Origin of the sequence: Paraburkholderia sp. J63 (genome assembly GCF_905220245.1) — a bacterium.
GTDB lineage: Bacteria > Pseudomonadota > Gammaproteobacteria > Burkholderiales > Burkholderiaceae > Paraburkholderia.
Genome location: NZ_CAJMZF010000031.1, coordinates 1 through 57,671, shown reverse-complemented (window position 1 = coordinate 57,671; position 57,671 = coordinate 1). Strand labels below are relative to the sequence as shown.

The following is a 57,671-nucleotide window of genomic DNA, read 5'->3' as shown; positions in this document are numbered from 1 at the left end:
GTTATTACGCCGCCCCGCCCCACACCTACGGAGACTAACCATGAAAATGCGCATCGCGATTCTGCTCCCGGCCGCCGCAATGGCCTTCGCCTCGTTCGCCTCGGCCAAAGACTGGACCACGATACGCATCGGCGTGGATCCCACTTACCCGCCCTTCGAATCGACCGCGACCGACGGCAGCGTGAAGGGCTTCGACATCGATCTCGGCAACGCCCTGTGCGCGAAGCTCGACGCCAAATGCGTGTGGGTTTCCAGCAGCTTCGACGGCCTCATTCCCGGATTGCAGGCGCGCAAGTTCGACGTGATCCTCTCGTCGATGGCGGCGACCGAGCAGCGGCGCCAGCAGATCGACTTCACCGACCGGCTTTACCGCAACCAGACGCGCCTGATCGCACGCGCCGGCTCCGGGCTGCTGCCCGAAGGCGCGAAGCTCGCCGGCAAGCGCATCGCAGTCGAACAAGGCACGATTCAGGAGACCTACGCTCGCGAAAAATGGGCGGCCTCCGGCGTCGAAGTGGTGCCCTACCCGAGCTACGACCAGGCCTATGCCGATCTCGTCAATGCGCGCGTGGACGGCGTGCTGATGGATGCTGTGCAAGGCCAGCTCGGCTTTCTCTCGACGCCTCGAGGCAAGGGCTTCGCGTTCGTGGGCGGGACCGTCTACGACGCAAAGATCATGGGCAACGGAGACGCCGCGGGCGTGCGCAAATCGGATGCCGACCTGCGCGAGGCACTCAACCGGGCAATCGCGCAGATCCGCACCGACGGCACCTACAACAAGATTCAGGCCAAGTATTTCGACTTCGATATGTACGGGAATTGAGCGGTCAGGACGGTGCGGATAAAGGACGCTTTGCAGTCCTTATCCCCCCATCGATTTACTCGGCGCCACGCCGCGGGATCCGCTATGGCAAACCCGTTATGGGGAATTTGACAAAGCCATACCGACTGGATAATCTCGTGCGACCGCAAAATAATATCCGCGCAACAAAATACCCTTCCCGTATCCCATGGAGAATTGAAGTGAAAAGAATTCCGGCGGCCTTGATCGCTGCCCTGCTTGCCGTATCGGCCACCGGCGCGCAGGCAAAAGACTGGTCCACGATTCGCTTCGGCGTCGACGCAAGCTATCCGCCGTACGAATCCAAAGCGCCCGATGGCCAGCTCGTTGGCTTCGACATCGACCTCGGCAACGAAATTTGCCAGCACCTGCACGCAAAATGCGTATGGGTCGAGCAGGACTTCGACGGTATGATCCCGGCGCTGAAGGCGCGCAAATTCGACGCCATTCTGTCGACGATGTCGAAAACCGCTGCACGCGAGCAGCAGATCGCGTTTTCGACCAAGGTCGCTCACTCGCCCGACCGCATGGTCGCGAGAAAGGGATCGACGGTCCTGCCCACGCCGGAAGGTGTGAAGGGCAAGCGGATTGGCGTGGAGCAAGGCTCTATTCAGGAGACCTATGCGCGCGTGCACTGGGCGCCGGCTGGCGCTACGATCGTCCCCTACCAGAACCAGGATCTTGTTTATGCGGACCTGATTTCGGGCCGGCTCGATGCGTCCGTGCAGGATCAGGTACATGCCAATCTCGGCTTCCTGAATACGCCGCGCGGCAAGGACTTTACGTTCGTCGGCGGCGCGCTTGACGATCCGAAGATTCTCGGCAATGGCACGGCCATCGGCATGCGCAAGGAAGACACCGATCTGCAGCAGAAGATCGATCAGGCGCTTGCCGATATGCACAAGGATGGTAGCTACGACAAGGTTGCCCGGAAGTATTTCGATTTCGATATCTACGGGAAATAAGTCGCGAATTAACCTCGTGATTCCGCTTGTCGAGCTTGTCGATCGAGGTTATCGAAATACGGGCAATTGCTCGCCCGTATTTCGAACTCCCCTCCGCGCATTTCAGGTCTTGTTCAACTCGTATTTCATGATCCGGCCGTGGCGTCCGTGTATGTCTCTTTCGAGGCTGTAGACGTCACCGTCGAGTTCCCGGCTCTGCGCGTGAATCGCGGCCAGTGCCTGCCGGTCGTCGTCGTCGAGCGAAACGCCGAATACCTTCGTGTGCTCCGCGAGATGGTCGCCGCGCCGCACGCCGACGATGGCCGCCGCCACGCCGTCCTGATCGAGCACCCAGCGCGTGGCGATGGTCGAAATGGATACGCCATGCTTGAGCGCAATGCGCTCCAGCGTTTCGAGCAGCGCCTGGAACAGGTCCCAGCCGCCGAAGTCGTCGATGATGAGCTTGTACTTGACGAGCGAGCGGTTTGAGATTTCAACGGGCTCGGCGGCGCCCAGCCAGCGCTTCGACAGGAAGCCGCCGGCTACGGTGCCGTAGCACAAAAGCCGGATGCCATGCTCGCCCGCATAGGGCGCGAGCTGCCGCGCCGGGCGGCGATCGAGCAGCGAATACTGGACTTGCATGCTGACGAGCGGAATGCCTTCGTCCACGAGTTCGGCAACGCGTTGTGTGTCGAAATTCGTTGCGGCCAACTGGTCGATCTTGCCGGCACGTTGTTGCTCGCGCAACCAGTTCGCGACTTCCAGATAGCGCGGCACCGAGTAATCCCACCAGTGAAACTGCACCAGATCCAGCCGCTCGACCTGAAGCCGCGCCAGCGAGCGGTCGATGATCTGCTCGACGTCCTTGCGGCCGATCGTTTGCAATACTGAAAGATCGGGAACGAACTTGGTGTGTATTTTCAGCCGGTCCAGGCTGCCCGTTCCGTGGCGCTCGCCATAGCTCTTGCGAAACGCACCGATCATTTCCTCCACGCCGGTATAGATGTCGGCGCAATCGAACGCCGTCACGCCGGCCTCGTAATAAGCGGCCATATCGGCAAGCGCGCCAGCCCGGTCGACTTCCCCGTGGTCGCCGGCGAGTTGCCAGCCGCCCTTGATCAGTCGCGAAATCGCGTAGCCGGGTGCGAGCTCGGTCGTAGGTATCTGGACCATCAATTTCCCTCGTTGGTGAGTCTGACTGCTGTGGTGTCGGCGTGACGAAAGCGTCGCGTGCCGACTCGCGAGATGCGAAACCGCGATGGGCAATTCGGATCGGGGCAGGCCACTTCGGCATCGGTCGACATCCAGTCGCTCGGGTCCGTGGCGCGCTGCTTGGCCGGCAGCAGCGGGAGCAATGCCGCAAGCGAGTAGAGGGAGAACCCCTGCCCCGGCGGCAGATGCAGCATTTCCCCGCGGAGTTCGAAGAAGTCGCCGACCTTCGCGCCGCAATGGAGCTTCGCGCCTTCGGGCGCGACCACTTCCACGCGCAGGTCATAGAGGGTGAATTCGCCGGATGGGGAATCGGAATGGGGCATGGCGTTGGCTCGATGGCTCAGGGATTGGGCGGCGTCACCGACAGGATGATTTCCGTGGGCGACGATGAAGCGTTGCGATAAAGATGCGGCAAGCGCGCGTCGAACGAAACGCTCTCGCCGGCCGCCACCGTGTAGTCGACACCGTCGATCTGCGCGACCAGTTCGCCCGCGATCACGTAGACGCATTCCGAGGACGGATGGCCGCGCGGCTCGTCGGCCGACATCTCTCCGGGTTGCAGCACGGCCCGGAGCACTTCGAGCTGGCCATTGCCCGGCGTCAGACGTTCGTAGGTCACGCGCCCCTTCGGCGAAATCAGCATCGAGCGATTGCCCGGCCGGCTGATCGAAACCGAGGAGGACGCCGCCGACTCCGCAAAGAGCGAGGCGACCGATTCGCCGAACACGCCCGCCAGGCGGCGCATGGTTTCGAGACTGGGATCGGTGACGGCGCGCTCGATCTGACTCAGCAGCGTTGCGGAAACGTCGGCTCGCTCCGCCAGTTGCCGCAACGACATGCCATGCGACGTGCGCAGTTCCTTAAGCCGTTCGCCTATCATTCTTCACCTCTATGTCGTGCAGTTCCATCATACGCATGTGTGCAGTATAGATACACATTCTGCGCGGCGTCAATCCGTGGCTGCCTACAGTAATGTACGCAGTTGTGCCGTATATTTACGGGTAAACGTGGTGCCATCAAAGGCATGTTTCTTTTTTGTTTTAGCTCAGATTTGTGCATACTAGGTGCACACGAGACGCTAGATTGTGCAGCTTAACTACACAGGAGATTGGTCATGGATGGAATCCGGAGTGCGGCCGTTCCCGCGCGCCGCACTTACCGCTGGCTGCTGACGATTCCCTTCATCTGGCAGGCGGGACTCGCGCCGGCGGTCAACGATATCGCCTGGGCGCCGTTCGGCCTGCCGTTTCCGATGTTGTGGCAAATGGCAGGCATCGTGCTGACGAGCGTGCTCATCGCGATCGTTTTCCATCTCGATCGCGCGCACGGCGTCGAGCAGGAAGAAGCGGCCTTCATCGCGGCCACCTCCGCCGCGTCTGTTGGGGAGGAGGCACCGTGAAGCTGGCTATCGTACTGGCGATTCTGCTGGCCACCGTGAGCGGCGCAATCCGCTATGGCCGCCGTACCCGCAAAGGCCGCACGCTCGCCGACTGGGCCGTTGGCGGCCGCAGTCTCGGCACGGTCGTGTTCTGGTTCATGAACGCGGGCGAGGTGTACACCACCTTTGCCGTGCTCGGCATTTCAGGCTATGCGTGGGCGCTCGGCGCGCCGGCCTACCTCGCCTTCTGCTCCGTCTCGCTCAGCTATGCGCTGGGCTACTGGCTGATGCCGAAGATCTGGCGCGCCGGACGCGCGCAGCGGCTCGTGACCCAGGCCGACTTCTTCGCCGCGCGCTACGACGCGCGATGGCTCGGCATCGTGACCGGCGTGATCGGCATTGCCTCGCTGATCGTCTATGTGCAGATCCAGCTCGTCGGCCTCGGCCTGATCGTCCAGCTCACGCTCGATGGACTCGTCTCCCCACCGGTCGCGACCTTGATCGCGGGCCTCGTCATGGTGGTCTTCGTGTTCGTTGCCGGTGTGCGCTCGGCGGCCTTCGCGGCGGGCGTCAAGGACGTGCTGATGATCGCCGTCGTCGTGCTGCTTTGCGCGACGGTGGCGAGCAAGGTCGGCGCCGCCTCGCTGCTCGACATCTTCCGCGTTGCCGAGCAGCAGCATCCGGGCATCGGCCGCCTGCCGGGGCTCGACGCAAGCTCGCCGACCACGGCCGTGTGGCTGCTCACGTCGGCGCTGAACATCGCGTTCGGCAACTGGGTATTCCCGCACCTGTTCCAGATCTCGTACACGGCGCAGAGCGGCACGGCAATCCGCCGCAACGCGATCTGGCAGCCGCTCTACTCGCTCGCCTACTTCTTCATCATCGCGCTGGGCTTTGCCGCGCTGATTGCCGGCACGCATCCGCCGGGCAACAACCTCAACGCCGCGCTGCTGCAGTTCGTTTCCGAGCGCTACCCGGCGCCCATCGTGGGAATCGTCGCGGGCACGGGCTTCCTGCTGGCGCTGGCGCCGGGCGCGCTGCTGCTGCTCACCGCGGGCTCGATCTTCACGCGCAACGTGGTGGGCCCGTTCCGGCGCGATCTCAGCGAACGCACGGCGCTCAGGCTCTCGCGCGGCTCGCTGATCGTCTTTGCGGCGTTTGCCGTCTGGCTCTCGATCAGCCAGAAGGGCTCGCTCGTCAAGATCCTGCTGGATGCCTACTCGGCGATCGGCATGCTCGCGCCGGGCGTGTTCCTCGGTTTCCTCTGGCGCAGGACGACGGCGACTGGCGTGCTCGCGGGTCTCGTCGCCGGCTTCGTCGCGCTACTCGCGCCGTTCGCGGCCCACTTCTGGGCCAGTGCGGTGCCGCAATGGGAGCCGGGCCTGATCGCCATGCTGATCAACGCGGCAGTGACCTGCGCCGCCAGCTTGCTGACACCCATGCCGTCCTCACGCGCCGTCTCGGTGGCCTTTCCCTGCACACCGCTGGCCGCGGACGCCGTGCGCGGCTCCAACGTCGCGCCGTGACCCTCGCCGTGACCCTAAGAGCAAAAAGACCAGAACGATGGAGATCTCAATGAAAAAGCGCTGCATCTGTGCCGCGATCCTGAGCGCCCTGCCTGCCCTTGCCGCTGCGCAGAGCAGCGTCACGCTGTACGGCCGGCTGGTCGCGGGCGTCACCTACGTCAACAACACGGGCTCCGGGCACGTCGTCGAAGGCGATACCTGCGGGCCGCCCAGTTGCAACCTCTGGGGCTTGAAGGGCAATGAAGATCTCGGCGGCGGAACCGCGGCGATCTTCACGCTCGAAAACGGCTACAACATCCAGAACGGGCGCCTGGGCCAGGGCGGCGTCATGTTCGGCCGCCAGGCATTCGTCGGTCTGAGCAATCCGCAATGGGGCACCGTGACGCTCGGCCGTCAATATGATCCGCCGTCCGAAACCGTCGGCTATTTCCCGTCGAGCAATAATTTCGCGACCGGTTACGGTTCGCATTTCGGCGACCTCGACAACCTCAACCAGTCGATCCGCATCAACAACGCCATCAAGTACGTGAGCCCGACGTGGGATGGACTGCACGTGGAGGGCTTGTACAGCTTCGGCGGCGTCGCCGGCAGCATGTCGACGAACCAGGTCTGGTCGCTCGCCGGCATGTACACGCACGGGCCGGTTTCGGTCGCGGTGGGCTACCTCGACATTCGCGACCCCGCGACGTCGGCCAATGGTACGGGTGGCGTCTACGCCTCCAACGGAAACTATGTCGGCTCGCTTTCGAATTACGTTGCCCTGCAGGACGCGAAGTCGATGAAATCCTTCACGGCGGGCGGCTCCTATGCGATCGGCCACGCGACGCTCGCTCTGAACTACGCGCACACGGAACTCGACCAGAGCCAGTACTTCGTCGCAAACGGCTTTGCCAACGCAGGCAGCGGCAGCGACTTCAGGATGGACAGCTACGAAGCGAGCGCGACGTGGCAGTTCACGCCCGCGCTGCTCGTGGGCGCGGCCTACATCTACAACGCGGGCAAGGCCGATTATCAGGACCTCAAACCAGATTTCCAGCAGGTGAATCTGGGGATGACCTACTCGCTCTCCAAACGCACCAGCCTCTATGGCGTGGCCATCTTCCAGAAGGCGGGCGGCGACGGGATCGCGCCCGTTTTCGGAGCCAACGGCGCCACGGTGGGGCGCGCCGCCATCGCCGAGATCCCCGGCGCGGGGTTCGACTCGAGCTCGTCGAAGCAGGTACTCGTGACCGTGGGGATGTATCACTCGTTCTGAGCGATCGGGCGGCCAGGATTGGTTAGTAGCTCAAACGAAACGGCCGTACGAGAAATACGATAAATCCACACGACTCGCGCCTTCGACGATGCGCGCGGCCAATGCCTCGCCGATCGCGCTGGCGAACTTGAAGCCGTGCCCCGAAAAGCCGGTCGCGACGTGGATATTCGGGCACGCGGGCACGGTGTCGATGATGAAATGCTCGTCCGGCGTGACGTCGTATTCGCAGGCCCTTCCCATCCGTAGCGCTCCGGCTCCCGGGATGAATTGGGCGAGGAAGTCCTGCAGATCGCCAAGGTCGGTCGGCTCGGCACCGAATGGAGCGAGCCCGGCCTCGGCGGCAACGGGCTGTCCGCCGTCGTGCCGGCCGACCTTGAGCCCCTCGCCGTCGAGGTCCGGAAAGCCATAAAACTGGCCGGCCGCCGACGTAACCGCGAAGCCGGGGAACCGGTCCGGCCCAAAGTCGGGCGCGGATTCGAACCAGGCGAAGCTCTTGCGCACGCGTGTCACCGGCAGCGCCATGCCCAGCGGCGCAAGCAACGTAGGCGTCCATTTGCCCGCGCATACGATGAGTGCCTGGGCGCGGAACCGTTCTCCGTCGCGGGTCACGACCTCGACGCTGTCCGACGCATGGGATTCGATGCGGGTCACCGTCGCGTTGGTCCGCAGCGCCGCGCCGTGCATGAGAGCGAGTTTGCGGCAGGCGCCAATCGCGCGCTCGCAATACAGCACCCCGGCCTTGGGTTCGAAATGGACGATATGCTCGTCGGCGAGCCGCCACGCGGGCCATCGGCGGTGGGCCTCGCGACCGTCGAGTGTCTCCAGCGCCAGCCCGTACCGGAGGGCGCTTCGCCTGACCTCGTCCAGAAAGCGCTCGCCGGGCAAGCCGATATTGGCCACGCCGGTGCGCACGAACAGCGGCGTCCCCGTCTCCTGCTCCAGTTCCGTCCAGAGCGCCTGCGCCCGCAACGCCAGCGGGACATAAGCGGCCCCCTCACCGTAGGCGTGGCGGATCAGGCGCGTGCTGCCATGATGCGCGCCGGTGTCATGAGGCGGATCGCCGGCGTCGAGCATGAGCACGCGGTTGCCCGCGCGGGCGAGATGGTATCCGGCGGACATGCCCATCGAGCCTGCGCCGATGATGAGGGTGTCGAAGGATTGAGCGTTGAGGTCCGGCATGGCGGTTCGTGGTGTGCTGCGTGGTGCGCTTAAAAGAGAGGAAGGGAGCCGTTTGCGTTGGCTCGCGCGAGCGTCTTATTGTAACCAGCGGCTGCGGGGCGATGCGAGAACGATGAGCGCCACGACGCGGCGCATGCGCTGCTGCTTCCAGGTTACCACGACAGCAGTGAAAGTTGTCTTGACAACCAACTGACTAGAGCAAAAGCGACCTCATGCACGCAATCATTTCATCGCATACGCTTCGACATTCGCCGCGCCCATGAAAATAAGACGACTCTCAAAAAATATAACTCAATAGAAAATCGGACCGGGTCACATATTTAATCTGATTTCGTCCTATAACTAATCGTACTTCGTCATATGTTTATTCTATCGTAGTGCGACGAAACTATTCTACGTGGTGAACTTTCTGGGCTGCAACGCTCATTACGCTCAGCCATCCTGGTTCGCATGTGCAAAACGCGGCGTCGTTCACGATCGACCTGAACGATTGTCCCGCGGGACTGGGCCAATACGGTCTGGCAATCCAGTACGAAATCGATGCAAACACAACTATTTTGGACAGCACCAATGCCGTGGTGGCACTGGACGGCACATCGAGCGCCACGGGTGTTGGCATCCAGCTCCTCGATGGCAACGGCAACCCGTTTCCGCTGGGCCAGGTGGTCGCGCTCAACGGCTATAACCCGGCCACGGGCGGCAGCCACACCGTTCCGCTGCGGGCGCGCTACTACCAGACGGCCACCACCAAATAGCCAGGACCTCACCCAGGCTATTCAAAGTCGATTAACCCGCGCTTTTCAACCTCCCCAATCGAAGCTTGCCCCCTCCCCGCGCGCAAACCAATACTGGTGAGCGACAACCGGCATCGCCACGATAAAAGCGCACAGCGTGCTTGCTCGCGGCAACCATCCACAAGATCCGGTTAGCCAACATTTCTCGCCTGGTTCGCTCAAAAAAAGCGCGGCACGACCCAACAGCCGCCGACAAACAAGCATTTGCCAACATTTGAATTCTGGAATTGGCGACACGTTTCATTACGTTGCCAGGGCGTGCTTTCGCCGGTTCCGGCGGAACATGGTTTCAACGATGGCTTCAACGTCACAAAACCTTCTTTTCGATCACGGGGGCTCACGATGGAACTCCTTCTTGAACGCGACAAAGCGGCCGATGCGCCGCATCTTGGGCGCAGCGTCCTGCTCGCACCAAACCGGCGCGTCAATCTTGCCCAGGCGGGTCATCCGCTCGTCAAAATCGCGCCGCGCACGCGGCTCGGCTCGGTGGCGCTTCAACTCGCCGTGCAGCAGTCGATCGCGACGATCCAGATCATCGCGACCAGCACCTACGTCAACGCGTTGACGGCGCTCGCACCGCCCGTCCTCACGTTCAGCGCGCCGCCTCCGGGGACCACGATTCCCGTGAACAGTCTGCAGACGGCCTATCAGCAGTTCACGCAGCAGCTTGCCGTGCTTCAGGGCCAGGCGGCGAACTGGATCAGCACGTCGAGCAGCGGCGGCGGCGCCAGCATCTTCTCGAACCTCATTTCGGTTGCGGCCACGATTTCGAATCTCAACGCCACCGTGCAATCCGATTTCATCGTGCTGGCGCATCTGCAGTCGGGCAGTCCCGCGTGGCAAAACCAGTTGCAGCAAACCAAATTGCTCATCGGCGCCGAATTGGCGCCGCTGCAAAGCCTCGGCACGCAAATCCAGTCGCTCAGCGGCAACCTGAACACGGCGGCCAGCACGCTCGTCACCGCATCCACCACGGGCGTGCTCTATCAGCTTCAGCAGGCCTATCAAAGCGAAATCAACGCGCTGAACACCGATATCGCCAATTGCAACAGCACGATCAGCTCCGACAACAGCAAGATCATCGGACTCGGTTTTGCGGCGGGCTCGGCCATCGTGGTCGGCATCGTCGGGCTCGCGAACTTCTGGAATCCGATTGGCTGGATCCTGATGGCGGGCGGCGCGGCGGGCGCATATTTCGCCATCGCCGAAATCACGGCGCTCAAAGGGCAGATTGCGCAATTGAAGGCGCAGATCCAGAACGACATCAGCTGGCAAAACACGGATCTGCTGGCCGCTCAGGCCGTTGCGATGTTTGCGCAAAGCGCTCAGGGCGTGGCGAGCATGAATTCGCAGTCGCAGCAGGAACTCAATACGCTGCTGCAGCTCTGTCAAACCTTGGGCGACGACATCACCGCCGCGCTCAACGATCTGAACCAGGACGAGCTCACCGACGCGCTGAACGAATGGAACGATATCGTTTCGCAGGCGGGCTTTCTTGCCGGCATCACCGCGTATATCTGGCCCAGCTCGATCATGCTCGCGAACCCGACCAATCTGGCGGCCGCAGGCAGCAACGCATGGCTGGTCAGCAATTCGGGCACGACCTATGGCCTGGCGTCGGGCGGCGCGAGCTGGAGCACGCTGCCCGGCTGCAGCTTCTCGGTGGCCGCCGCGGGAACCGTGGTCGTGGGCATAGACGGCGCGCCGCTCGACGGCTCGCAACTGCAGCCCAACAGCTATGGACAAAGCTTTTTCGCCAAGCTGTTCAACGCCGGGCAAAACGCGTGGACCCCGATCTCGACGTTCCCGGTCGCGCAGGTGGCGACGGACGGCACCTCGGTCTGGGCCATCAGCCAGGTGACGTCGGACCGCCAGGCCTATGTCTACGGCGGCTCGGGCACGAACTGGAGCGCAGTGGGCTCGATGCCGAACAGTGACGCGCCCGGCGCCATCGCGGGCGCCAACGGCACGCTGTTCGCCATCGCCAACAATGGCGGCGGCCTGTGGGCCAGCTCGTCGGGCGCGTGGCAGCAGATCGGCACGGCCACGTGGAGCAGTCTCGCGGCGAACGGCACCCAGGTCGGCCTGATCGACACGTCGGGCAATGCGTGGGTCATGGATACCGCGAACGGCAACACGCTGACGGCGATGATGACCGGCGTGAGCGCCCTCGCCCAGGCGCCGCAAGGGGACCAGTACGTCACCGACGGCAGCCTCAACCTCTGGCACGTGGCGCTCCCGCAGAGCGGCAACAGCCCCGTCTGCACGCAGCTGAAGAGCGGCATCGTGGGCGTGAGCGTGAGCGACGGCGGCACCGTCTACGCCATCGACAACACGGGCGCGGCATGGGTACTCACGAGTCTCGCCAACAACAGCTGGCAGCAACTGCCCGCGCTGCCCGACTGACGCCCACCAGACGAGGAACCGCCACGGCCGGACCCTCGCGGTCCGGCCCGTTCTTCATCGTGTCCGAACATTTTTTGATCAGGTATCCGAAATGGCTAATTCGATTCCATCGCTGCCGGTCGTGAGTCTTCTCAATGCGTTCATGACGATCCAGAGCTATTTGCGCTCGGCGACGACCGCCGTGCTGCCGCCCGTGATCGCCGGGAATCCGCAATACGCGTCGCTCGTCACGGAGTATTCGGGCTGGCAGCAGGATTTGTGGGGCGAGTTCTGGGAGGGGCTGATGTCCAACCTCACCGGCGACAGCGCGTCGATCGCCAATCTGTTTCAGGACGGCATCAACGAAGAAAGCGTGATGCACGACGTCCTCTACGACGACGATATTCCCGACGTGGTGGCCTTGTGCGATTCGGTCGCCGATCTGGTGAGCCAGGGGCAGCCGCTGCTCGAGCAACTGGAAAGCATCGCCAAATCCATCCAGAACGCCGATGCGAAGCAGGTCGCGCAACTGACCCAGCTGGCCGACCAGTTGCAATCGCAATTCGACCAGCAGGAGGACAAGCTGACCCAGGACGCCATCGATTCGGGCTTCGATCTGATCGCCGTTGCCGTGGACGTTGCGCTCGCGGTGGGATCGGAGGGCGAGGACGTGGACCCGCTCGTGAAAGGCGTGATCAAGATCGGCGAGGACGCCGTGGACGAACTCGAGCTCACCGACGCCATCAACGCGACGCTGAGCCAGCTCGAAACGGCGTGGGCGCAGCTCGACCAGGCGACCGCCAATCTGGCTCAGGTCACCTTGACCTGCAATCAGATCCGCACGGTCACGCAAGAGGCGTCGTCCACGCTCAATGCGCTGCAAAGCCTCTCGACGGACTGGTCCGTTGTCGCCAACGTGACCAATCTCGGCGACGACGCATGGGCGAATGGCGGCAGCGCCGCGCTGAAGGAATGGGCCGAGCGCGTGGCGCGGCTTTCGTTCAGCTGCGCCACCCAGTCCGTGAGCGTACCGGCGACCGGCCGCGCCTGAGCCGGCCGCGCGAGAAGCGGCTCACTCGCCGCAACCCAGCCCCTTCTCGCGCAGACGAGCCACGGCGGCTTCGTCGAAGCCCCAGGCGCGCAGCGCTTCGTGGCCGCCTTCGCCGCCGCGCTGCACGTTCAGCAACGCGGCCACCACGCCGAGCGCCAGCAGCATCCCGCCGCCGCCATAGTCGCCGACGAGATTCAGCGGCGGCACCGGCGCGCCGTTCGCATCGCGGCCGATGCCGGAGAGCACGCCCGAAAGCGCAATGTAATTCAGATCGTGGCCCGCGCGCGCCGCGAGCGGCCCGGTTTGCCCCCAGCCCGTCATGCGGCCGTAGACGAGCCCCGGATTGCGCACGAGCGCCTGCTGCGGCCCGAGACCGAGCCGCTCCATGGTGCCGGGCCGGAAGCCCTCGATCACCACGTCCGCGCGCGACATCAGTTCGAGCGCGGCCTCGCAGCCCTGCTGCTCCTTGAGGTCGAGCGTCACGGAGCGCCGGCCGCGGCCGACTACGTTGACGATCTTGCCCGCGCGCTTCGGGCCGAGGTCGCCCGGCTCGACGGGCCGGTCGATGCGCAGCACGTCTGCGCCCATATCCGCCAACATCATCACGGCGAATGGGGCGGGACCGATTGCCTCGAATTCGAGGACGCGAATTCCGCTCAATACACCCACTTGGTCTCTCCATCAAGTCTGGACTAGTCTTGTCGCGCGAACGCCGCCCGTCATGGACGGCGATCGCGATGCCAACCCCAGTAGGCCAGATGGACGCTTCGCTGTGACCACCCTCTATGGGTGGTGCGGGTTCCCGCGCCGCACGAGTCACATCAATGGGCGCCATAATCGATGCGGGTGGCGCCGATGATGCTGCCATCCTGCGCCTGCACCAGCACCGCCGCCCGCTCGCCCGCAGGCACCGCCGGATTGAACGTCAGCGAGGCTCCGGTCCATTGGCCGAGCGACTGTATCGAGCGAACGATATTGGCCTCCCTGAGCGTGCTGCCCGAGTTCTCGCCGCGACCGACTGCGGTGCTGTGCTCGCGGTCGTAACCGACGAGCCAGACCTGAGCGCTGCCGGAGCCGCTTCCCACCTCGATCGACAGCCTGGCTCCCGAGCGCGTGCCGTTGATGCTCACCGAAGGCCGGTCGCTCGCTTGCGCAGCGAGGATCGCCCGCTGTCCCGCCGAGCGGTCCGAGCCCACGAAGCTCTTGCGGCCATCGACGACCATTTCCGGCGTATAAGGGCCTTTGCCGAAACGCGAGCTGTAAGCCTCCTGTCGCTGCGTGGCGGCTGCGAGCGAATACGGGTCCTTCCAGCCAAGGCCGTCCCAGTAGGTGACGTGAAAGGCCAAAGGCAAGACGTCCTGACGACTGCTCGCGAGGTCGGACAGATACGCATCGGCCGGCGGACAGGAAGAGCATCCTTCCGACGTGAACAATTCGACCACGACAGGTCTGGCCGAAGCGGCGAGAGGCAGGGTCATCAGCAAGGCAAAAGCCGAAAGAAGACGCGCAAACACGATAGGCCTCCGAAGCGTGCGTGAATGACGTCTAGTTCGTCGTAGCGACGAAAAAAGTTACAGCGCGGCCAAAAGACCTCACATCTTCTCCTTCATGCCATGGCGGTCGCGCCCCGCTCCGCGCGGCCGAACGCGAGGTAGAACACGAGTCCCACGGGCCCCCAGTACAGCATCGTCAACGGCCACACGAAGGCCATGACCGCCATCTTCTGATGGCGGCCGCCGCCCGACAGGTCCCAGACCACCCACGCGGCCGCAAGCACGCTCGCGCCGAGCCAGAGGCTGGCAAAAACGGCCATCTCGTGCTGTCCCATCGGCTGCGCGCTCCGTGCGTCGGGGGCTCAGCACGAAAAGCCGCCACGCCGACCGGCGAGCAGAACCAGGACCTTCGTCGCGTTGAGCGATCACGGGAGCGCAATTGCCGTTCCGCACGCTCCTTTACAATGCCCTTTTGCACGACTACACAACTGCGCCTATATTTTATGTCACACAGTGACCCTTTCTCACTTCAATGCCGTGAATGGAGCGACTCATGCCACCGAAGCCCCGCAAGGTGACACAAGAGGTCACGAGGGCCGACCTGGAGGAGCTCTCCGAATTCCGCTACCGGCTGCGGCGGTTCCTGCGGCTTTCCGAGGCGATCGTCCACGCGGAGGGCGTGACGCCGCTGCAGTACATGCTGATGCTGCACACCCGCGCGTTTCCTGACCGCGACTGGGCCACCGTGGGCGAGATCGCCGAGCGCCTGCAGGCTTCGTCGCATGGAACCGTCGCGCTGATCACGCGCAGCGAGGCTGCGGGACTGGTCACCCGGGTGCCGAGCGCGCACGACCGCCGCCAGGTCCAGGTGCATCTGACGCCCGAGGGCGAGCGCTGCCTCAAGCGGCTGGCCGCGCTGCACAAGTCGGAAGTTCAGGCTTTTGGCTGGGCGTTCAGGGAGGAGAACACGTAGCGCACGCGCAGCCGCGGCAGACCATCGGCGAGCGACGATAGCCGGGAGTGCCCGATCATGAGCGATGGAACCAGGCAGGAGAACAGCAAGACGAGCGGCAAGGCAGCCCGCCAGGCCGTGCACGTGGCGCCCGGACTTGCGGCGCCACCCACGCTGTCCGATGACGACACCCAGCCGGTCGGCATTTATCTGCTGTGCTTCTATGCGTTCCTCGTGGGCATCGTCACCGGCCTCGGGGCCGTCGTCTTTCGCGGCCTGATCGGCGCCGTCCACAACGCCTTCTTTCTCGGCCGCCTCTCGTTCTCCTACGACGCAAGCCAGTTCACGCCGGCCGCCCCGTGGGGCGCCTGGGTCATTCTCGTGCCCGTGGTGGGCGGCCTCGTCGTCACCTGGCTCGTCAGCACGTTCGCGCCCGAAGCGAAGGGGCATGGCGTTCCCGAGGTCATGGACGCGATCTACTTCAGGCGCGGCGTGATCCGGCCCGTCGTCGCGGTCGTAAAGTCGCTGGCCTCGGCTTTCGCCATCGGCACCGGGGCGGCGGTCGGACGCGAAGGGCCGATCATCCAGATCGGTTCGGCGCTCGGCTCGACACTGGGCCAGGCTATGCCGATGGCCGCCGGCCAGCGCATCACGCTGGTCGCGGCCGGCGCGGGCGCGGGGATCGCGGCCACCTTCAACACCCCGATCGGCGGCGTGCTCTTCGCGACCGAGCTGATGATGCCGGAAATCAGCGTCAACACGTTTCTGCCCGTTGCGCTCGCCACGGGCACGGCCACCTTCGTGGGGCGGCTGTTCTTCGGCGGCGAACCCGCGTTTCTCGTGCCCGCGCAGCTCGGCGCATTGCCCAATCATCCGGGCAGCGCGCTCACGATGATGCTGTATGCGGTGCTCGGCGCGATCACGGGCGTGGCCGCAGCGGGGTTGATACGCGCGCTGCACTGGGCCGAAGACAGCTTCGACCCTATCCGCCTGCGTTACCTGCGTCACGCGCTCGGCATGCTGCTCGTGGGCTTGCTGATGTACGCGCTGGTGCGCTACGCGGGCCACTATTACGTGGAAGGCGTGGGCTACGCGACGATCCAGGCGACGCTTTACGGGCAGTTGCACGGTGGACTGTTCCTGCTCATGCTCGCCGTGGCCAAGCTGTTCGCGACCTCGGTGAGCCTGGGCTCGGGTTCGTCGGGCGGCGTCTTTTCGCCGTCGCTCTACATCGGCGCGACGCTGGGCGCGGCGCTCGCGGCGGCGTTCCAGTTCGTTCTGCCAGGCATTCCGGTCAGCGCGCCGGCCTTCGCGATGGTGGGCATGGGCGCGATGGTCGGTGGAGGCACCGGCGCCGCCATGACCGCCGTTGCGATGATCTTCGAGATGACGCGCGACTACGACATCGTGCTGCCGATGATCATTGCCGTCGCCTTCAGTCTCGGCACGCGCCGCCTGCTCTCGCCCGAGAGCATCTACACCCTCAAGCTCGCGCGGCGCGGGCACGTGATTCCGAATGCGCTGCACGCCAACATGTTCATGGTGCAAAGCGCGGCGCAGGTCATGGAAACCGACGTCCTCGTGCTCGACGAGGCGGTGCCGTTCCGCGACCTGCTGCGCTCGCCGGGCGACCCGGCGTTTCGTCATGTGGTCGTCACGCGCCACAGCAAGATCAATGGCGTGCTGCGCATCAATACCGGCCTGCGGCGGGCCGTGAGCCACGACGATCCCTCGGTGACGCTCGGCCGGCTCGCGCAGCACAATTACATCGTGGTCGGCGAGTCCGATGCCGCGTTCGACGTCATCAGCCAGTTGCGCCAGCACCGGGCGACGATGGCCGTCGTCGTCACGGGCGATCCGTCGGGGACGCTGCGCGTTAGCGGCGTGATCGCCAAGGAGCATATCGCCGATGCGGTCGCCAGCAGCATCCGCATTTTCCCGGCGCGGGCGAGCAATGGCACGCGCGGCTCGCAAGGCGTTCGCGATGTATCGCAGAACGAAGTATCCGCATCGTCGGCAGAAAAGGAGGACCGTCATGAAACTGAGGGCTGACTGGACCGCGGTCCGCAGGCGCATCGACGCGGCCTTGCATGGCGCCAAGCCACACGATGCGCGGGGTTTCGCCGAACCCCGCGAGGATAACCGTGAATGCAACCGCGAGTGCAACCGCGAATGGGCCGTCGTCTATCGGACCGCGAGCGGCTTCTGCTGCATGTACCGGGGGCTGCCCGTGGAATTCGAGGACATGCAGGACGTCCAGACATGGGCCGAGGAAATGGACGTGCGCCCCTACTTCATGGGCATGTGACGGGCCTGTGAGCGGCGGGCGCGCCAAGGCGCCCGTCCGCAGCCCCGCCCATACCCACTCAAGCTACTGACGATAAATCAGGTCGGCGCCACGTCATAGCTGTCGAAGTCGAAATAGACGCTGCGTTTGGCGAGCGGACTGTTGGGATTGTTCAGCTCGTCGACCGACGACGGCGCGCCGGTGACGGGCTGGGTACTGGCCGCATTCATGTTCGCCGCGCCGCTGGCCTGCGGCACCGGCGTTGCCGAATGGCATCCGGCAAGCAGCGCGGCCAGCAGGATTGCCGTAAAGGATCGATTCAGTCTCATCGGAAGCTCCCGTACCGGGTGGACAGCGTCGCATCGCCTGTCTCATCGCACGATGCAGTCCAGGCGGCAATATCGCGAAGTGCCAGCGTATTTTCCCGCGGCCGAAGCCGCTTTCCGTTGCCCCATCCCCCACGCCGGAGCGAAGGTACGCAACCGCACACCCCGATCGGCGAATTTAAGTTTCCTTTAAGTATACCGGCGTAAATTCCCGGAAATGTCATGCCATGACCATTTATTGCAATGCGCTTTCAGCGGGCGCGGCGCAGCCTGGCGTGACACCGTTGTACCCTCAGCTTGCCGGACTGAAAACGTCCAGTTGCCACCGGCCATGCCAGCGGCAACTCCCCTGACCCAGCTTGACCGCTGGGTTTTTTTTCGATTGATCCACATGCGTACCCCCTCCATGCCGTCGACTCCCTCTTCACGCATGAGCGCTCCCGAGAGGCGCGCGACCATGTCGCTCGCCGCCATCTTCGCGCTGCGCATGCTGGGCCTCTTCATGATCATGCCGGTGTTTTCGGTCTACGCGAAAACCATCCCCGGCGGCGACAACGTGCTGCTCGTCGGCATCGCGCTTGGTGCCTATGGCGTCACGCAGTCGCTGCTCTATATCTTCTACGGCTGGCTTTCCGACAAGATGGGCCGCAAGCCCGTGATCGTGATCGGCCTCGTGATCTTCGCCATCGGCAGCTTCGTCGCGGCAGGCGCGCACGACATCGCGTGGATCATCGTCGGCCGCGTGATTCAGGGCATGGGCGCGATTTCCTCTGCGGTGCTCGCGTTCATCGCCGACCTCACCTCCGAGGAGCACCGCACCAAGGCCATGGCGATGGTGGGCGGCTCGATCGGCATGTCGTTCGCGGTGGCGATCGTGGGCGCGCCGATCGTGTTCCACTGGGTGGGCATGAGCGGCCTGTTCGCGCTCGTAGGCGTGTTTTCGATTCTTGCCGTGGGTGTGGTGCTCTGGATCGTCCCCGATGCGCCCCGGCCCGTGCACGTGCGCGCGCCGTTCGCCGAAGTCCTGCACAACGTCGAGCTGCTGCGCCTGAACTTCGGCGTGCTCGTGCTGCACGCCACGCAGACGGCGCTGTTTCTCGTCGTGCCGCGTCTGCTCGTGGACGCGGGCCTGCCCGTGGCCTCGCACTGGAAGATTTATCTGCCGGTGATGGGCGTCTCGTTCGTGCTGATGGTGCCCGCCATCATCGCCGCGGAAAAGCGGGGCAAGATGAAGCCCGTGCTTCTTTCCGCCATTGGACTTGTCCTGATCGGCCAGCTTCTGCTTGGCTCGCTTGCGCATACCCTAGCCATCGTGGCGGCCGTGCTGTTCGTGTACTTCCTCGGCTTCAATATCCTGGAGGCCTCGCAGCCCTCGCTGGTGTCCAAGCTCGCACCGGGCAACCGCAAGGGCGCGGCCACGGGCGTCTACAACACCACCCAGTCGATCGGGCTCGCGCTCGGCGGCGTGGTGGGCGGATGGCTGCTCAAGCACGGCAGCGCGAGCGCGGTATTCTACGCGTGCTCGGGGCTCGTGTTTTGCTGGCTCGTGATCGCGGCCAGCATGAAGGCGCCGCCGCAACGCAAGGCCTGACCTTTCTGCATCCCGGCGCGAACGGAAGGAAACGCCTGTACCATCCACACAACGACAACCAACAGACAGGGGATACCGATCGTGCGCATCTTCGGGCTGATAGACAGGCGGACGTTACAGCGCGCCAACCGGCTATGGCTCCACTACGGCGTGTTCTGGCTGGGCGCGATCGCGGTGGGCCTCGTCGCCGTGCTCTACGCGAAGCTGATCGATTTCGGCTACGCGCTATTCCTCCATTACGCGGCTGAGCGGTTCTGGCTGCCGCTGCTCGTGGCGCCCGCAACGGGCGCGGTGACGGTCTGGCTCACGCGGCGCTTCTTCGCCGGCTCCGAAGGCAGCGGCATTCCGCAGGTCATTGCGATGCTGCACGGGCCCAACGAACTCGGGCCGCAACTGCTCACGCTGCGCATCCTCGTCGGCAAGATTTTCATCTCGTTCCTCGCCATTCTCGGCGGGTTCACGATAGGCCGCGAAGGCCCCACCATCCATGTCGGCGCCGCGCTGATGTTCAGCCTGCGGCGCTTCTATCCCCAGCGCTTCCTCACGATCCGGCCTGGCGTGCTGGAGCGCAGGCTCGCGCTCGCGGGCGCGGCCGCCGGTTTATCGGCGGCGTTCAACGCGCCGCTCGCGGGCGTGGTGTTCGCCATCGAAGAGCTCATGCGCAGCTTCGAGCAGCGCACGAGCGGCGTGCTGATCACGGCCATCATCTTCGCGGGCGTGGTTTCACTGGGTCTGCAGGGCAACTACGTCTATTTCGGCACGATCGATATCGGCTCGGGGCTGCCCCAATGGCTCAGCGTCGCCGTCGTGCTGACCGGCGTGATCGCGGGCGTGCTGGGCGGCTGCTTCTGCTGGCTGCTGCTCAATACTGCGCGCTGGATGCCGCGTGTGCTGCTGGAGATGCGCGCGCAACGGCCGGTGCTGTTCGGGGCGCTTTGCGGCCTCGTCATCGCGGTCGTCGGCGTGCTCTCGCATCGCCACACGTTCGGCAGCGGCTACGCCGAGGCGCGCGGCATGCTCGAAGGCACCGCGCACGTGAGCGCCTTGTATCCGATCCTCAAGCTCGTCTCGATGGTGGGCTCGTACCTGCCGGGCGCGCCGGGCGGCCTGTTCGCGCCGTCGCTGGCCATCGGCTCCGGCATCGGCAATACGCTGCACATGGTGTTCTCGCAGATGCAGCTATCGATGCTGATCGCGCTCGGCATGGTCGGCTATCTCGCGGCGGTCACGCAGAGTCCGATCACGGCGTTCGTGATCGTCATCGAGATGATCAACGGCCATGCGCTCGTGATTTCGCTGATGGCCACGGCGCTCATCGCGAGCCGCATCTCGCGCATTTTTGCGCCGCCGCTCTACGAGGCGCTGTCCGAGCGCTATCTGCGCGAGCCGTGAGTTCGACGCCGGCGGCTCGCCGGTATGGGTATCAACGAGGTTGAAACGAAGTGGAAGCGGGATTGACATGAAAATTGCGGACAGCGTCGAACGGCGCCTGCTCGGCACGGCACGCGTGCTGTGCCTCATCGTCCTCGTCGCCGCCGTGCTGGCGATGACGGCACTCATGTTCGCGCTCGCGGCGCCCGGAAAAGCGGGCATTGCCGCCGATCCGCCCGTGCACGCGGCCGACGTGCTCGCCTCGATCCCCGGCTCGGAAACGGCCAACGACGCCATAGCGGACAACGGCAACGGCGCGCCTGCGACGAACCTCCAGACCGCCGCGGGCGTGACGATCCCCGCCCCGCTGCGCGCGGTCCTGAACGAGGACAACGCGAGCCAGCCGCTGCTCGATGCGTGGCTGGGCAATGTGCCGCTCGCGGACCGCCAGGCATTCGTCGACGAGCTTGCCGACGTCGTCGCGCGTGCGGACCAGCACGCAGCCACATGGGAATGGGACGATCGCGAACGCTATGTCGCGGCGGCGATGAATCAATATGCGCGCGTCAAGATCGAGCGGATCGCGTCCGCGCAAAGCGCCATCGGGGCGGCGAACGAGCGGATCGCGCAATTCAGGTCGTCGCTGGGGACGCTCCTCGCGCTCACCGGGTTCCTCACGCTGCTGCTGGTTCTGATGTCGATCGAGCGCAATACCCGGCATCTGCGCACTGAAAAGAAGGTTTGAAGCGATCGCTGCAAAACGTTCGAACTCCGAACGATTGTGAAGACCGCCGCGCTATCCTGTAGACGGCAGCGGCGAAAACGCCGCGCAACGGTCGTTGGGCGAAACGAACTGGTCGCGCAATACACACAGACGGCTGTCGGCCGCGCTCGATCCATATCCGGAACCGAACACGGTCAGCCCCGCTATCGCGCGCTCAAGGCTGCCCGCGTCGCGCTCGCGATGTGCGCAATCGGCACATCGCGCCGTGCGGGGAAGAGCGGCCGCGTTCATTGCCCGAGGCTCGCCCAGTAGTGGCCGAACACGTGCACGGAGAGCACGTACCCCACCACCACGTTGACGACCACGCCCGCAGTGAACGCGATGAACGGCTTCGCGCCCGTTGCCGAGAGCGACTTGAAGCGCGTGGTCAGCCCAATCGAAAAGAAGCAGAAGATGAACGCCCACGTGCGCAGCACGGTGATCGGGCCGGTAAGCTCGGGCGTCACGACCTTGCGGTAGTCCGCCAGCGACTGGCCGCTCGCGACCCACGTAATGAACGCCGAAGCGAGCACGAAGCCGATCACGAACTTCGGAAAGCGCGCCCAGATCTCGCCCGCCCTGGGCTGGGCGGCAAGACCGTCATCGCGGTCCCAGCGCGTGGTGGCCACGATCGCCAGCACGAACGCCCAGATGCCGATCCAGATATCGCGGCCCACGACCTTCATCAGCGTGAAGGCCTGCAGCGACGCCTCCGGTGCGCCCGCGATCGTGCTGCCCGCATGCCTCGCGAAATCGCCATAAGCCTGGGCCGCGGCAATACCGGCGGCATCCGCGAATTCGGAGGTGCCGATCCACGCGCCCGCCACGCCCGTGGGCAGGCCGAGCGCGCGCGAGACGAACGGCAGCGCGAAGATCATCACGATCGCCCAGACGACCACGAGCGTGATGGCGACGGGCGCATGCTCGCGCTTCGCGCGCACCGCGCCCGCAATCGCTATCGACGCGGACACCCCGCAGACCGCTCCGCCCGCGCCCAGCACCGCGGCCAAGCGCTTGTCGAGACCGAGCGCCGATCCCACGCCGAAGATCACGAAGAACGTCAGCAGCGACACGATGCCGGCTTGCCCGACCGCGACGGGGCCAGCCCAGACGAGCAGCGTGAACGGCAGCGTCGCGCCGAGCAGCACGATGCCGACCTTGATATAGAGCTCGACGCGCAGACCCGCCTGAAACCATTCAGGAAGCCTGAACAAGTTCGAGAGCAGAAGACCGGCGGCCAGCGCGACGAGCGGCGGCTCGAGGTTGTACTTCGAAGCGTTGGCCCATGCCCCGAGCGCGAAAATAATGACCGAGCCGATAAAGACGATTGCAAACGACGGCACGAAGTGGGCGACCTTCTGCCCGAGGGCCGCGACCGCCAGCGAAAAAAGCGCGCCGAACACGACGAAGAGCGCGACGTAGTTCGGCAAATGGGCGATCAGATGGTGCCCCGCATCGTCGACGCGGGTCCATTTGGCCGGCGCGACGGCCAGCCACTGGATGCTGCTGCCGCCCGCGTAGAGCAGCCAGGCAACCAGCACGAGGCCGAGGCCGATCCAGATCGACCACCAGTCTTCGTTCGTCGTCCAGGCTTGCCAGAAGCGGCGCCGCGCCTGGCGTTCATTCGATTCCCCGGCATGCGCCTCGCCGGCATGTGATCCGCTCATCGATACCTCCTGTCGTCGAGTTCGCGCGCATCGCGGCACGCATCCGTAGAGAGAACGGACATTGTCGGGACGGATCTCGCCGATGCGAACGAATACTTTCGCCTAAGCATATTTCGCACATTCATTTTCCTTGCGGCGCGGCGGCCGCCGTGCGAAAAGGCGCTGCCGGCGCGCCTCAGGCGCTTTGCCAGCGTGCTTCGGTAACCACCAGCTTTTCGGGAATCAGCTTGAGCTGGTAGAGCGCGTCGGCAATCTGCTGCTGATAGGCGAAGCGCGCCGCATCGACGGGCAGCACGCCGTAGCTCATGCGGCCGAGCGCGAGTTCGAGCGTGCCGGTATCGAGCCCCGTGATCGGCGCGAGTTGGGCGGCCACGGCGGGCACGTTGTGCGCGGCCCAGCCGTCGAGCTGCTGCAGCTCGCCGAGCACGGCATGCACCACATCCGGATGCTGGGCCGCGAACGCGCGGCGCGCTACGTAGTACTCGACATTGCGCACGAGGCCTTCGCCCGTGGTCAGCACGCGCGCATCCAGTTGACGCTGGGCCGCTGCAAAGTAAGGATCCCAAATCGACCACGCGTCGATGCTGCCGTTGGCGAACGCGGCGCGCGCGTCGGCCGGAACGAGATAGGCCGGCTGGATTTCGTCGTAGCCGACCTTGCCGTGCTCCAGCGCCTTGACGAGCAGATAGTTGGCGTTCGAGCCGCGCGTGACGGCCACCTTCTTGCCACGCAGGTCGGAGAGCGTGCGGATCGGCGAGTTTTTGGGCACGATCACGCCCTCGCCGCGCGGCGCGTCCGGTTCCGCGGCGATATAGACGAAGTCCACGCGGCCCGCCTGGGCGAACACGGGCGGCGTCTCGCCCACCACGCCGATATCGACCGCGTTCGCGTTCACCCCTTCGAGCAATTGCGGACCGGCCGGAAACTCGATCCACCGGAGCGAAAACCCGAGCGGCGCGAGGCGCTTCTCCAGCGTGCCGCGCGCCTTGAGGATGATGAAGTTGCCATATTTCTGGTAGCCGACGGTGAGCACCTTATCGCCCTGCGCATGGGCAACGCCGCTCGCGGCCAGTGTCGCGCCAACGGCGCCGAGTCCGCGCAGCGCAGCGCCCATACCCAGGCTCAAGCCCAGGCCCGCGGCCGTCTTCAGTAGCGAACGCCGGCGCTCGCGCACGCCTTCGGATTTCGATTCGGGATCAAACATGGGAGATATCCAGACGAGACAAACGGACCGCGCGCGCGAAACCGCGCCGCCATGACGGCGGCGCCCTCGCTGCACGAACGAGTGCGCATGATGCGCAATCGTGAAAACGAGGTCAAAGAATGGTTTCTGCTATCGATTGCGGCGGGACGGGAAACGCCATCGGAACGTCGCGCGTGGCGACAAGACCCGCCCGCCTAAGGCGTCTTCGTCGCCATGCAAACGGTGAACGGCGTCTTCGTATTGCCGGTCTCGATCGCGAGCGGCGCGTAGTGATGCGTCACGCCATCGGGCGGCCGCGCGACCGGGTTCGTCACGCTGTTGCCCTGAGCGTCGACCACGGTTTCCTGCGGCCAGATCACGTCGCCGAGTGCGACGCGCGCGGGAATCAGCCAGTAGTCGCCGCTGCGCCACGTCACGTTGCCCGCGGCTTCGAACAGGATCTCCACGCCATCTTCGAGCGTCAGCCACGCGCCGTCGCCGCCCGAAAGCGTGCCGGTCCGGATCGACGCCGCGCCGTCCGGGCCCAGCGTGAGCCCGCCTTGCGCCGGGTCGCCGGCCGCGTAGTCCCAGCGCCGCATCAGCGGATGCAGTTGCGGCTGGCTCCCCACGCTCGACGCGAGCGCCCCGGCCAATACGACCGACTGCGAGCCGGTGTCGATCGACTGCACCTGGAGCATCTGGCCCGGCAACTGGTTGAGCACCGTGGCGTCGTCCTGGATCTCGACGTAGTCGCCTTCCGCGATCCCGAAGCGCTCGTCGCGGCCCAGGTTCGCGAGCCGCACGGTCGTGGTCGCGCCCGACACGCTCACGCCGAGTACCGGAAAGACCACCGAGCCGTTGTCGCGCGACCACTTGAAGCTCGGCGCATGGCCCGACGCGTCGTTGCTGCCGGTGTTGATCTCGACGCGATAAAGCTGGTTTTCGACGCCGCGATAGCCCGCGTTCGGCGAGGCCGTGCACGGGTCGGTCGGCGTCTGCGCCTGGCCCGTGCGCGCGCGCAGCAGCCCGCGATTCCCGGCGTTCAGCCCCGCCGCGATCTGCGCCGGTGTCAGGCAGGTCTTGCGGTCCCAGTTCTCGCCGGGCTGCATCCACTTGACCTGGCAGACGACGCGCGTGCGGTCCGCCGTATCGGCGCCATTGAGCGCGACTTCGCGGATCGACGGCGCCTCGATCGGCGTCGCGAGCCGCTCCCAGACGTCGAGGTAGAACTGGAACGGCGGCGCGGCCGGCAGCGGCGGCGGCGCGGGCAAGTCGGGCTGCGTCAGATAGGTGAGCACGCGCTGCACGCGCATCGCGGCGATGTCCGTCAAGGTGCTCAGATCGGTGTCGAGCGTGAGGGTGAGCGTCGCGTAGTCGGCGCTCACGATCGCCGCGACGAGCGGTGCGCTCGCGCTCGCGGACCCGCTCGCGTCGAAGCTGAGCCGCACGTGCTGGTTGGCCTGCCAGCCCGCGGCGTCCACGGTCCAGCGCTGCACGACAATCGTCTTGCCGCTCCACGAAGTGACCGGCACCGGCGTCGCGTCGAGCTCGCAGAGGATGCCGTCCACGTAGCAACTGCCCGGCGCCAGCTCGACGTCGCCGGTCACGCCCGCCAGCAGCGCCGGCATGAAGCCGCCGTCCGCGCTGCCCGCGGGCCCGAACGTCGCCGCGGCGAGCCGCCGGATCAAGTGCAGCAGGATATCGGCCTGCTCGTTCCAGTCCGCGTCGAGCTGCACCCGGCCCTGCTGCATCAGGACCCGGCTGAAGTGCTGCAGCGGATCGAAGCTCCTGCGCGTCAAGTCGGCTTTCACGGCGCTCTCCTCAGCTTGCGAAAAGGATCCCGGCGTCCGTGCCGGCCGGGGTGAATTCGTTCAGACGCTGACGCAGATTCGCCGCGCGCTGCGGCTCGTACAGGCCGTGCAGCATCCCCATCTCGGATTCGTCGTCGGCGCCGGTGCGGATTTCCTCCGCGCACGCGTCGGAGAGCCGGCCATAGCGCGGCGTGCCGTAGCGCACGCTGGCGAAGTCGGGCTCCACGCGCAGGCGCTCGGCGCGCAGCAGCGCGTCGCGCTGCGCGACGCTCAAATCGCCATTGAGGTAGGCGTCGCCCACGGCCTTGAGCACGAGGTCCGGCTGGCATTCGTAGCGCGTGGGCGTGCGCGAGCCGGGGCTCACGTAGCAAAAGCGCATGCAGCCAGCCTGGCGGCGGCACACGCGCACGACGCCCGCGAAAATGCCGTTGGCCGCGAGCTCGATCGCGTGCGTCTGGATCTGGCCGATCACGGTGCTGCAACGCAGCGTGAGGACCGCGTAGGCGCACAGCTTCGCGTCGGCGCCGAGCGCGACGTTGGCGCTGCCGAGCGCGTCGATCAGGCTGCCCGAGACGTGGAGCTTCAGCGGGTCTTCGCGGACTTCGTCGCGGTCCACGCGAATCGCGCCGACGATGCTCTTCTCGATGCGCAGGCACTGCAGCGACCCCGTCACGACGATGCCGGGCTCGCCGGGCCGCATCGGGCCGCAGTCGCAGTTCAGGCCCCAGCCCGGCACCAGCGTCGCATGCCGGATCGTCACGCCCGACAGCGAGCCGCCGATCTGCACGCCGCGCCCCGTGACGGTCACGCCGTCGAGCTGGAACCACGCGGGGCCCACGCCGCCGATGTCGAGCGCATCGGGTCCCGAGTTCTGCCAGTCGAGCAGCCGCAGCACCGGGCGGCAGCGGTTGGCCGCGCGCAGTTGCAGGCTCTGCCCCGCTTTGAGTGCGATCAAGAGCGCTTCGGTGTAGACGCCGCTGTCGACGATCTCGATCACGGCGTTCACCGGCGCGTCTTCGCCCCAGCGCGCGAGCGCGTCGGCGATATGCGCGAAGGTGGCGCCGCTGCCGACCGTGTAATGCTGCGCGCCGGGCGGCTCGTCGAGCGTGCGCGCGTATTCGCCGCCGCCCAGATCGGCGCTGAAGCCGTAGGTATAGGAGACGGTGACGGCTTGCCCGCGCGCCTCGCCGGGCGCGAACACGAAGCGCCCGAGCTCGGGATCGACGGCGACGAAGCCCGGCAGCGGCCGGTAGCTCCACGCGCTCAGATCGGCGGCGACGATGCGCGCGGCGTCGACGGGCACGGGCGGCGTGCCCGTCGAAATCGACACGCTGTGGCCGCTCCCGTAGAGCGCGGGCACTTTGGCCGCCGCGTGCGCGCTCCCCTCGCCAGGCGCCGCTGGCGGCGCACCGTCGGCCAGGCTCGCCGCGAGCGCGGCGCGGCCGATCGGCAGCGGCTCGGCCGCGTCGCCCGTCGCGGGGTTCACGTAGAGCGGCACGTCGTTGCCGAGCGCGCTGAACAGAAAGCAGTCCTGCGAGGCCTGTTCGTAGCAGTAAGCGGGCGCCGCGCTGACCGTGAAGGCGCGCAGCCGCCACACATAGACGCCGATCTCGGGAAGGTTTGCAGTACCAGGTGTGCGCGCCGAATCGATGCGCCGGATGTCGACGGTCCGCGCGCGCGCATCGAATGCGGCGCCGCGCCAGTCGCGCGGCTCGCGCACGTCGATCAGGCGGCCGCGCTGCGGGCGCAGAAAGTCGATGTTCTGCGTGAGCGCGAGGCGCCGGTAGAACTCCACGGCGTGCGCGGGCCAGCCGCTCACGGCCGAGGCGATGTCGTCGAGCACCGCGAGCGTGCCCTTGCGGCGCCGGAAGCGGATCGTGTTCGCGACCTCGGCGCGCGGCGCGAGGATGCGTTCGAGCCGCAGCGCGGCGGCGCTCGCGGCCGCCCCCGCCGGCGCGCACGAGCAGCCGCTGGCGGTGGCGTCGAGATCGGGCCCGATGCTGACCGGCGTATAGCCGATCAGCGCGCCGATGTACGGCACGACCCAGTCGTCGCAGGTCTCGATGAACCAGTTCTCGTAGAGCCCCGCGATGTCCTGCTCGATCACGGCGGCCTGGGCCGCGAGCACGCGCAGCAGCGCGCGCAGCGGATAGCCCTGGTCGGCGTCGCGCAGCCGGTAGACCACGGGCACGTGGTCGTAGAGAAAGTCGGCGTTCTCGCTCATGGTCGGCTCCTCATGCGGCTGCCGGGTTCAGGATCAGCGTCGCCGGAATGTCGGGCGTGAGAAACACCAGTTCGGCGGGCACGATCGCGCAGGACGCCTGCGCACCAACAGACGCACTACCGGACGTACCACCCGGCGCACGCTGCGCAAGCTGCGCGGCGACGTACGGCTGGAGGCCGAGCGTGCTGCCGAGCGCCGCGAGCTGCGCGGCCGTCACGTCCTCGGGCACGCTGTCGAAGCAGGTCACGTTGACCCACGAAACGCCCGCGACCTGCTGCAGCGTCGCGACCACCTCCGCGAGCCAGGCGGCCTGCCCGAGCGCGCGCGCGTCGAAGCAGAACCGCGCGAGCAGCGCCGCGCGCAGCGCGGGCTCCACGTCCTCCCACGCGTAGGCGGGCAGCAGCGCCACCTGCGCGGCCACCACGAGCAGCCGCACGCGCCGCACGGCCAGCTCGACCGGCAGATGCGGATCGCCGAACGCCCGCAGCGAGGCCAGCAGATTCGTGTAGAGGTCCGAACTAACGGCGATGGGAATGTCGTCGGCGCCCGCGACCGTGACGTGGACGAGCTCGCGCTGCCCGTCCGGGAGCTTCACCGCCGAGGCCTTGCCGATCCCCGCATAGGTGCGCGCGAAGTCGGCGTAGTCCTGCACGGAGACGAGCCGGTCGAGCGCCATCACCGCCATCGGCGCGTTCGCGCGCAACTGGCCGATGGGGTCGGCGTCGGCGCCGCCCGTGGCCGGCAGCGGGTTGGTCACGCCCTGCGCGCCGAGCGGATGCGTCGCGAGCTGCGTGATCTGCCAGGCGTCCACGTTGCCGCTGCTGCCCATGCCGTAACGGTAGACGGCCTTCACGTTCGCGGTCCCGCTCGGCGGCCGCGCGCCGTGCACGCCATTGCCGAACACGACCGAGGTGAGCTGCGTATCGTCCTCGCTGGTCACGTAGGCGTGCTGGGTGGGCGCGGCGTCAGAAAGGCTGTCGAGCTCGTTCCACAGCAGCTCGTTCACGCGCACCTGCAAGGTGCTCGCCACGCCCGAGGCCGTGGGCGCCGAGACATAGGTGAGCGGCGACTGGCTCAGCGCGAAGGTCTGGAAATCGACCGACGCATCGGCGTTGCCGAGCACTTCGCCGGTGCTCTGCCCCTGCGTGGCATCGGCGACATTGCCGTAGATCGTCACGGTGCCGCGGTCGTAGGTGCTCGCGAGCGGCGTGGCCAGATCGAGCACGGTATGCGGCGTGACCGTCGAGATGCGCCACGCGAACACGCCATCGGTCTGCCAGTCGAGCATGCCGCCCGGATAGGGAATCTGCGTGAGCGGATTAACGAGCAGCCCCTCGAACGACGCGAAGCTGCCGGTGCGCTCGGCGGCGCTGGGCACGTAGGCGCTCACATAGACGCCCGGCGCGATCTGCACCTGATCGCCGAACTGCTGGTTCAGGAAGGCCGGCGCGGCCAGCTCCGCCATGAACGACGGCGAGCCGTCCTCGTTGGCCGTCGTGCCCGCCGGCAGATGGCCGACCACGAGGCGGTCGCCCCACGCGTTGGCGTCCGACGTGTAGCTCACGTCGACGAACGGCGGCGCGCCGAGCGGGAACGCCACGCTGCCCGGCGCCTCCACGCCCTGGCGCACGCCCGCGATCATCGCAAGCTCGCTCGCCTGCACGCCGCTCGCGTTCGGGATGTCGGTGCGCGTGCCCGAGACGATCACCCAGCGCCCGGCTTCGAGCCCGTCGTAGAGGTTCGCGAGGTCGATCGAGCCGTTGCCGATGTCGGTGTCGAGCGGCTCGTCCGCGAGCGAGAGCGGCTCGGCCTGAGCGTAGACCAGCGTTTCGCGCAGTAGCTGCGTCGAGGTGCTCGCGGTCTCGTCGCCCGCGCTCAGGTCGCTGAGCCACGGCGGATCGAGCGTCAGCAGCGTGACCTTGGCCGCGAAGCCGCCGCTCGTTGTTGCACCCGCAGCGGCGGCCGGGTCCTGCGTCGCGAGATTCGCGGTGCGCAGCGAAGCGACCACATGAAACGTGATGATCGGGTTGCCGCCGTTGATGTTCGTGACGTCGGGCCGCCGCACGGCCACCCAGCTGCCGGGCTCGATCTGGTCGTAAGTAGCGTCGAGCGGCAGTTCGGGCGGCGGCACCACGCTCGCGAACGCGCCGCCCCAGGCGGTCGTGAGATTCGGCGCGGTCCAGCTCGTGGTGATCTGCCTGGCGTCCGTGGTGGTCACGGGCGAGCCGGGCCAGGTCGCCGCGAACAGCGTCGCCTTCACGCGCGCGCCGTAGACCTCGACGCGCCCGCCCGCCGTCGCCACCGCCGACCAGCCCTGATAGAGCGCGGCCGCGGCGGCGGGATGGAGCGCCGCGAGCAGGCGCGGCGCCGTGTCCGATTGCGGCCCGAAGCTCGCCGCGATGCTGCGCGTGAGCTTGAGCGCATTGGCCGGCTGCACCGAGGGCGCCTTCGCGAGCGCGCTCACGATGCCATGCAGATTTTCGAGCGGCGACGCGGGCGCGGCGGCCGGCAGCGCCCGCAGCGCGCTGATCTTGCCCACACGCCGGCCGCCGATCCCGAGCGCGCCTGCGAGGCCGCCCTGCAAAAGCTGCGCCTCCTTGCCGAGCGCGATCCATTGGAGACTGCGCGTCAGCATCGCGAGCCACGCGGCCACGCGCGTGAAGCCGCGCGCGAGCGCGATCGAACGCACGAGCGCGATGCGCGAGATCGCGGGCTCGACCACCTGCTGCGCGGTGAGCGGCGTCTTGCCGTCCGGTCCAGGCGCGCCGACGAACAGCAGATTGGCCGCGACCGGCTCCAGGATCGCGACGACCTGGGCCGCGAGGTCGCTGCCCGCGAATAGCTGGGTGCCCTTGTCGATATAGAGCAGCAACTGCTGGAGCGCCGTGCGCGACGGCGGCACCACGAGGCCCAGCGCGATTTCGGTGCGGGCGAAGTCCGCCTGCGCGTCGACATCGCCCGCGATGCGCAGATACTGCATCGCGGGCGTGGCCGCCGTATCGGTGCCGAACACGAAGAACAGCGCGTCGCCGGGCTTTACCTGGGTCGCGATGCCGTCGAGATAGACGGCGTCGATCACGTCCGCGCCCGTCACCAGAATGCCGCTGCTGGCCGGCAGCGCAACGCCGGGCGCGTTGCCGTTCGCGAGCGCCTTGGCCGTCGCATCGTCGGCCGATTTCGGCAAGCCCGTATCGCTCGCGGGCGAGATCACCTGGGGCCGCGCGAGACGCGGCGCGAGCGCATTCCAGGTGTCGCGCGCGACGAGATCGGCCGAGGTCTCGTAGAACTGCGGCGTCGCGCTAGAGCCGCTCGGCACGCTCTGCGAGCGCGTGCCCGCTGGCAGCGTGCCCGCAAAGCCCGCCGTCATCGTGAACGCGAGCCGCACGCTCGCGGCCACGCCGGGACGCGGCCGATAGCCGATCAGCCGCGCCAGCTCGATCAGCGAGCGGCGCTCGACGGCGCTCGGCAGGAAGCCTTCGTTGGCGATCCGCTCCTGGTAGAACGTCAGCACGTCGGCGACCACGGCCCAGGCGTCGAGCAGCGCAATCGCGGGGTCGGCCGGATCGCGCGTGGTCAGCTTCGCGAGCGGCGTCAGCAGGTCGGTGCCGGACTGGCCCGCGGACGGCACCGCGATCGTCACCAGCGAAAGCTGCGCGAGCATCGTGCCGAAAAAGCCCGCGTAAGTGCCCACGCGATAGTCGAGCGCGGCGAGCCCCGGCGGATTCGCCACGGAAGCAGGCACGGTCACGGCCGTCCCGGTGCAGCAGCCACAGCATGCGTTCATCGCCCACCTCGCAGCAGCAGCGTGAGCCGCCCGTTGGCCGGTTGCCCCGGCGCGTTGTCGAGCCGTGCGATCTGATACGGCGAGAGCGCCAGCACGCCGCCCGCGGGCACGTCGTCGGGCGTCGCGCCCGGCGCGGGCCGCCCGGCAAGATACGGCGCGAGGCGCGTCACCTGAGTCTCGATCACGCCCGCGATCGCCTGCGCCGCCGCGACGATCCGGCTCACATAGACGCCCTGCCCGAAGGTCTGGTTATCGGGATTGAAGAGACCCAGCGTGCCGTCGGGCAGCACGCTGGTGCCGAGCGCCGCGAGCAGCGCCGCGCGCACGTGCGCGCGCTGGTAGCCCGCCATCACGCAGACCGAGAGGCCAAGGTCGAGCGGCAGATAGTCGGGCGCGCGCACACGCAGGTCGTAACCGATGCGGCGGTAGCGGGCCAGGTATGCGTCGATCTCGTCGAGCAGCGCCGCGCCCGCGCTCTCGCTGCCGAGCGGATCGACGGCCACGCCCATCTCGTAGACGTAGCCGGTCCAGCGCAGCGACGCCTTCGCGCCCTGGAGCTTCTGGAACGGCGTCGCGCAGCGGCCGGGCGGACGCTGCGCGAGGCGGCGCGCGTTGTCGGCGGCGAGCGTCGCGTAGTCGTCGGCGACGATCGCGCGTTCGAGCTGCGCGCGAAACGCGTTCGGCGCGAGCATGCGCACGTCGGCGGCCGATTCCTGGGCGGTGCCGCCCGTCGCGGGGAGCGGATTGCGCGGGGCGAAGTCTCCCACTACCGCGCCCGCCGGGCGATAGACCACGCAGGCGATCGTCTCCGCGCCGACATTGCCGTCCGGGCCGTTGCCGAGCCGGTAGCATGCCTCGAACGTCGTGCCCGCGGCGGGGCTGCGCCCCTCGGCGCCGTTGCCGAAGCGCAGGTGCGCGACGCCGTCGTCGTCCATCTCGACCACGAAGACCGTATCGTCGGGACCGCTTTCGAGCAGGTCGGGCTGCGCGGTCCAGACCGTGCCGCCGCCGTCCTCGAGCGTGACGGACGGCACGGCGCTGCATGGGTCCTGCGCCACGAGGTCCGACGCGCAGCACGCGCCCGCGAGCGGCTGCGCATAGGTGAGCGGGCTCCCGCTCAGGCGCGGCCGGAAGCGCGGCGGCGCCGCGAGCAGCACGGTCGCGGGCGCGCAGTCGTCGGGGCAGGTGGTGGTGGACGTCTGCGTCGGCACCGGCCCGATCGTCTCGCAGGTGCTCGCGCCGCAATCGACCAGCACCACGTTGCCGCGCGCCACGCTGATGCCGTCGCGGCAGGTGCAGTCGGGCGCGGGCATCATCGCCGAGAGGCAGAGCGGGAAGCTCAGCGCATCGGCCGGGCACCACACGATCTCGACCACGGGCGTGCCGCCGTTCTGCGCGTCGTAGAGCGGATCGACGCCCTGTGTGACGCTCGTGAGCCTGACCGCCTGGCGGTGCGTGGGATCGGCGTCCGCGGGGTTGCCCGTGACGGGCCCGATCACCTCCTCGAAGATCAGCACGTCGCCCTCGTGCAGATCGAGCGCGCGGCCGCGTGCGCTGTTGTTCGCGCCGCTGTCCGCCCTGTTGTTCGCGCCGCTGTCAGCGCTGTTGCCGTCGCTGCCGGACGAGGTCCAGCTATCGAGCAGCGTGGCCCGCGTCGTGCCCACGGGCAGGCAGCACGCGCAGTCGCCCCACGTGTAGAACGCGATCGCGGTATGGCTCGCGCGCAGCGCGACGGTTTGCGCGCGCGGCGGCCAGAGCGGCTCGAACCATTCGTAGCTGCCCGGCGGCACATTCGCGAGATCGCTCTGGCGCAGCACGCGCCGCGCGGGTGCGCCGGGAAACAGCGTGCAGAACGCGACCTGGCTCAGGTCCAGCGCCTGGTCGCGCGTCACGGCAATCGTGAGCCACGCGCGCGCGTTGCAGCCCTCGTGCATCGCATAGTCGACGAGCCGCGCATGACGCCGCAGCGAGATGCGCTGGCGGCAGGTGTTCAGATACGCCTCGGTGGCGACGGCGTCCTGGTAGTAGCTCAGTTGATCGGCGGCCCAGGCGAGCAGCTCGACCAGCATCACGCCGATATCGGGCACGTGCGTCTCCTGCCACGCGGGCAGCGTCAGCGCGAGCCGGTCGAGCATGAGGCGGCGAAAGCTCTCGTAGTCTTTCGCGAGGTAGTTGATGTCGGGCTGCGCGGCGACGGGCGGCGGGCAGACGTGCGGCGCGCAGCAATCGAGATCCGATGGGCACGACGCCTTGAAGCTGAAGGTCGCGCTCGCGAACAGCGGATCGAAGCCGGTCATGGGCGGTGCAGCGGCGGGTGGCGCGCTCGCGGACGAAACGCGCATGCGGGCCGTGGACGTGGCTGCCGGGGATGACGGCGGCGACGCCTCGACCATCGCAAGCGTATACGTGGACCAGTCGCCGGGACGATCGACGTCGATCTCCATCCAGTCGTCGAGTGCGGGATCGGGCTGGCGGTTCACGCGCAGCCCCGTCACGTTCACGGCGGCGCCGCCGGTGATGCTCAGGTTCGCGGCCTCGATGCTGGCCGGCGCCTTGCCGAGGAAGTACACCTCGAGCGTGGTCTGGCTCGCCGAGACCTCGACGAAATCGATCCCGTAGAGCGCGGCCTCGCGCACCGCGTCCCGGCGGCGGTCGAGCTCGCAGGCGCCGGGCATCGCGGCGCCCATCGTGTTCACGGTACTCGTGGTGCTCGTGGCGCCCACGGTGCTCATGGCGCGCTCCGCACGAAGGTCTGGGTCAGCGGCTGCTGCGTCGAGCGGATCACATAGCCGACCACGACCGAAAGCGTCGCGTCGTCGGCGCTCACGGTGAGCTGCTGCAGATCGATCAGGTCTCCCAGGTAGCGCGTGAGCGCCGCCTGCGCGGTGAACTGGAGCGCCGACGCCAGCTCGACGCTGTTCGGCGCGAACACCATCTGCAGCAGTCCGCTGCCGAACTCGGGCCGGTTCACGCGCTCGCCCGGCGCCGTGAACAGCAACTGCTCGATCATGTCGCGGATATGGTCGGCGTCGTCCGTCGTCGCGGTGCGCCCCCGCACGTCGAAATGCAGCGGAAAGTCGATGTTCATCGCGCGCCTCCTGTTGCGGGTCATGACTCTGGCCAGCCCTCGCGTTTCACGTGCCCGTCACTCTCGTTTGCGTCGCCGCGACGACAAGCGGCGTGCCCGTGGGCACGCACACCGCGACACTGTCGAGCAGCAGCAGCGGCTGGCCGTTCGAGCTCACGCGCAGCGCCGCGCTCACGAACTGTGCGCTCACGCAGGGCCCGTTCGCGCCGGGCGGCGGCGGCAGCGCGCAGCCCGCGATAACGTAAGGTGTGCCAAGCGTCACCGTGGGCATGCCCGAGACCGTCACGCGCGGGTTCGGCACCGTGGGCTGCGCCTGGCCGCCGTGGCTGCACAGGACCGTTGCGCCGACATGGAGCACGAAGCCCGGCATCACACCACCACCAACGCGCCCGAGTTGATCGTCACCGACGGCCCGACCATCACGATGCTCGCCCCCTTGCCGTTCTGGATGTAGATGCCCGTGTCGTTGACGATGATCGTCGCGCCCGTCGTGCTCTTGAGCATGATTCCGCCGGTCGGCCCCGGCAGGTCGCTCACGACCACGGCGTTCTGCAAGGTGCTCTGCATGACGATGTTCGGGTCGCCCGGCACGCCCGCGAGCGCGAGCGCCGGCACCTCGGCCGCGTTGCCCCACCAGCCGCCCATCCAGACCGGATAGTCGGGGTCGCCGCCCTCGAACTGCAGCCACACGCCCGCGCCGATCTGCGGCACCACGAACACGCCCATCTGCTTGCCGGCCATCGGCGCGCAGGGCATCGCCCACGTCGACGGCGTCACGCCGCCCACGTCGGGGACGATCGCCATGATGCGGCCGATGTTCATCGGATCGACGTTGTTCGCGACCGTGCCGCGATAGATGCCGTAGTACCGTGGACCGTCGCTCATACGCTCACCGTGCTCACTGAAGACCCCACGCCGCCGCGCGCGAGCGTGAAGCTCTGCTTGTACTCGCCGCGCTTGATGTTGTGCGTGACGCTCTTGACGTAGTACTTGCCGTCGAAGCGGTTGCCCGCGCCGCGTACGGCCGCGAGCTGGCGCGCCTTGAACACGCGGCCGTAGCGCAGCACGTCGAGCTGGCCGCTGCCGGTGATCGCGTCGGGCGCCTCGAACAGCTTGCCGAGCCCCGCGAGCGCCGCCTGCACCGGGTCGAGATTGGCGACCGGCGAGAGCTGCCGCACCTTGAACACGGGCGGCACCTGCGCGCCGAGCGGCGCTTGCAGGATGTCGAGCTTGGGCACCGGAATCGGGATCGGCAACTGGGTGTTCGGCTCGATGATCGTGACGAGGTACTGCGTCGAGAGCGTGCCGTCGTACGAGAAGTTCAGCGAATCGATATTGGTCGAGGCGTCGAAGTCGATGCTGAGCGCAGGCTGCACGCCGCCGATCAGCTTGCTCAGGTCCGGGCCGAAGTACGCGAGGCTGCGGCCCGGCCGCGGGCCCGGATCGAGATAGAACACCGCGCCGTTGGCGGCCAGCGACTGGATGAACGCGTAGTCGGTGCCCTTTTGCTTGACGAAGTGCTGGAGCGGATTCTGGATCACCGGAATCGCGGCGGGCAGCGCAAGCGGCACCACGCCGAGCACGAGATACTTCGCGAGAATCGCCTCGACGATCACGAAGTCGGGCAGGCCCGGATACGGGATGCCCGTGAGGTCGAGAAAATCCATCAGCGCGGTGAGGTCGAGGCCCGTGAGGGTAAGCAGCGACTTGCCCGCGCCGATGCCGGGCGTGACGTCCTGCCTGGTCACGACGCCGTCCATCAGCACCTCGGTCGAGCCGTTCACTGTCACGGCGATGATCACGCGCTGGCGCGGATCGAAAAAACCGGCCTGCAGCATCTGCTGGACCGGCGAGTTCTTGCCGAGCGTGAACTTCATCTGGAAGCCGCCCTGGCTGCCGACGGTCGAGCTGACCTGCAGCTCCGTCAACGCTTCGATCACGGGCTCGGGCACGGGGCTCGCGTTGAACGGCCCCATCATCAGCGTGAGGTAGAAGCCGCGGTTCATAGCGCGCTGCCGCTGACCCCGGGGGGCATCGTGATGTTGAGCTTCGTGCCCGGCGTCTGCGTGAGCGCCGCGGGCCGCATGGCGTTGTTCGCGTCGCACAAGCGCCAGAACAGCAGCGGATCGCCGAGATACTGGGCCGCGATGGTGTCGAGCCGGTCGCCCTGCACCACCGTGTATTGCTGGATCACCTGCATGGTGGCCGCCTGCGGCAGGAAGCGCCGCAGCACGTAGGCGACGGGCGCGCCCGAGGGCGTTGCATAAGTGGCGAGGTCGAGGCCGTAATAGCGGCTCGTCGCGCTGAACAGCGTGTTCTTCAGCGCGGTCTGCGCAAGCATCGCCTGCACCGGGTCCATCTGCAGCACATCGCTCATGGAATTCCCCTGATGCCGAGCGCGCCGAACGTGCCCGGCTGGTTGAGCTGCGCGAGCGCCTCCTTCTGGCGCTGATACGCGAGGTAGAGGCTGCCGCCCTTGTCGGTGAAGTTCAGGTCGTCGATGCTGAGTACCCGCATGCCGAGACTGACCTTCGCGCGGATCGGATTGAGCGCGGTGTCGAACGCTTCCTCGGTGATGCTGAAGTCGGTCAGGCGCACCGGCACGATGCGGCTCGCGCTCCACACGAAGAGCGGCAGCGGCGCGAGCATCGGCATGATTTCGAGCGTGCCTTGCTGCGCGAGCCGGTAGGTGTTCTGCAGCGTGGCACTGGTCGGGTACACGAGCGTCTCCAGCGCCGCGAGCTGCGGATGGATGCCGTACTGCACCGTGTTCTGGTCCGCGGTTTCGAGCTGGTCGGTGGCGTCGATCTCCGCTTCGAGCTTGATGGTCTCGACGGGCGGACCGGTCAGCCGCAGGGCCTCGGAACGGTCGCCGCCCTCCTCGGCGCCCTTGATCTTGAGCGTGCGCGAGAGCGTGTCCGGGTTGTACTGCAACGCGATGATGCCATTCGGCAGCACGTTGAAGGTGTCGGGGTCGAGCAGCACGAGGCCGCCCTTGAGGATGTGCGGGGAGCCGGGGAAAGTGCTCATGGCTTCGCTCCCGCCTCTCCCGCCGCGCCGGGCTGCGCCTTTTGCGGCCCCGGCATGGCCGGCGTGAGCTTGCCGGGGTTGGTCGGCATCGCGCTGAACGCCGGATCGTTGCAGTAGTCCCCATGCCGGCCTTCCATGATCGCGCGCGCGTGCTCGAACGAGCCCATCTGCAGCGAGAAGGCCCACGCCGCGAGGCCGCACGCGCCGAGCTGCGCATTCACGGCCTGGTGCAGCGCCGGCACGCCGCCGCCGAAATACGCGGCCGCGACCGTGTCCTTGCCGACCAGATCCATCAGTTGGCTCACTGCCGCGACCTCGTCGGGATAGCAGGTCGTGCACGGCGCCATGTCGATGTCCGTCTGGAGCTCACGCGTGAAATATTCGGTCGTGCCTTCGGTCACGAAGTCGCCGAGATAGTCGTACGCCGTGCTCGACCAGGCGTGCAGGCCCTCGTGAATCAGCGTGCCCGCCGTGCCCGCGTAGTAGATGACGGGATGCGAGGGCGTCGCGTGTTCGAGCGGGCCGCCGCTGCAGACGGGCTCGTCGGCCTGCGAGGCGACCGGCGCGGGCTGGTCCTGCGGGCTCCTCGTCGGGAAGACCGGCACGCCGGTATCGGTCCAGCCGAGCAGCGAGCCGGGGTCGCACTGCCGCGTCGGCCCCGCGCCCTTGATGTTCGAATGGCGGCACAGGAAGCGCTCGCAAAGCTCGGCGCCGCTTTGCACCACATGCACGCTCGCGCCGCGCAGCGGCCCCGGCGTGCCGCCCGGCAGAAAGCGCCCGAAGCGCCGCCGGATCAGCATGTCCGCCTCGGGGATCGTCTCGGACTTCGTGCGCCGGTCCAGAAAGCCCGCGATGCCGCCCGCGAGCGCACCGATCCCGCCGCCGATCAGCCCGCCGATCAAGGCGCCCGCGCCCAGCGCGCCGCCCGTCGCCGCGGCGATGCCGAGGCCCGCGAGCGCCCCGGCCGCGCCGCCCGACAAAAGGCCGATGCCCGCGCCCTCCAGAGTCTTTTCGGTACGCGTGACGGGCAGCCAGCGGCGCGCGCTGCCGTGGCGGATGCGCACGTCGTGTCCCGCGCCGACCGCGCTCGACGCGTGCGCCGCCTCGGCTTCGAGCGCTGCCTCGGGCGTGTCCATCGCCGCATGGCGCTGCTGCGCGACGTGCGCCAGCTCGTGCGCGAGGATCGCATGGGCGCGCCGCGTACCGGGCGCGTAGCCGTCGTCGGCGAAGTAGATGTCGGTGCCGCCCGTCACCGCGAACGCATTCATCGCGCCGGTCAGCGCGCGGGCGCCGGCGCCGCGATGCACGCGCACGTCCTCGAAGCGCTCGCCGAAGCGCGCCTCCATCTGCGCGCGCGACGACGCGTCGAGCGGCTCGCCATTCGTTGCGCGCGCAACTGTATTGCCTGGAACGCCGGCTTTGGCCTCGTCGCGCCCTTGCGCCTCGCTGTCACGCGCAGGGCTGGCGCCGTCGCGCCGCTTCGCCTGCAAGCGGCGGCGCTTCTGCTTGCGCGGGCCGGTCTTGCGGTCGTCGGACACCGATCCCGCCAGCGCGCCGATCCCGCCGCCGATCAGCGCGCCCGCAAGCACGCCGCCGCCGAGCGCGCCGAGCATCCCCAGCATCTGCGCATTGCCCGAGAGGCCGCCCGCGCCCGACGCCACTGCGATGAGCCCGCCGAGACCCAACGCGCCGCCCGCGAGCGCGCCCCACTTCGCCCCCGACTTCGCGCCTCGCCGCCATCCGGGCGTGGCCGCGTACTCGATCACGTCGCCGACCAGCGCCTCCATGACGTCGGGCTCGACGGCCGAATTGAAGTGCTGCTTCTCGGTCGCGCCAACGTAGATATACAGATGCGGGACCGAGCCGGGCGCGTACTGCTCGCCGACCTTTTTGTTGGCATCCTGATCGACGTCGATCGAATAGATCCGCACCGGCACCGGCGGCGGCTGCACGCGCAGCTTCGCGCACAGCGCCTGGAGGCTCGCGAGGTTGATCTTGCAGGGCTCGCACCAGTCCGCGCCGAATTCGACGATGGTCACGGCACCCGCCTCGAACAGCGAGGGAATGTCCTCGCCGACGACCGCTTCGATGCACGGCGATGCGGGCGCGTTGCCGTTTGCGTTGGTGCTTGCGTTGTCGTTCGCGTCGCCGGTTGCGTTGTCGTTGGTCCCCCCGGCATCTTTGCGCTGCAGCCCCGCGCTCGCCGCACGACGGCCGCCCGCCGCCTGCGCGCCGTCCTGCACGCCATCCATCGCGGCGGCGGCGGCACGGTCGGCGTGCGCCTCGTCGGCCTCGGAGTGCGAGACGCCGAGCGCCTCGGGCGCGACCGGCGCGGCCGGGCGCTGCTGGACCACGTGCGCGAGTTCGTGCGCGAGCAGCTTTCTCCCGCTTGTCGTGGCGGGCGCGTAGCGGCCCGCGCCGAACACGATGTCGTGGCCGACGGTATAGGCCTCGGCGTTGACGGCGTCCGCGGAGCGCACCGCGTCGCCGCCCGCGTGGACGCGCACGTCGCTGAAGTCGTGGCCGAAGCGCGTCTCCATGAACGCGCGCGCCCCCGCGTCGAGCGGCTGGCCCGCCGAGCGCAGCACGTCGTGGACGATGGGCGGCACGCCCGCGGCCTCGTCCTGCGCGTCATGGCCGCGCGCGGCCTTGCGCTGCGCGCAGGCCTCGCATTCGCCGTTCGCGGCCTCGTTGCCGCACGCGCAGCGGCGCTGCAGCACGCTGCGCGCGAGCGGCGCCGGTCGGACCTCGGTGCGGCGTGCCGTGGCGAATGCCTGACGCGCGCTCATGGCTTCCTCCCCGCGTCGCCACCTGTCATGCTTGTCGTACTTGTTGTGCCAGTCGTTTCCGCTGTGCCTGCTGCTGTGCCGCCCGCGCCACCCGCCGCGCCACCCGCCTTGCCCGGCGTCAGGCCCATCATCAGATCGCACGAGCGCACCGGCTGCGTTTCGCCGTGCAGCGTCTCGCAGTAGTCGCGATGCCGCGCGTTCATGATCGGGTCCGGCAGGAGCCCCGAGTTGCCGTTCTGGCTCGTGACCCACGCCTCCAGCCCGCATGGGCCGAGCTGCGCGTTCACCTGCTGGCAAAGCTCGTGCACGTGGCCGCCGAAATACGCGTTCGCCACCGGCGCCTCGCCCACGAGGCCGATGAGCTGGCTCACGGCATCGGTCTCGTCGGGATTGCTCTCGGGGCCGCCGAGGTTCAGTTCGGCCCTCAGCTCGCGCGCGAAGTATTCGGTGGTCCCTTCGTCGACGAACGAGCCCAGCGCGAACTGGTACGACGGGCTCGAGTACGCATGGAGCGCCTCGTGGATCAGCGTGCCCGGCTCCCTGACGTAGTAGATGACGGGCCGCGCGGGCGTCGCATGATCGAGCCGCTCGTGGTGGCAGACCGGCTCGTCGGCCGCCGAGGCCACGGGCGCGGGCTCGCCCGACGGCCCGAGCGCGCCGAAGTCGGTCCATCCGCCCAGTTGCTGCGGATCGCACGGAATATTCGGGAAGCGGCACAACTGGCGCTCGCAGATCTCCGCCCCGCTTTGCACCACGTGCACCGCCGCGTTGTGCAGCGGTCCCGCGGGCGCGCCGGGGATATAGCGGCCGAAGCGCCGCCGGATCAGCTCGTCGGTTTCGGCCACGCTCTCGGGCGTGCGGCGCTGGAACAGCATCGGGATGAAGCGCGCGGCCGCGCCGATCGCGAAGCCGGCCAGCCCGCCGATCAAGCCGCCCGCGAGCAGCGAGCCGCCCTTGAGCGCCGCCACGCCGATGCCGAGCAGCGCACCGCCCGCCGCGCCGCCGCCGAGCGCGATTTCGTCCTTCTGGTTCGAGGTGAGCGGCGACCAGCGGCGCGCGCTGCCGTGCCGGATCTGCACGTCGCGGCCCGCGTCCGCCATGCGCGATGCGCGCGACGCCTCGGCTTCGAGCGCGGCCTCGGGCGTGTGAGCCGCCGCATGGCGCTGCTGCGCGACGTGCGCGAGCTCGTGCGAGAGGATCGCGCGGCCGCGCCGCGTGCCGGGCGCGTAGGCGTCGCCGGCGAAGTAGATGTCGGCGCCATGCGTCACGGCCAGCGCATCCATCGCGCCGGTGAGCGCGCGCGCGTGCGCGTCGCGATGCACGCGCACGTCGGCGAAGCTCTGGCCGAAACGCGCCTCCATCCAGGCGCGCGCGCCGCCGTCGAGCGGCTGGGCCGCCGCCTGCCTCACCGCGTGCCCCACCGCATCGGCGTGCCCGGGTGCCGTGGAAGCAAACGCGCGCTGCGCGATCATCGTGCTCTCCCGATCGCACCGTGGACCGAGCGCGCGATCTGCTGCCCAACCTCGGCGGGCTTTGCGGCTTGCGCGATGCGAATACCGTCCGCACGCACGCGCGGCACGGCCAGGCTCGTGGGCCGCGCGCCATCGGGCTGCGTCTGCGCGAGCAGCCGCGTAAGCTCGGCTTCGAGCGCCGCGCGCAGCAGCGCGCCATCGCGCACCGTCAGCGGCAATCCGTCGACGACCATTCGTTCGATATGCAGATGAATTTTCATGCGACCGCTCCCGTGACCGGCGCCCAGCGGAAATCCGCTTCGTTGATGGCCTTGTCGAGCTTGCGGAACTCGGTGCGGGCCGCGTCGAGGATCACCGGCATCGTCACCGTGCCGCCCGCCTGCGCGGCGAGGAACGCCGCATTCAGGCCGATGTTGTGGATATGGCCGCCCGTGAGATTGAGGCGCGCGAGCCGGTCGTAGTCGAGGTGCGCGGTGGGCGTCGCGGGCGGGAAGACCTTTTGCCAGATCGCCTTGCGCTCGGCGACGCCGGGAAACGGAAAATTGACGACGAAGCGCAGCCGCCGCAGGAACGCGGCGTCGAGCGCACTTTTCAGGTTGGTCGCGAGGATCGCGAGGCCGCGATATGCCTCCATGCGCTGCAACAGGTAGTTGATTTCGATGTTCGCATAGCGGTCGTGGCTGTCCTTGACTTCGCTGCGCTTGCCGAACAGCGCGTCGGCTTCGTCGAAGAACAGGATGCAGCCCGCGTCCTCGGCCGCGTCGAACAGACGCCGCAGGTTCTTCTCGCTTTCGCCGATGTACTTGCTGACCACGGCCGAGAGGTCGATCCGGTGCAGGCTCAGCCGCAGGTCGTTGGCGAGCACTTCGGCGGCCATCGTCTTGCCGGTGCCGCTGCCGCCCGCGAACAGCACGTTGATGCCGAAGCCGCGGCTCATGGTCGCCCGGAAGCCCCATGCGTCGTACACGGTGCTGCGCTGCCTGACCTGATCGGCGATCTGGTGCAGCAAGGCGGTCTCGGCGTCGGGGAGCACGAGATCGTCCCAGCTGGCCTTCGTGTCGATCAGTTGCGCGAGCCGGTCGAGCCGCGGGCGGCTTTCGTCGAGGCTCGCCGACCAGAGGCGGTCGAATAGCGAGGGTGCGCTCGCGGCAGTGCTGTTTGCTGTGCCTTGCGATGCGTCTGGGGGCGGGGCCGCTGAGGTGGTTGCCGAGGTATCCCGCGCCAGGTCCGGCGACGTGGCCGACGACTGCGTACCGTCCGTCGCTTCGTTCTCCGTACCGTTTGCCGCCCGGGCCTGCCGCCCATCGCCCGCCGCCGGTTGCGCCGCCGTATCGGCCAGCGCGCGCGCCGCGATCCGCTCGATCGTCGCGATGCCGAGGCTGAACTGCCCGGCAAGCCGCTCGGGCAGGTCGCCCGCCTGCGCGCCGAGCACCGCGGCCCACGCCGCCTGCTGCTCCGCCGGCTCGGGGCGCGCCGTGTCGACGCGCACGGTCAGCCGCCCCGCCGCCGGCCACACATCGGCCGCGCCGACGAAAACCACGCCGCCGATCCGTTCGAGCAGCCGGCCCACGACGGCGGCCTGCGCGCCATGCAGGCCCTCGCCCTCGGGCTCGCCCGCATCGACGTACAGCGCGACCGGAATCAGCAGGCTCTCGCGCTGCCACAGCCGCACGAGGTTCTCGAGCTCGCCGGTCTGCACCGGCACGAGCGCCGCCGGCAGGCGATAAAGCTGGAGCCCCAGCGAGCGCGCGGCCCACGCGGCCACCAGCTCCCGGCTCGCGGCATCGGCGCCGACGAGCTGGACCACCGGCAGGCTGCGCAGCGTCGCGCGCGGCCCGAACTGCTGCACGATCGCGTCGACGCAGCGCTGCTGCGACGCGGGCAGCCCCGTCTGCAGCTCCGGCACCGGCACGACGTTCACGAGCGGCACGAGCCGGTCGTCGAGATAGTTGAGGCCCTTCACGTAGTTGACGATGCGCTCGTCGGCGCGCAACGGGCTCACCGTGAGCGGCAGCGCGCCGGGCTGGCTGATTTCAAGCAGCCGCCAGCGGCGCAGCGGGCGCTCGGGCGAGAGCGCGTCCCAGCTCGGCTGGTCGAACAGTGCGAGCGCGAGCGCGAAGGTCGGCCAGGGCCGCGTCGGCTCGGCCTGCGCGTTCGCGCAGAGCCCGGCGGTCCGGGTGTCCAGTTCGAGCGCGACGCACAGCAGCAGCACCTTCAGCTCGAAGCGCGACAGGCCAAGGCGCTCGCCGAGAATGAGCAGCGCGGGCGGCGGGTCCATCGCCGGGCCCACGGCGAGCGGATCGGCCTGCTGGCCGGTCTGCGCGGCGGCAGCGGCTGCCGATCCCGCTGCCCCCGCCGCGCCTGCTGCCTCGCCCGTGGCCGTTCCTGCCGTGCCTGCGGCGGCCATCTGGCCCGCGGGCACCACACTGTCCGGCGTAACCGGCACCACCTCGCGCGACGGCCGCCTGCCGAACAGCCGCCACCCGGCCGCCGCCGTGGGCGGGCGCGGCGCCTGCGGACGCACCGTCGCCACCGCTTCGGCCTGATGGCTGTGCTGTTCGAGCAGCGTGCGCACCGCCGCCACCGCGTTCGCGAGATAGCGCGTGTTGTTTTCGAGCCAGTTCGACAGGTCGCTCATGGCACCGTGACCTTTTGCGAGGGATCGAAGACGGGCGGCGTGACGCTGCGGTTCACGAGCGGGCTGTCGACGCCGTCGACGCGCAGCCGCACGAGATAGTCGCCCGCCGCAACAGCGTCGGCTTCGAAGACGAGCGTGGCGGTCTGCGCCGCATGGTCGGGCGCGACGATCTCCTCGTCGCCGAATAGCAGCGCGGCGCGCTGGGCCGGCCAGATCTCGGGCACGCTCGTCACGGTAATCGTCACGGTGTAGGTCTGGTTCGCCGCCGCCGTGGACGTATGCGCGAGCGTGATGCGCGGCGCGAGCGCGAGCTGAAGCTGGTTGGTCGCGCGCTGGAACGTTTCGCCGGGACGCTGGACCAGCACTTCGACCGCATAGAAGCCCGCGGGCCAGTTGGCCGGATCATTCGGAATCCTGACGCTTAGCTGCGTGGCCGTCGCGCCGGCTTGCGGATTCACGTCGACGGGGGCGCTCCAGAGCGCGTGCGCGAAGCGCACCACGACGTTCGAGCCGTCGAGGTGATAGCCGGTGATCGTCACGATGTCGTTAAGCGCGGCGCTGGGCTGCTGGTTCGGCGGCACGACGCTCGAGAGCCCCGGCAGCGGCGGCAGCAGATTCGCCTGGGCGTCGAAGCCCTGGTCGTTCTCGCCGCGCGTGAGCGCCGGCAAGGGCGTGCGCGCCGCGCGGGTGCTCTCGATCAGCGTGACCGCGAGCTCGTAGGCGGCCGAGAGCCGGTATTGCGTGGCGAAGCCGGTCCACAGCCGGTACACCTCCTCGACCGAAAGCGGCTGGAACGTGATGCGGATGCGCTCGACCTGGCGGTCCAGATCGCTCGCCGGCAGCACCGTCTGCGTCGCGGCGACGATGTCGGCCGCGCTCAGCACCGCATGGTCGTGCAGCACGCTCATCGCCTTGCCGAGCAGATGATGGCCGAACGGTTGGGCGCTGTTGTCGGCGTCGTCGTTGCGGCCGAACGCCGTCACCAGGTACCAGAGGTTCAGCGGCAGCGGCGCGAAGCCGCTCTCGCCCTGCATGAGCTGGCGCGGCATGTCGCGGCTGACCCACGCGGCGTTGCGCTGGATCTGGTAGAGGAACAGGTTCAGTTGATTGGCCGTGTTGGCGCCGCGCGCCTTGTCGAGCGGCTGGATCGTGACGGTCGCGTCGTTGAGGTCCGGGTCGGCTGTCACGCCCTGCTGGAGGATGTAGCGCAAAGTCGCGGTGGCGGCGGCAATGGCGAGCGCGTTGCTCATGCGCGGCTCCTCGCGGCGCTCGCGCGCAGATACTCGGCGAGACTCGCGGCGCGCGGCCCGTCGCGCGACCTGGGGGCGCTGCCCGACGGCGCCTGCTCGGCGCGGATTTCTAGCCGTCCTATCGTGACGTGGACGGTCGTTTCCGGCTCGCGATGGCGCGCCGGGTCGTTGCCGGCTTCGTTCCTCGGGCCCGGTTCGTCGCGTATGGATCTGCGCGGCGGCAAGCCGCTGTCGCGCGACGCATCGGCCTGCTGCTCCGCTCCGAGTGGCGGTAAGGGCGGCAGCACGCCAGCCACTCCCGCTTCGCGTTGCGCGGGCTGGGCGGCGTCGCGCGCATGGGCGCGGGCCGCCGCCACAGGCCCGATGTTCTCGTGTAGTAAAGCAGTCTCCTCGTGCATCGTTGCAACGGCGGGCCGCTGCGGCCCGCGCATGGTCTGCTGCTGCCCAGACGGATCCACTGCGGCGCTACGCTCGGGCTGCGGCCCGAGGCGCGGTTCGCGCGACGGGACGCCCGGCGCGGCGCGGTCAGTGCTCGATTGCGGCGCTGCCGAGGGCCCGGTCTGCTGACCGGCGCTGGCCGCCCGCCACGCGGCATCCGCTGCGCCTGGCGCCGCGCCTCGCGTTGCGTCGTCGCCGGACGCGGGACGCCGCGCTGCGTCGGCGCCGGTTCTGCCCCCAGCAGGCCGCCACGCCGATGCGCGCTCGTCGTCTAGCGGCTCGCGCCACGCCGCATCGCTCAACGCGTGCGCCTCCACGCCCGCGAGTGCGGAAGCCTCGCTGCCGCCCCCATTGCCATACGGATCGGCCGCCATCGGCATCACGCCCGGCAGCGGCTCGAACAGCGCGGGCACGTGCGGCCGGATGACCTCGGCCACGCCGGCGTGACGCGCGATGAGGCCGGTCAGAAAGCCGCTCATGCGCGCACCATGTCGAGGTAGCACTGCCGGCGCGCGGCGCTCATCGCCAGAATCTCGCGCTCGTGCCATCCGTACGCGCGCGCGAGCACATGCACGTCGCGCAGGAGGCGGCGCGCGCACGTTTCGATCTCGCGCCAAAAGTACGAGACGATGTCGAACGCGGCCTGCCACGCGTGGCCGCAGCATGGGCAGGCAATGCCGATCGACACGTCGGCCTGCGAGGCCGCGCGGCGCATGCCTTCCTCGACCGCATCGACGACCTGCGCCGGCAACGCATGCGCCGGCACCGGCTCGCCGCCGCGCTGCGCGTCGATCACGCAGCGCGCGATCATCGACGCGCGCTGCTCGACGGGCCCCGCGAGCACCGCCACCGCCGCGAGATCGCGGCTATCGGGCGGCCGGAAGCGCACTTCGTAGCCGTCCGCGCTGATCTGCGGCGCGCAGGCGTCGTCACCGGACGAGACGCGGATATCGTCGATGCCGAACGAGAACTCCAGACGTTCGCCGCACTGCGGGCAAGCGACGACGCTCGTCAGGCGCGTGCCGAACGTGCGCTCGCGCAACTCGATGAGCGCCGCGTCACGCCGGCCGATGTCGAGCGCCGCGAGCACATCGGCCGGCACATCGGGGCGCGCGGCCCCCAGCAGCGTGAGCGCGCGTTCGAGCGGCGCCTGGTGCAGCCCGCGATCCCAGACGTCGAGCAGCTCCGCCGACGAGAGCGCGCGCATCGCCGATCACCCGGCGGGCACCGTGAAGCTGGGCTCGGTCGGCTCGGTCACGCCCGGGTCCGCCTCCCATCCTTCGTTCTCCAGCTTGATGTGCTGGATCGCGACCGCGTTCGCGTTGGCGTCCAGGTCCGGCAGCGCCTGGTACTCGGACACCCAGCAGCGGTACACGTTGTACGCGAGCGCGAGCTGCCCCGCCTCGTTGTAGACCTCGATGATGATCTCCTTGCGGAAGTCCTTGAGCGACACCTCGGAGCCCAGGCCCGCGCCGAAATTCCACACCTTGTTCGCCCACTGGACGAACTCGAGATCGTGCGTGACGCCGCGCTCGAGCGTGATGGCGTCGTATTCGGTGCGCCCCGGCGACTTGCGGCTCGACGAAGGATCGCCGCCTTCGCGATGCTTGACGACCTCGGTGGTGCGCTTGAGCATGCCCACCTTGCTGACGCCGGCCACATACTTGCCGTCCCATTTGACCCGGAACTTGAAGTTCTTGTACGGATCGAAGCGCTGCGCGTTGACAGTGAATTCGGCCACGGTGACTCCTCGTCAGCTAGCGAGCTGACCTGCCATCTGCTGGATGGTGACGACGACGAATTCGGCCGGCTTGAGCGGCGCGAAGCCGACCACGATGTTGACGATGCCCAGATCGATGGTGGCCTGCGGGTTGGTCGTCGCATCGCATTGCACGAAGTACGCCTGCTGCTGCGACGAGCCCTGAAACGCGCCCTGGCGAAACAGCGTCTGCATGAACGCGCCCACGTTGAGCCGGATCTGCGCCCATAGCGGCGTGTCGTTGGGCTCGAACACGACCCATTGCGTGCCGCGGTACAGGCTCTCCTCGATATACAGCGCGAGGCGCCGGATCGGGACGTACTTGTAGTCGTCCTCGAGCTGGTCGGCGCCCATCAGCGTGCGCGCGCCCCAGCACACCGGCCCGTAGATCGGGAATACGCGCAGGCAGTTGATCGCGAGCGGATTCAGCACGCCGTTCTCGGGGTCGGTCAGCGTGTATTCGAGCTTCTGCACGCCAGTGAGGCTCGCTTCCGTACCCGCCGGCGCCTTCCAGACGCCGCGCGCGCCGTCGGTGCGCGCCCAGAGCCCCGCGACCGTGCCGCTCGGCGCGACCTTGCGCGGCACGAAGCCGTTGAGCGTATCCACGATGTCGAGCCGCGGGAAATAGAGCGCGGCGTTACGGCTGCGCAGCGTCGCGTTCTGGTCGAGCCAGTCCGTGATCGCCGTGACCGTGTCGCGGTTGCCGGCCGCCTGCGGCACGTCGAGCAGATACATCGCGCGCCGCGTCGTGCACAGGCCGATCGCGTCGGCCGCCACCGCGAGCGCGGCCTCGTCGGGCAGGTTCATCGTCGCCGGAATGCACAGGATGTTGAACAGATCGACGTTCAGGAGTGCGTACATGCCGGTTTTCGTGGCCTGGTCGCCGATCAAGCCGCCCGCGAAACCGTCGGCGTCGTTCGCCAGGTCGATGGTGCCGTCGCCCCCGGTCTGCGCGAGCAGCGCGGGCGGGTTCGTGGCCGAGTTCGGATCGGGCGGCAGGAACTGGTCCTGCACGCTAGCCGTGGCGCCGAGCGCGTATTGCTGCACGTTCTGCCCCGCTGCCGCAAACGTGAGCTTCTGCGCAAGGCCGCCTGTGAGCGCGATCACATCGGCGGCGTTCGCGGTGCCCGGCTTCACGACGAGATACTGCTGGGTCGCGGAGAGCCGCACGACGCCGACCGTTGCATTGGCGAGCGGGCTCGCGTTGTTCTGCACGAGGCCGCGCAGCAACGTCTGCAGCGCCTGTGCGACGCCGGCCAGCGTGGTAGGCAACGAACCACTGAGCGCCGCGGTCGTGCCGAGCGCAGTGCCGTTCAGGCTCACGTCGGCCGTATCGCCGTCCGCCAGATTCAACTGCGCAACAGCGCCGAGCGGCCCGCTGACCGTGCCCGTGCAGGCCGGGCGCGAGCTCGCGCCGGTCGCCGTCGTCAGCGTGATCAACTGCGAATTCGCGTTGACGGTGGCCGCCGCATCGCCCTGCTGCCCCGGCGCGACCACGAGATTGCGAAACACCTCGCTGGTGACGAGGCTGCCGTCGCTCGCGAACTCCGTCACGGTGAGATTGAACTGGGTCGACGGGTCGCTCGCGCCGTAATCGACGTCGAGACGCAGACCGTTGCCCCACGCGCCCGCGCTCGCCGCCGTGGCGGTCAGCACGATATCGGCCTGATTCGGCGCGCTCGCGAGCGCAATCGCGGCGGACGTGGCGGCGTTGCCCGCCGTGGTCGAGGAAACCCGGATCACGTAGGCCTGCGAACCGCCATTGAGGAAGAACTGCTGGATGGCGTAGCTGGCCTCGCTGCGGGTATCGAGGCCACCGAACTGCCGCTCGAAATCCGCGAAGCTGAAGATCTGCACCGCGGTGTTCATGGGCCCAGTGGGGAAGAAGTCGACGAACGCGGCAATCGACGTCGCAACGCCGACGATCGTATTCACTCCGCTCGACACTTCCTGGATGTAAACGCCGGGATAGCTGACGGCTACAGGCATGGCACGACTCCTTGCTCACCGGCAAGCCGCCGCAACGAAACCCTGCGGATTACCGTTAATATCAATAAAGCGGGGTTTTAGTGCGAATGGTCGTTTTTTTCATTCGATGGTCATTCGAATTTTCAGCGCGCATTGATTGAATCAATACGACAATGAAATAGATGTATGGAAATGATCCGGTTTTGCTCGTTGAACTGCGCAGGGATTGCCGCTCGTCACGATAAAACCGCCATAGTGACGGCCTCGCGCGAATCTGGTGGAAGCGCTTTTATCCGCCCGGTTTTCTGGTCAATTATCCTTTCGGTTATCCTTTGCAAACATATTTCTGTTTTCCTCGATTTATAAAAGAGGTCCGCATGCCTGATCACATTTAACGCATTCGGCTTTCAAATTAGTTGCTGTCCGATGAATAGTCAAGGAACCCGCTTTGATACCCATTCGCTTTAAGTGGGCGCTTCCTGTGTTGGAGAAAATCGCATTGCGGGTGCATTGCTCGTGTTAGCGGAAGCGTTACCACCAAGCGCACGGTGCCACTCATTCGCTCACGCATTTTTTGAGCGCGAGCCGCGTGATTGAGTGATTGCACTGGATATGCACCAACGCGTATGCATTGAAATTCGGGATCCTGATTTTTTCATTCCTTGTGGCGATTTGGCGCTTTATGGCCTTTTCTGCGGGCCTGAATATTTCGCAGTGCAGCATTCGTGGCATGCGTTCCGCATAGGCGCACGCCGTCGCGATCGTTAGGCGTACGTCAGGGATTTCACCAAGTATTCGTAAAATGACCTGTGTGCGACTCTATACCGCAGTGCCATTCCCTATGGAGACAGGCATGCAAGCTGAAACGCTCAAGAATGCAAGGGTCGCCGCTTTTCTGAATCGGTCGGCGCTGTGTCTGCTGATGTTGCCAGCTGCGTGCCTGATCTGGGCACTCCACGCTTACCCGCCACAGGATGCCTGCTGGCTCTGCTTCTCCCTGGCCACTTTTGCGTGGCCCTTCGCGGGAGTCCTCTTTATCGTCTCGGCGGGGTTCCACACTGGCCCCCGTATTCGGCGCCTCGAAAAAGACGCCGGATGGCGCCAGGCACACGGGCACTAATCTGCTCGTGTGTCGGGCGGCCTGGTCGGCTGCTGTAGTGGCCCGAATAAAGGCCCCGTTATCGTGCCCTGAATATACGGTTATCCGCTAAAGGTAACCGTAGTGTTTCTGGTGCGAATGTGGGGCCTGTTTGGGGGCTAACCATCCGTGGCTGACCGCCCGTGCCTGACCGGCCGTACCTGACCGGCCGTACCTGATCGTCCGTCGAGGGTCCGGAAGCACCGTCCCGTCCGCAATGTATAAAGCACTGCGAACGAAACGTTGCGCTATTGGGCCCGCAAACCGGATCACTGCCCCACGGCTTTGACCGTGAGGCTGTTGTTCACGCTGCTCACGCCAGTCACGCCCGTGGCGGCCGGGACGGCGAGATCGATCTGGCTTGCGACGGGTACGGAGCCGCCGAGCAGGATAGCGCCGCTTTTCGCGACCACGACGATCTGGCTGGAATCCAGCCCTTTGATCTTGACGAGCGCGCGGCGCACGGCCTTGGCTAGCAGCCGGTTGGCCTTGCGTTCGGCCGCCCGCATCGCCTTCGGGCTTGCAGCGGTGCTTGCCGGCGCGGCCTCCGGGGCCGAAGCCGTGCCATCTTGCGCCTCTACGTTGGCTGCGCCCACGGCCACGAGCAGGCCAAACGCGCCTGCGATCATCCGTTTCATGTTCATTGTTCGATTCCTTGTCGGGTTCAATCCCGGTTCAATCCGGTGCACGGGCCCACACGATGGCTAGAAGATGTGGCGTATGCCCACGTCCGCACCGACCGTCGTTCCCTGAACGCCGTTGAATGCGCCATTCACGGAAAGCCCCGTATCCATGGCGCCGTGGTTGTTCACGACACCCACCTGCGCGTAAAGCGTCGTCGCGCGCGAGAGGAAATAGTTGGCGCCCACGGCACCCATGATCGAATGGTTCTCCGTGTGGTTGCGATCGCTCGTGTACCAGGCGCCGCCGTTGAGGTCGAGCTGCGACAGCACCAGATAGTCGAGACCGCCGCCGTACACATTGTTGTTGAACGAGCCGGCCACCTTGTAATTGGAAAACGAAGCCTTCACGGTCACCTTGCCGAACTTGTACGAGGCGCCGATCATGCGGCCTTCGGACTCGACGGTGGTCGGAATCGGCGTGTTAACCGTGCCGCCGCCGTTGCCGTCGTAGAAGGCGGCATCGACCATGAGGCTGCCGTTGTCGTACTTGAGGCTTCCCGAGTATTGACGGCCCGCCTGGAAGTTACCGGCCGCCGCCGAATGCGAACATCACGCTGCCCTGCAGGTCCGCGATCGTCGGGCTCGTATAGGAAATCGCATTGGCATTGAAGATGCCGGTGCCGACGACGTTATCGAGGTAAGTAATCAGGCTGCTGCCGAACTGCGAGGCGCCGCGCGGGTCGAGTTCATAAAGCGCGAGGAAGTACGGGGAAAACTGCAGACCGGCCTTCACTTCCCCTAGACCGCTGTTCAAGGCCACCCAGGCCTGGCGGCCGAAGATGTAGCCATTCGAATCGCCAAAGCCGCCATTGGCCACGCTGATCCCGCTTTCGAGCTTGAACTCGGCTTTGAGTCCTCCGCCGAGATCCTCGGTGCCCATCAAGCCGAACTGCGAAGGCGACACGCCGCTGTCGATCAGCGAATGGCTCGGGCAGTGCGGTTAGTGCTGTTTCGAGCGGGCGAGTGCGCGCCATCGGCCGGCATGGGGACTCGGCGCGAGCGACGTGGGTCAGGCTGGTCTGTCGCGGTGGTGGGACATGCCGCCGACCGTCAACGGATTGGTAGCTAATGCGAAAGGAAAACCGCTAATAATGCGAATGCCGTGGAGGAGCCTCCAGGCGTGGGGCGAATATCATGACGAACGTCTCCATCAACCTGATGTCTTGCGGGGTACCGATGGCTTTTGTTTCCATCGTCGCAAGTCTATTTTTAAGTTTGTGCAAGCGTGGGGCTGCGGCCTGCGGTACTGCGCGATCTATGGAACAGCGATACGTGTCCAGCATAAGCGGAAGCTATTCGCCCCGTCCAACACCTATTGGGTATCCATCCATTCCTGGGCGGTATGGAACCGGCGATCCGTAAGGTTCAGTTCGGCTGAATCAGCGCCGCAACGCCGACTTGACGGTCAGCAACTCGTGCTCATGGAATTGCAAGGATTCCTCCAGGTTCGCAATCGCGCTAGAAAACTGCTCGATCGACACGCGACACTGGGCAATAACGTCGCCGGAGAGTCTTTGCAGGGTCGCCCCGATTCCCGCTTTCAGCGCGGCAGCCAACCGGGTGTAATCGACGCCGGAAAGATGAACCAGGTTTTCACCCGATCCCGGGCGCTCGAATATTACTTCCTCGAAATCGGCTGCGCCTTCCGGTTCAATCGATGCGAGCGAAGCGTCCGCGGTGAAATGAAATTCGGCGAGTTTCTCGTTCGCCTCGCGTGAAAACGCTTCAAGGAGCGCCTTTGACAACTCATCGCAGACCATCCGGACATCGCGCGCCGCCGAGTGCTTCTCCAGCAATTCGGGCAACAGGGGGATGACACGGCGCCATACCGCGCGCTCCATCTGCGCCTGCTTTACTTCGAGCGATTCAAGTGTGGCCTGCACGGCAATTTTCAACTCGCCAAGCAACGGCGCGGTCTCGCGATGCAGCGCGCGCTGCACATTGTCTTCCAGATGATGCAGCACGATCTCCGCGTGCTTGCGCCGCTTGTACGACAACGTTGGCTCGGTGATCGCACATAGCGCGCCGTAAAGCCGCTCGAATCCGGCCTCGCGCAATGCCGCTGCCGATTGCCCTTGTTCGCGGGCCATGCGCACGGAAATCGAAACCGGCGCGCTCAACTGCGCCGCATCCACGCCCATGCTGCGCAGTTTCTCCTCTGCGCGGCTCTTGACGTCGTCTTCCTGTTCGCCGCGATTCTGCGCCGTCTTGTTGCAAAGCACTCGATGGAGTTCGCCATCAACCTCGTCTTCCTCGTACAGGTCGCTACGGGTTACGACCGGCAATAGCGGCTTGTTACGATGCAGTTCGCGGCTCAGCTCGTCCAGCTCCTGCACCTGGCCCGGAGAAGCCGAGCTGGTCAGCCACAACACTGCGTCGGCGCTCTCGGTGAAACGTTGCGTGAGCGCCGCGTTTTCCGGTGTCACCGAATGAAGTCCCGGTGTATCGAGCAACACGAGTTTTTCGCCGAGGCGCACGCCTTGCAATTGCGCCGTGGTCTCCGTCGCGCCTTCTCCAAACTGCGCGGAGGCCTCCACGATACGGCCAGCATCCACGTAGAAATATTCGACGGCTTTGCCAAACGCGGAAAAGCGCTCGGCAAGCAGATTGCAGAGCGAGCTTTTTCCCGCATTGAATTTGCCGAACACGAGCAGGACGACCTTGTCGTCCAGTTGCTCGGCCAGCGCGGACGCCGACTCCCAGCTTTCCGCATGGTCGGACCACGCCCGCGCACCGTTACGCAGCACGTCGTTGACGGCTTGCGCCCCACGAACCAGCGGACTGAGCTGCGCCAATCCCATGCAGGTCAAATGATGAGCCTGAAGATCGGTATTCAGGCGAGCAAGCCAGTAGCGCAGCGCGCGTTGCACCTTGCCGACATCTTGCCCGGTGAATTCGAGTGCGCTGAACTCCGCGATGAAGCGCTGTTCGTGGTCCACGTCCGCCCTCATGCATCGGCCTTGAGCGCATGCAGCGCGGCCAATGCCCTGGCCGAACCGGCGATGAGCGACTCGGTCTCGACGATCGATTCGCGCAGGGCCTGTCTGTCCGCCGACAATTCGTAATAGTGGATGAATTCGCGTTGCAGGCGCTCTCGCCCCGAGGCCTCGCAGAACATCCGCTGCAGGTCCTTGCGGAACTTCACCGATACGCCCATGACCGCGACCATCACCGAGTTCAGCGCATGGGCCACCGTTTGCTGCTTCTGCGGCACGCCGGTGACGCCGTGGCCAGCAAGAAAACTGTCGATCTCGATGCAGGCGCGCGAGTAGCCGATCTGGATGTGGGCGCGCTCGAGCTTGCCGGCCGTTATCGCATACGCGTCCCTGGCCGTATCCGGTATCAGCGCGTGGTCCGAGTCGAGCGCGGCCAGCATTGCGCCGATGTTGCCGCTGACCTTTTCGATGACCGCCTTCAGACCTTGCTCGAAAGTCTGTCGTTGCTGTTGTTGGGCATGGCGCAGCTTCGCAAGCTCGCTTTCCTGTTCAGTGCGGACCTGAAGCAACGCTTCGTGGATCTCGTCGAATAACCGCACCGCCTCGTGCCGGCGTGCAACCGGTACGCGAGCCAGCGCCGCCTCCAGCACGCCGCGCATGGCCGGAATGCCGCTCTTTTCCAGCAGCAACGCCTTGCCGCCCTCGAGCCCTTTACGATGACGCGTCGCGGAAACCGCATTGAGCGCCACTCCCGGCATCTGCACACCGATCGCACTGCTTACCGATTCGAGGTCGACGTCGCTCGCCAGTTGATCCACTTGAGTGAGGACGAACAGCGTTTGCCGCTGCGTTCTCGCGCCGTCGTCTTGAAGCTCGCCCAAGAGGGCAAGCTCGCTCGCGTCCAGTTCCCCTTCCTTCGCCGCATGGACGAAAAGGCGGATATCCGATTCGAGCCAAGCCGCTCGCAAGGCGTGCCGGTCGTCCTCGCTGGCGACGTCGGCATCGAGCCCCGGCGCATCGAGCCAGCGCACGCCGCGATGCAGACTGTCCGCCAGCGCGACCGTTTCGCGCCTGTCCGCCACCGCGAACACGTCCTGCCCGATCAGCTCATTGAGCAGCCGGCTCTTTCCGTGGTTGTATTTGCCGACCACGGTAATCACGGGCTCGCCGCCCTCGGCGAGGGTTTGCAGCCGGGCAACGTCGTGGGCCCGGTCCGGCAGCACGGCAACGATGTCGCGTGCGCTCTGATGACGAGTGTCTGTAGACAAGCCTCTGCTCCCTGACTCGCAAGTATTCATCGATCAACCGTTGTCGCCGCCCGCAACCGGCAGCACGGCGCCCGTGATATAGCTGGCCTCGTCCGACGCCAGAAAAAGAATCGGCGCGATCTGCTCGTCGAGCGTGCCATAGCGCTTGAAGAACGTCGATTCGGTGACCTGCTGCACCGCCTCGTTCATCCACGCCTGTTCCTGTTCGCTGTCGCCGGCCGCGTTGCGCGGAACACGCCGCGGCGGCGCGCTGGTGCCGCCCGGCGCACTCGCGACCACGCGGATATTGTGCTCCGCATATTCCATCGCCAGCGACTGCGTGAGCGCATTGACGCCGCCCTTCGCTGCCGAGTACGGCACGCGGCGAATGCCGCGCGTGGCGTTCGACGAAACGTTGACGATCGTGCCGCCGCCGCGCGCGAGCAGATGCGGCAGCACCGCGTGACACGTATATAGCGTGGGCATCAGCGAGCGGCGGATTTCCGCGTCGATCTGCGCCGGCTCGAATTCGGCGTACGGGCGCATGCGGATTGCACCGCCCACGCCGTTGATCAGGATGTCGATGCCGCCGAACTTCTGCGCCGCGAACGCCATGGCCGCCTGCGCGCCCTCGTAGGTTTCGAGGTCGGCGACGAATCCTGCGGTGTCCTTGCTATTCGCTTCGGCCGCGACTTCGGCAACGAAGTCCGCGCGATCGACGAACAGCACGCAACCGCCCTCGGCCGCCGCACGGAGCGCCACGCCGCGGCCGATGCCTTGCGCGGCGCCCGTGACGACGATGACCTTGCCAGAGAATCGTTGCATGGTCAGGCCGCCTTTGCCGGTGCGTTGGGGGTGAACTTCTCGTAGTGGAAGCTGTTCGGCCTCACGCCGCCGTCGTCGAAATACTTGCGCACGGCGTCGACCATCGGCGGCGGCCCGCAAAGATACACGTCGACATCGCCATCGTTCAGCGCATCGGCCGGGATGTGCTGCGTCACCCAGCCCTTGCGCGGATGGCTCGATTCGGCTTCCGCCACCACGGTCGCAAAGCTGAAGTTCGGCAGCTTCGCCGTATACGCCTCGATCGCTTCCACCTGCACGAGATCGAGATCGCGCGTCACGCCATAGATCAGGTGCACCTTCTGCTGCGAATTCGTGCGCGCCAGCACCTCGAGCATCGAGAGGAACGGTGCGAGCCCCGTGCCACCGGCCAGG

Annotated in this window: 45 protein-coding genes and 4 pseudogenes; 14 read left to right on the top strand and 35 right to left on the bottom strand. The window is 67.1% G+C overall.

The window, feature by feature from the left end:
• Positions 1-40 precede the first annotated feature (40 nt).
• Positions 41-823, top strand: a complete 783-nt coding sequence (locus U5775_RS27195) for an ABC transporter substrate-binding protein (RefSeq protein WP_322061203.1) — start codon at positions 41-43, stop codon at positions 821-823.
• Positions 824-1,023: 200 nt separating this feature from the next.
• Positions 1,024-1,806 (top strand): ABC transporter substrate-binding protein, encoded by a 783-nt coding sequence (locus U5775_RS27190; protein WP_322061241.1) that lies wholly within the window; start codon positions 1,024-1,026, stop codon positions 1,804-1,806.
• Between the two features lie 102 nt (positions 1,807-1,908).
• On the opposite strand, the gene U5775_RS27185 is transcribed toward U5775_RS27190, so the two are convergent.
• The 3 genes from U5775_RS27185 to U5775_RS27175 are packed head-to-tail and all read right to left on the bottom strand — an operon-like array spanning position 1,909 to position 3,877.
• A complete protein-coding gene (locus tag U5775_RS27185; protein ID WP_322061202.1) occupies positions 1,909-2,958 on the bottom strand; it encodes an aldo/keto reductase in 1,050 nt (349 codons plus the stop codon).
• A complete protein-coding gene (locus U5775_RS27180) occupies positions 2,958-3,320 on the bottom strand; it encodes a TIGR04076 family protein (protein ID WP_322061201.1) in 363 nt (120 codons plus the stop codon). Before U5775_RS27180 ends, U5775_RS27185 begins: the two co-directional genes overlap by 1 nt.
• A 17-nt stretch (positions 3,321-3,337) precedes the next feature.
• A complete protein-coding gene (locus U5775_RS27175) occupies positions 3,338-3,877 on the bottom strand; it encodes a helix-turn-helix domain-containing protein (protein ID WP_322061200.1) in 540 nt (179 codons plus the stop codon).
• 234 nt (positions 3,878-4,111) lie between these two features.
• On the opposite strand from U5775_RS27175, the gene U5775_RS27170 reads away from it, so the two are divergent.
• The 3 genes from U5775_RS27170 to U5775_RS27160 are packed head-to-tail and all read left to right on the top strand — an operon-like array spanning position 4,112 to position 7,156.
• Complete coding sequence (locus U5775_RS27170; RefSeq protein ID WP_322061199.1) at positions 4,112-4,396, top strand: DUF3311 domain-containing protein; 285 nt, start codon at positions 4,112-4,114, stop codon at positions 4,394-4,396.
• Entirely contained in the window at positions 4,393-5,901 is a 1,509-nt protein-coding gene (locus U5775_RS27165; protein WP_322061198.1) for a sodium:solute symporter family protein, read from the top strand. The genes U5775_RS27170 and U5775_RS27165 overlap by 4 nt, the downstream gene beginning before the upstream one ends.
• A gap of 49 nt (positions 5,902-5,950) precedes the next feature.
• Positions 5,951-7,156, top strand: coding sequence for a porin (locus tag U5775_RS27160; protein WP_322061197.1), 1,206 nt, complete (start codon positions 5,951-5,953; stop codon positions 7,154-7,156).
• 30 nt (positions 7,157-7,186) lie between these two features.
• On the opposite strand, the gene solA is transcribed toward U5775_RS27160, so the two are convergent.
• On the bottom strand, positions 7,187-8,335 hold the full coding sequence (solA, locus tag U5775_RS27155; RefSeq protein ID WP_322061196.1) for an N-methyl-L-tryptophan oxidase: 1,149 nt from the start codon (positions 8,333-8,335) through the stop codon (positions 7,187-7,189).
• Positions 8,336-8,787: 452 nt separating this feature from the next.
• Between solA and U5775_RS27150 the strand changes: the two genes are divergently transcribed.
• The 3 genes from U5775_RS27150 to U5775_RS27140 all read left to right on the top strand — a co-directional run bounded on the left by U5775_RS27150 (position 8,788) and on the right by U5775_RS27140 (position 12,565).
• Positions 8,788-9,090: a fimbrial protein gene (locus tag U5775_RS27150; RefSeq protein WP_322061195.1), complete on the top strand. Its 303-nt coding sequence runs from the start codon at positions 8,788-8,790 to the stop codon at positions 9,088-9,090.
• Positions 9,091-9,471: 381 nt separating this feature from the next.
• A complete protein-coding gene (locus U5775_RS27145) occupies positions 9,472-11,535 on the top strand; it encodes a hypothetical protein (RefSeq protein WP_322061194.1) in 2,064 nt (687 codons plus the stop codon).
• Between the two features lie 91 nt (positions 11,536-11,626).
• A complete protein-coding gene (locus U5775_RS27140; RefSeq protein ID WP_322061193.1) occupies positions 11,627-12,565 on the top strand; it encodes a hypothetical protein in 939 nt (312 codons plus the stop codon).
• Positions 12,566-12,670: 105 nt separating this feature from the next.
• Here the strand turns inward: U5775_RS27140 and U5775_RS27135 are convergent.
• The 3 genes and pseudogenes from U5775_RS27135 to U5775_RS27125 all read right to left on the bottom strand — a co-directional run.
• A pseudogene (locus U5775_RS27135) lies at positions 12,671-13,234 on the bottom strand (CoA transferase); the annotation flags it as partial.
• Positions 13,235-13,386: 152 nt separating this feature from the next.
• Positions 13,387-14,043, bottom strand: coding sequence for a DUF1223 domain-containing protein (locus U5775_RS27130; protein WP_322061240.1), 657 nt, complete (start codon positions 14,041-14,043; stop codon positions 13,387-13,389).
• 128 nt (positions 14,044-14,171) lie between these two features.
• A complete protein-coding gene (locus tag U5775_RS27125) occupies positions 14,172-14,393 on the bottom strand; it encodes a hypothetical protein (protein WP_322061192.1) in 222 nt (73 codons plus the stop codon).
• Between the two features lie 206 nt (positions 14,394-14,599).
• Here U5775_RS27125 and U5775_RS27120 point away from each other — a divergent pair, with 206 nt between their 5' ends.
• The 3 genes from U5775_RS27120 to U5775_RS27110 are packed head-to-tail and all read left to right on the top strand — an operon-like array spanning position 14,600 to position 17,318.
• Positions 14,600-15,031, top strand: a complete 432-nt coding sequence (locus tag U5775_RS27120) for a MarR family winged helix-turn-helix transcriptional regulator (RefSeq protein ID WP_415913663.1) — start codon at positions 14,600-14,602, stop codon at positions 15,029-15,031.
• Between the two features lie 57 nt (positions 15,032-15,088).
• Positions 15,089-17,062: a chloride channel protein gene (locus tag U5775_RS27115; RefSeq protein ID WP_322061190.1), complete on the top strand. Its 1,974-nt coding sequence runs from the start codon at positions 15,089-15,091 to the stop codon at positions 17,060-17,062.
• Positions 17,046-17,318, top strand: a complete 273-nt coding sequence (locus U5775_RS27110; protein WP_322061189.1) for a hypothetical protein — start codon at positions 17,046-17,048, stop codon at positions 17,316-17,318. Before U5775_RS27115 ends, U5775_RS27110 begins: the two co-directional genes overlap by 17 nt.
• A gap of 83 nt (positions 17,319-17,401) precedes the next feature.
• Here the strand turns inward: U5775_RS27110 and U5775_RS27105 are convergent.
• Positions 17,402-17,626: pseudogene (locus U5775_RS27105) on the bottom strand (peptidoglycan-associated lipoprotein); the annotation flags it as partial.
• A 388-nt stretch (positions 17,627-18,014) separates the two neighbouring features.
• Between U5775_RS27105 and U5775_RS27100 the strand changes: the two are divergent.
• The 3 genes from U5775_RS27100 to U5775_RS27090 all read left to right on the top strand — a co-directional run bounded on the left by U5775_RS27100 (position 18,015) and on the right by U5775_RS27090 (position 21,330).
• Positions 18,015-19,214 (top strand): MFS transporter, encoded by a 1,200-nt coding sequence (locus tag U5775_RS27100; protein WP_415913662.1) that lies wholly within the window; start codon positions 18,015-18,017, stop codon positions 19,212-19,214.
• An 81-nt stretch (positions 19,215-19,295) separates the two neighbouring features.
• Positions 19,296-20,606, top strand: coding sequence for a chloride channel protein (locus tag U5775_RS27095; protein WP_322061186.1), 1,311 nt, complete (start codon positions 19,296-19,298; stop codon positions 20,604-20,606).
• A gap of 67 nt (positions 20,607-20,673) precedes the next feature.
• On the top strand, positions 20,674-21,330 hold the full coding sequence (locus tag U5775_RS27090; RefSeq protein WP_322061185.1) for a hypothetical protein: 657 nt from the start codon (positions 20,674-20,676) through the stop codon (positions 21,328-21,330).
• Positions 21,331-21,596: 266 nt separating this feature from the next.
• Here the strand turns inward: U5775_RS27090 and U5775_RS27085 are convergent, their stop codons facing one another.
• The 27 genes and pseudogenes from U5775_RS27085 to U5775_RS26955 all read right to left on the bottom strand — a co-directional run.
• Positions 21,597-23,015 carry a YeiH family protein gene (locus U5775_RS27085; RefSeq protein WP_322061184.1) on the bottom strand — a complete coding sequence of 473 codons (1,419 nt, stop codon included), beginning with the start codon at positions 23,013-23,015 and terminating at the stop codon, positions 21,597-21,599.
• A 175-nt stretch (positions 23,016-23,190) separates the two neighbouring features.
• Positions 23,191-24,219 (bottom strand): sulfonate ABC transporter substrate-binding protein, encoded by a 1,029-nt coding sequence (locus tag U5775_RS27080; RefSeq protein WP_322061183.1) that lies wholly within the window; start codon positions 24,217-24,219, stop codon positions 23,191-23,193.
• A gap of 194 nt (positions 24,220-24,413) precedes the next feature.
• A complete protein-coding gene (locus tag U5775_RS27075) occupies positions 24,414-26,009 on the bottom strand; it encodes a DUF6519 domain-containing protein (protein ID WP_322061182.1) in 1,596 nt (531 codons plus the stop codon).
• A 10-nt stretch (positions 26,010-26,019) separates the two neighbouring features.
• On the bottom strand, positions 26,020-28,233 hold the full coding sequence (locus U5775_RS27070) for a hypothetical protein (RefSeq protein WP_322061181.1): 2,214 nt from the start codon (positions 28,231-28,233) through the stop codon (positions 26,020-26,022).
• Positions 28,234-28,243: 10 nt separating this feature from the next.
• Entirely contained in the window at positions 28,244-32,017 is a 3,774-nt protein-coding gene (locus tag U5775_RS27065) for a putative baseplate assembly protein (protein ID WP_322061180.1), read from the bottom strand.
• Complete coding sequence (locus tag U5775_RS27060) at positions 32,014-34,749, bottom strand: putative baseplate assembly protein (protein WP_322061179.1); 2,736 nt, start codon at positions 34,747-34,749, stop codon at positions 32,014-32,016. The genes U5775_RS27065 and U5775_RS27060 overlap by 4 nt, the downstream gene beginning before the upstream one ends.
• Entirely contained in the window at positions 34,746-35,105 is a 360-nt protein-coding gene (locus U5775_RS27055) for a GPW/gp25 family protein (protein ID WP_322061178.1), read from the bottom strand. Before U5775_RS27055 ends, U5775_RS27060 begins: the two co-directional genes overlap by 4 nt.
• Positions 35,106-35,151: 46 nt before the next feature.
• Complete coding sequence (locus tag U5775_RS27050; protein ID WP_322061239.1) at positions 35,152-35,475, bottom strand: hypothetical protein; 324 nt, start codon at positions 35,473-35,475, stop codon at positions 35,152-35,154.
• Complete coding sequence (locus U5775_RS27045) at positions 35,475-35,990, bottom strand: phage baseplate assembly protein V (protein WP_322061177.1); 516 nt, start codon at positions 35,988-35,990, stop codon at positions 35,475-35,477. Before U5775_RS27045 ends, U5775_RS27050 begins: the two co-directional genes overlap by 1 nt.
• Entirely contained in the window at positions 35,987-37,111 is a 1,125-nt protein-coding gene (locus U5775_RS27040) for a hypothetical protein (RefSeq protein ID WP_322061176.1), read from the bottom strand. Before U5775_RS27040 ends, U5775_RS27045 begins: the two co-directional genes overlap by 4 nt.
• Positions 37,108-37,482 carry a LysM domain-containing protein gene (locus U5775_RS27035; RefSeq protein ID WP_322061175.1) on the bottom strand — a complete coding sequence of 125 codons (375 nt, stop codon included), beginning with the start codon at positions 37,480-37,482 and terminating at the stop codon, positions 37,108-37,110. The genes U5775_RS27040 and U5775_RS27035 overlap by 4 nt, the downstream gene beginning before the upstream one ends.
• The gene (locus U5775_RS27030) at positions 37,479-38,135 is read right to left on the bottom strand and encodes a hypothetical protein (RefSeq protein WP_322061174.1); all 657 of its coding nucleotides are present in this window, start codon (positions 38,133-38,135) and stop codon (positions 37,479-37,481) included. Before U5775_RS27030 ends, U5775_RS27035 begins: the two co-directional genes overlap by 4 nt.
• Positions 38,132-40,924: an eCIS core domain-containing protein gene (locus tag U5775_RS27025; RefSeq protein ID WP_322061173.1), complete on the bottom strand. Its 2,793-nt coding sequence runs from the start codon at positions 40,922-40,924 to the stop codon at positions 38,132-38,134. Before U5775_RS27025 ends, U5775_RS27030 begins: the two co-directional genes overlap by 4 nt.
• A complete protein-coding gene (locus U5775_RS27020) occupies positions 40,921-42,396 on the bottom strand; it encodes a DUF4157 domain-containing protein (protein WP_322061172.1) in 1,476 nt (491 codons plus the stop codon). Before U5775_RS27020 ends, U5775_RS27025 begins: the two co-directional genes overlap by 4 nt.
• On the bottom strand, positions 42,393-42,656 hold the full coding sequence (locus U5775_RS27015; protein ID WP_322061171.1) for a hypothetical protein: 264 nt from the start codon (positions 42,654-42,656) through the stop codon (positions 42,393-42,395). Before U5775_RS27015 ends, U5775_RS27020 begins: the two co-directional genes overlap by 4 nt.
• Positions 42,653-45,034 carry an ATP-binding protein gene (locus tag U5775_RS27010; RefSeq protein ID WP_322061170.1) on the bottom strand — a complete coding sequence of 794 codons (2,382 nt, stop codon included), beginning with the start codon at positions 45,032-45,034 and terminating at the stop codon, positions 42,653-42,655. The genes U5775_RS27015 and U5775_RS27010 overlap by 4 nt, the downstream gene beginning before the upstream one ends.
• Positions 45,031-46,284: a DUF4255 domain-containing protein gene (locus tag U5775_RS27005; protein WP_322061169.1), complete on the bottom strand. Its 1,254-nt coding sequence runs from the start codon at positions 46,282-46,284 to the stop codon at positions 45,031-45,033. Before U5775_RS27005 ends, U5775_RS27010 begins: the two co-directional genes overlap by 4 nt.
• Positions 46,281-47,201 carry a hypothetical protein gene (locus U5775_RS27000; protein WP_322061168.1) on the bottom strand — a complete coding sequence of 307 codons (921 nt, stop codon included), beginning with the start codon at positions 47,199-47,201 and terminating at the stop codon, positions 46,281-46,283. The genes U5775_RS27005 and U5775_RS27000 overlap by 4 nt, the downstream gene beginning before the upstream one ends.
• A complete protein-coding gene (locus U5775_RS26995) occupies positions 47,198-47,929 on the bottom strand; it encodes a hypothetical protein (RefSeq protein WP_322061167.1) in 732 nt (243 codons plus the stop codon). The genes U5775_RS27000 and U5775_RS26995 overlap by 4 nt, the downstream gene beginning before the upstream one ends.
• 6 nt (positions 47,930-47,935) lie before the next feature.
• Positions 47,936-48,463, bottom strand: a complete 528-nt coding sequence (locus U5775_RS26990; RefSeq protein WP_322061166.1) for a phage tail protein — start codon at positions 48,461-48,463, stop codon at positions 47,936-47,938.
• Between the two features lie 12 nt (positions 48,464-48,475).
• Positions 48,476-50,470: a phage tail sheath C-terminal domain-containing protein gene (locus U5775_RS26985; RefSeq protein WP_322061165.1), complete on the bottom strand. Its 1,995-nt coding sequence runs from the start codon at positions 50,468-50,470 to the stop codon at positions 48,476-48,478.
• Between the two features lie 1,386 nt (positions 50,471-51,856).
• Entirely contained in the window at positions 51,857-52,231 is a 375-nt protein-coding gene (locus U5775_RS26980) for a BON domain-containing protein (protein WP_322061164.1), read from the bottom strand.
• A 60-nt stretch (positions 52,232-52,291) separates the two neighbouring features.
• A pseudogene (locus U5775_RS26975) lies at positions 52,292-53,192 on the bottom strand (porin); the annotation flags it as partial.
• Between the two features lie 457 nt (positions 53,193-53,649).
• Positions 53,650-55,209, bottom strand: coding sequence for a dynamin family protein (locus U5775_RS26970; protein WP_322061163.1), 1,560 nt, complete (start codon positions 55,207-55,209; stop codon positions 53,650-53,652).
• Between the two features lie 8 nt (positions 55,210-55,217).
• Positions 55,218-56,474: a GTPase gene (locus U5775_RS26965; RefSeq protein WP_322061238.1), complete on the bottom strand. Its 1,257-nt coding sequence runs from the start codon at positions 56,472-56,474 to the stop codon at positions 55,218-55,220.
• A 33-nt stretch (positions 56,475-56,507) separates the two neighbouring features.
• The gene (gene benD / locus U5775_RS26960) at positions 56,508-57,278 is read right to left on the bottom strand and encodes a benzoate diol dehydrogenase BenD (protein ID WP_322061162.1); all 771 of its coding nucleotides are present in this window, start codon (positions 57,276-57,278) and stop codon (positions 56,508-56,510) included.
• Between the two features lie 2 nt (positions 57,279-57,280).
• Positions 57,281-57,671, bottom strand: a pseudogene (locus tag U5775_RS26955) (NADH oxidase); the annotation flags it as partial.

Coding starts and splice junctions, on each gene's coding strand:
- U5775_RS27195 (WP_322061203.1), top strand. CDS start 41: ATGAAAATGCGCATCGCGATTCTGCTCCCGGCCGCCGCAATGGCCTTC.
- U5775_RS27185 (WP_322061202.1), bottom strand. CDS start 2,958: ATGGTCCAGATACCTACGACCGAGCTCGCACCCGGCTACGCGATTTCG.
- U5775_RS27180 (WP_322061201.1), bottom strand. CDS start 3,320: ATGCCCCATTCCGATTCCCCATCCGGCGAATTCACCCTCTATGACCTG.
- U5775_RS27175 (WP_322061200.1), bottom strand. CDS start 3,877: ATGATAGGCGAACGGCTTAAGGAACTGCGCACGTCGCATGGCATGTCG.
- U5775_RS27170 (WP_322061199.1), top strand. CDS start 4,112: ATGGATGGAATCCGGAGTGCGGCCGTTCCCGCGCGCCGCACTTACCGC.
- U5775_RS27160 (WP_322061197.1), top strand. CDS start 5,951: ATGAAAAAGCGCTGCATCTGTGCCGCGATCCTGAGCGCCCTGCCTGCC.
- solA (WP_322061196.1), bottom strand. CDS start 8,335: ATGCCGGACCTCAACGCTCAATCCTTCGACACCCTCATCATCGGCGCA.
- U5775_RS27145 (WP_322061194.1), top strand. CDS start 9,472: ATGGAACTCCTTCTTGAACGCGACAAAGCGGCCGATGCGCCGCATCTT.
- U5775_RS27140 (WP_322061193.1), top strand. CDS start 11,627: ATGGCTAATTCGATTCCATCGCTGCCGGTCGTGAGTCTTCTCAATGCG.
- U5775_RS27130 (WP_322061240.1), bottom strand. CDS start 14,043: ATGACCCTGCCTCTCGCCGCTTCGGCCAGACCTGTCGTGGTCGAATTG.
- U5775_RS27125 (WP_322061192.1), bottom strand. CDS start 14,393: ATGGGACAGCACGAGATGGCCGTTTTTGCCAGCCTCTGGCTCGGCGCG.
- U5775_RS27120 (WP_415913663.1), top strand. CDS start 14,600: ATGGAGCGACTCATGCCACCGAAGCCCCGCAAGGTGACACAAGAGGTC.
- U5775_RS27115 (WP_322061190.1), top strand. CDS start 15,089: ATGAGCGATGGAACCAGGCAGGAGAACAGCAAGACGAGCGGCAAGGCA.
- U5775_RS27110 (WP_322061189.1), top strand. CDS start 17,046: ATGAAACTGAGGGCTGACTGGACCGCGGTCCGCAGGCGCATCGACGCG.
- U5775_RS27100 (WP_415913662.1), top strand. CDS start 18,015: ATGCGTACCCCCTCCATGCCGTCGACTCCCTCTTCACGCATGAGCGCT.
- U5775_RS27090 (WP_322061185.1), top strand. CDS start 20,674: ATGAAAATTGCGGACAGCGTCGAACGGCGCCTGCTCGGCACGGCACGC.
- U5775_RS27085 (WP_322061184.1), bottom strand. CDS start 23,015: ATGAGCGGATCACATGCCGGCGAGGCGCATGCCGGGGAATCGAATGAA.
- U5775_RS27080 (WP_322061183.1), bottom strand. CDS start 24,219: ATGTTTGATCCCGAATCGAAATCCGAAGGCGTGCGCGAGCGCCGGCGT.
- U5775_RS27070 (WP_322061181.1), bottom strand. CDS start 28,233: ATGAGCGAGAACGCCGACTTTCTCTACGACCACGTGCCCGTGGTCTAC.
- U5775_RS27065 (WP_322061180.1), bottom strand. CDS start 32,017: ATGAACGCATGCTGTGGCTGCTGCACCGGGACGGCCGTGACCGTGCCT.
- U5775_RS27060 (WP_322061179.1), bottom strand. CDS start 34,749: ATGAGCACCGTGGGCGCCACGAGCACCACGAGTACCGTGAACACGATG.
- U5775_RS27055 (WP_322061178.1), bottom strand. CDS start 35,105: ATGAACATCGACTTTCCGCTGCATTTCGACGTGCGGGGGCGCACCGCG.
- U5775_RS27050 (WP_322061239.1), bottom strand. CDS start 35,475: ATGCCGGGCTTCGTGCTCCATGTCGGCGCAACGGTCCTGTGCAGCCAC.
- U5775_RS27045 (WP_322061177.1), bottom strand. CDS start 35,990: ATGAGCGACGGTCCACGGTACTACGGCATCTATCGCGGCACGGTCGCG.
- U5775_RS27040 (WP_322061176.1), bottom strand. CDS start 37,111: ATGAACCGCGGCTTCTACCTCACGCTGATGATGGGGCCGTTCAACGCG.
- U5775_RS27035 (WP_322061175.1), bottom strand. CDS start 37,482: ATGAGCGATGTGCTGCAGATGGACCCGGTGCAGGCGATGCTTGCGCAG.
- U5775_RS27030 (WP_322061174.1), bottom strand. CDS start 38,135: ATGAGCACTTTCCCCGGCTCCCCGCACATCCTCAAGGGCGGCCTCGTG.
- U5775_RS27025 (WP_322061173.1), bottom strand. CDS start 40,924: ATGAGCGCGCGTCAGGCATTCGCCACGGCACGCCGCACCGAGGTCCGA.
- U5775_RS27020 (WP_322061172.1), bottom strand. CDS start 42,396: ATGATCGCGCAGCGCGCGTTTGCTTCCACGGCACCCGGGCACGCCGAT.
- U5775_RS27015 (WP_322061171.1), bottom strand. CDS start 42,656: ATGAAAATTCATCTGCATATCGAACGAATGGTCGTCGACGGATTGCCG.
- U5775_RS27010 (WP_322061170.1), bottom strand. CDS start 45,034: ATGAGCGACCTGTCGAACTGGCTCGAAAACAACACGCGCTATCTCGCG.
- U5775_RS27005 (WP_322061169.1), bottom strand. CDS start 46,284: ATGAGCAACGCGCTCGCCATTGCCGCCGCCACCGCGACTTTGCGCTAC.
- U5775_RS27000 (WP_322061168.1), bottom strand. CDS start 47,201: ATGAGCGGCTTTCTGACCGGCCTCATCGCGCGTCACGCCGGCGTGGCC.
- U5775_RS26995 (WP_322061167.1), bottom strand. CDS start 47,929: ATGCGCGCGCTCTCGTCGGCGGAGCTGCTCGACGTCTGGGATCGCGGG.
- U5775_RS26985 (WP_322061165.1), bottom strand. CDS start 50,470: ATGCCTGTAGCCGTCAGCTATCCCGGCGTTTACATCCAGGAAGTGTCG.
- U5775_RS26980 (WP_322061164.1), bottom strand. CDS start 52,231: ATGAACATGAAACGGATGATCGCAGGCGCGTTTGGCCTGCTCGTGGCC.
- benD (WP_322061162.1), bottom strand. CDS start 57,278: ATGCAACGATTCTCTGGCAAGGTCATCGTCGTCACGGGCGCCGCGCAA.